The following is a 57,671-nucleotide window of genomic DNA, read 5'->3' as shown; positions in this document are numbered from 1 at the left end:
GTATATTGTATTAAGCAAGAGGTTTGAAGTGTAAATATTTATAATTTAGAAGGTTTGCGAAGTGATTTAAGATGCTTTGCAAACCTTTTTGTTGTTTGTTTATTTAATAATTATTTATTGTTTAACAATAAATAATTATTGACTGTTAATTCTTTTTTAGATAATATGATGGTAAGAATCTAAGGGGAATTACATAAGTAGAGGAGAATGTGAAATGAAAAATAAATACGTAGTAGCTATTTCTTTCATGATTTTAGCGATTATTTCTTTAACGATACATGCTTCAAACAGTAAAGTAGGAGCGGATGGATTTCTTGAAGAACCTTTCTTTTTCCTAGTACCGATAAGTTATATATTGTTCCTTAGTGGTATTGGTGTATTGCTATTTGGATTTATTACTTCAAAGCTGAAAAAGGGCAATAGATAGGGACAAAACACTCACTATGAAATAGAAACATACCATATGGAAGAAAAAGAATAAGTGAGATGAATCATGATGAATCGTTATTTTTATAATGGTAGACAAGTAGGAGCTGCTATTACGCTGGCTGGGGCACAAGGGACAATTCATGCTGTGAATCAAGCTATTCAAATGCAGCAACAAGCATATTTTGCACAAATGATGCAAAGTCAGTATATACCCTATTCACAACTTCCGATGCAAATTGTACATTACGATGTACATCCAGCTGGTTTATTTTCCATTCCATATGGCGGGACATATTTCTTATGAAAGAAAGCGACTCAATAGAGTCGCTTTTTTTATATTCCGCCTAGCTTCATTCCAAGGAAGGCGAAGAGGATACCAATTATGTAAGTAGCACTTAAATATAAAAGGAAGATGTACAGTTTTTTACGATTGAGAAGCTGAACAGATTCTAATTTAAGCGTAGAAAATGTAGTGAATGCGCCCATAAATCCAGTACCTAATAATAGTTGCCAGCCTGTAGTGACTCCGTTGCCAATTATATATCCAAGTAAAAATGCCCCTGTTATATTAATAAGGAATGTAGCAATTGGAAATTGTGTTTTATTTCTTTTCTTAAACCAATTGCTAATTGCAAATCGTGTAATCGCACCGAAAAATCCTCCTGTTGCGACTAATAAAGCTTCTATCATGAGTAATCACCTTCTGTAAGAGATTTCTTAATTAAGAAATCTCCAAGTGTATAGCCAAGGCCAGACATAATGAGGCCACCAAGTATGCTGCATGATACATATAAGAAGGCTATGCTCCACTCAGAATGATTGATCAATTGCACAGTTTCTACACTAAATGTTGAAAAAGTCGTAAAGGAACCGATGAATCCAGTTCCGATGCCTGTGATAACCTCTGAAGGTAAGATGTTTAGCCGAGCGATATAAGTAGTTAGCCACGCTAAGAAAAAGCAACCGATTAAGTTAATGAGTAATGTTGCCAATGGAAATGAATGATGCCAAAATGTGTTGATATTAAGACCTAAATAATAACGAGAAAGAGCTCCTAATATACCAGCAATGCCAACGATAATATAAATCAATTTTCTCACCTCTTTAAATAGCTTGCTCAAAAAAATAGACTCCTACCAGTATCCATACTGGTAGGAGTCATTAGCTAAGCAGCGTTTATGGCGAACTCCATCGCCTATGATTATTACATATAGTGTACTAAATATGCCGTTTAATTTCCAGTGAGGAGGAGGGTGTAACTTTTCTTTTTTTGATGTCTGAAGGCTTTTTAAGTAATTAAAATGGGATCGATTACTTATCAACTAAATATAGTGATATACGGTTTTAATTATGATAAAATGTTTCTTATGTGTGTCGTTTTGTTTTATTTGACTGAAAATAAAGAAAAATAAATTTGCGTGAAAAGGAGTCATTTATTTGAAGAAATTTTTAAAAATCGTATTTATATGTGTTTTAGTAGTAGCGGGCATTGTAGGAGGATTTCTAGCTTATATAACACTTACTAAAGAACAGCCTGCTGATGTTATAAGCTTGAAGGTAGAGAATAATAAGGAGCGCGTATTAGCGACTGGAAATGAATTTAAAGTTACAACATTTAATATTGGATATGCTGGGTTAGATAAGGATCAAGATTTCTTTATGGATGGTGGAAAGGGATCTGGTTCAAGTAGTAAAGAGCAAACGGAAACTAATTTAAAGAATATGCTTTCGTTTTTACAAAATGAGAATAGTGATTTTGCACTATTACAAGAAGTTGATATAAAGTCACTTCGTTCATTTGATGTAAATGAACATGAATTTTTGAAAAAAGGATTACCTGATTATGTTTCGTCATTTGGCAAGAACTACGATACGAAATGGGTTCCAGTGCCAATAACAAATCCAATGGGATATGCGGAGGCTGGATTAAGTACGTTTTCTAAATACACTGTTCAAGAAGCGAAGAGGTTCCAGCTGCCTGGAATGGAGCCTTGGCCAAAGCGTTTGTTTGATTTAGATCGAGCAATTGTGGAATATAAAATTCCTGTTAATAATGGAAAACATGTTAGACTCGTAAATTTACATTTGTCTGCTTATGATGAAGGCGGGAAAATTAGAAAACAGCAAGTAGAGTATTTAAAAGAATATATGAACAAGCATTATGAAAATGGTGATTACGTAATAATGGGTGGAGATTGGAATCAATTGGTTTCGAACGCTCAATTAAGTGATCCGAAGTTCGTGAAAGAGCGTCCTGAGTGGTTAGTAGAGTTACCGAAGGACTTTACAGACGGTGGCTTTAAATGGGCTGTAGATCCGTCTGTTATGACTGTAAGAGATGATGTAAAGAAATATGTAGAAGGTGAAAATTTCGTCACTATTATTGATGGCTTTATCGTTTCACCGAATGTAGAGATTGTAAATGTACAAGGGAAAGATTTAAAGTTTGAAAATAGCGATCATAACCCAGTAAGTGCGGTATTTAAACTGAAGTAATTGATATGTATAAGTAGAAGGTGGGGCTTCATATGGAGTGGTTAAAGAGGACTTGTTTTTCTAACCTTGAGAAAGAATCACAGAAAAATCATTTATTACTGTTTATAACGATTTGTAGTTTCTTCCTTGGGATAATCGCAATTGGGTATTATGGATATATTTTTACAGAGAGAGCCATAGCATTTTGGATTTGTGGTATTTCTGTCGTTGCATTTGGAACGCTTTTTACTTTTATAAAAAGTATGGAATCAGCGTATAAATATATCATGACATTTATGTTGCTTACAATGTCTTACATTATGGTACAAGCTTTTAATGAAAGCCCGGCTGTATTTCAAATGGTCTATTTTACATTAGCTGTTTCACTTATTTATTTAAGTGAGCGCCTCATTTTAATTATTGGCGGGGTAGCTGTTGTGATTACATTTATCCTTTGTAGCTATTGGCCGGAGCAATTTTTTGCTTATACAGCCTCATCTGAAGCTGCTAATTTCGCAAGTTTGTTAGCGATTGTAACAATCGCTATGTGGGGCGTCACGAAAATCGGTTCTAATCTGCTCCTTCGTTTAAGTGATGAGAAGCAAGAAGTAATGAGAAAAGCTCAGGAGTTAGAAGAGACGCAAAGACTTATTGAAGAAACAGTTGTGAAACTAGATAGTAATTTCAATCATTTAAGACAAAATATGAACACGTCGATGGAATCGATGAGTGAAATTAATTTTGCCTTTGAAGAGGTGGCAGTTGGTACGCAATCACAATCAGAGATGATGTATCGTTCGGTAGAAGTATTGAATGATATGGAGGGAAATATTGAGCAAATCATCTCTCAAGTAAGAACTGCATCGGCTCATGTGGATGAAAGCTTAGAAATTTCAAAAGGTAGTGTACATACTCTAAGAAATTTTGAAACTAACATGAGAAGTTTAAATGATGTTGTTTCACAGTCTGGAATTATATTTAGAGATTTAATGATGCAATCGAAACAAATTAATGAAATTGTAGATGTAATAACGAATATTTCAAGTCAGACGAGTTTGCTAGCTTTAAATGCAAATATTGAAGCTGCGAGGGCAGGCGAGCATGGAAAAGGTTTTGCTATTGTAGCGAGTGAAGTGTTAAAGCTTGCTGAAGAATCAAATCGTTCTGCGGGAAGAATTCAAGGGATTTTGAAGGAGTTTAGTAATCAAGCAAGTAAGGTAGAAGTGCAAGTAGAGAAGTCAGAAAGAGTGCAAGAAGAATGTAACGAGATGTTAGCAAGCGTTTTAACAAATGTAACTGATTTAGGGAAGTTTATTGATGCGATTAATGAAGTAATGCGAGAGGTTGTTGTTCAACAAGAAAGTTTCCAAGTTAAAACGACGAATATCGTAAAGGATGTTACGCATGCTTCTAACGTAATTCAGCAAACTTCTACAGCTACAGAAGAAGTGCTAGCGAGTGTGGAAGAAGAAAAACATCGAAATGATACGTCAGTGAAGACGTTACAAACTGTTAGCGAGCAAGTGAAGTTGTTAGAAGATATTTTAGAAAAGTAATATTGCTTAGAAAGAGCACGAGTGATGTGCTCTTTTTTCATTGAAACGAATACTTGATAGGAATTTAATTGCTTTTCTGCGCGTTTTCTGCCAAGCTTAAGGAGATAAAGTGAGACTAGTACATACTGATTATTAGCCCTCACCAATCAAGCTATCCGCAAATAGCGGAATAAAATACTTCAAAGAAAGAATTATATAGGTGACGCATATGATCGAAGTTAAGACTTCTGAACTTAGTGATGGAGAATTTAATAGAGGTGTATTTGCAACTCGTGATATTAAAAAGGGTGAGTTGATACACGCAGCACCAGTTATCTCTTATCCGAATGAACAGCATGAACATATTGAGAAAACGTTACTTGCTGATTACGCATTTGAGTATGGAATCAATCATACGGCAATCCTTTTAGGATATGGTATGTTATTTAATCATTCATATACACCGAATGCAACGTATGACATCGTTTTTGAGAATCATACATTTAACTTCTATGCTTATAAAGATATAAAAGCAGGAGAAGAAATTTTAATCAATTATAATGGTGAAGTTGATAACGATGAGCTGTTATGGTTTGATAAAGAAAAAGAAGAGAACGAAAAGTAATATAAAGAGTATAGAAAGAGCACATTCTGTGGGATGTGCTCTTTTTTATTGATGTAAATAAAGTAAAAAGTACAAAAAAATACCACTTTCTTTTTGTGTGGTATAGTAAGATACTGAGGGATAGTGTTTTGAAAAAGTCATATATTTTACAAATTGTTGTCTTTCTGATGACATGTCAAGTTTAGTAGTCCATTTGGGTTGCTTTATTATGCAATATATATTTTAATATGAGTGGCACCTCTTATAAATTAAGAGGTTTATAGGTGTCTCGAATTGATTTTGGGTACACTGTATCCACCACTTTAGGTTCTTTCATGTACGTGGGGGTATTATGGGCCCGTATAACGGGATAAAATGAATATAGAAATAGAGGAATCGTAAAATGAATATGCAAGAGGTTTATAAATATTTAAGTACGGTATTGCCTGAAGGACATGTTAAACAAGATGAAATGTTAAAGAATCATACGCATATTAAGGTTGGCGGAAAAGCAGATGTTTTTGTTGCGCCTACAAATTATGACGAAATTCAAGAAGTTATTAAATATGCGAACGAATATAATATTCCAGTTACGTTTTTAGGAAATGGATCAAATGTCATTATTAAAGATGGTGGAATTCGCGGGATTACAGTAAGTTTAATTCATATTACAGGTGTTACTGTAACAGGAACGACGATTGTAGCACAGTGCGGTGCAGCAATTATTGACGTATCACGTATTGCCTTAGACCATAACTTAACGGGTCTTGAGTTTGCTTGTGGTATTCCAGGTTCAGTTGGCGGAGCATTATATATGAATGCTGGTGCATACGGCGGTGAAATTTCGTTTGTATTAACAGAAGCTGTCGTAATGACAGGTGATGGAGAGCTACGTACTTTGACGAAAGAAGCATTTGAATTTGGATATCGTAAGAGTGTATTTGCGAACAACCATTACATTATTCTTGAAGCGAGATTTGAACTTGAAGAAGGTGTACATGAAGAAATTAAAGCCAAAATGGATGATTTAACGTTTAAACGTGAGTCAAAACAGCCTCTAGAATATCCTTCATGTGGTAGCGTATTTAAGCGCCCACCAAATAACTTTGCTGGTAAGTTAATTCAAGACTCAGGACTACAAGGTAAGCGAATTGGTGGAGTAGAAGTTTCTTTAAAACACGCTGGATTTATGGTGAATGTTGATAACGGAACAGCACAAGATTACATCGATTTAATTCACTTCGTACAAAAGACAGTTGAAGAGAAATTTGGCGTGAAGTTGGAGCGAGAAGTAAGGATTATTGGAGAAGATAAAGAATAACGAAATACGTATGAAGATATGAATTATTTTAAAATAACATTTGGGTATTGTTGACAATTTGTTTTCAATTCAATATAATGGCTAATAATTTAACAAATAACATACGTTGAAAGAGCCCAGTAGCAGTTTGTCACTGTTAACGAGAGAGCTAGGGGTTGCTGGAACCTAGCACAAACAAACTTGCGAATTACACTCTGGAGTATCTTAGGTAATGCTAAGCGGACTAGCAATCGATATTATTGCTAAGAGTGGTATGAGTAGCTATGCTATTTATGCAAACTGGGTGGTAACACGGTGAATAATCGTCCCTATGTCTATCGTAGACATAGGGGCTTTTTTGTTTTTAAAAAATAAAGGGGATGACAAAAGATGAATATTATTGATGAATTAGAATGGCGCGGCGCCGTTAATCAGCAGACTGACGAAGAAGGCTTACGTAAGCTAGTAGAAGAGAAAAAGATTTCACTATACTGCGGAGTTGATCCAACTGGTGATAGTATGCATATCGGACATTTGATTCCGTTTATGATGATGAAGAGATTCCAATTAGCTGGCCATCATCCTGTTATTTTAATTGGCGGGGCAACAGGAACAATTGGTGATCCGAGTGGAAGACAATCAGAGCGTCAGCTTCAAACGTTAGAAGTGGTTCAGCATAATGTAGATGCGTTAACAGCACAAATGAAAAAGCTATTTGATTTTGGTGGAAATAGCGAAGTGAAGATGGTAAATAACTATGATTGGACACATGAAATAAATATTATTGAGTTTTTACGTGATTACGGGAAAAACTTTAGCATCAATAGCATGTTAGCGAAGGATATTGTAGCAAGCCGTTTAGATACAGGTATTTCTTTCACAGAATTCACGTACCAAATTTTGCAAGCGATGGACTTCCACCATTTATACACGAAAGAGGATGTTCAACTTCAAATTGGTGGCAGTGACCAATGGGGAAATATTACGAGTGGTTTAGATTTAATTCGTAAGTTAGAAGGTCATGAGGCGAAAGTATTCGGATTAACGATTCCGTTATTATTAAAATCGGACGGTACGAAGTTTGGTAAATCAGCGGGTGGTGCGGTTTGGCTTGATCCTGAAAAAACGACACCGTTTGAATTTTACCAGTTCTGGGTAAATACAGATGACCGTGACGTAATTAAATACTTGAAATACTTTACGTTCTTAACGAAAGAGCGTATTGATGAATTAGCAACGAAGGTAGAAACAGAGCCTCATAAACGTGAAGCGCAAAAAGTGTTAGCGGAAGAAATGACGAAATTTGTTCATGGAGAAGAGGCGTTCCTGCAAGCTGAGAAAATTACAGCAGCGTTATTTAGCGGAGATATTAAATCGTTAACAGCTGATGAAATTGAACAAGGCTTTAAAGAAATGCCAACATTCCAGTCTTCAAAAGAGACGAAAAACATCGTAGAGTGGCTAGTCGATTTAGGGATTGAACCATCTAGACGACAAGCACGCGAGGACATTAATAATGGTGCGATTTCTATGAATGGTGAGAAAGTAACAGATGTGGGTACAGATGTTACTGTAGAAAATTCATTTGATGGAAGATTTATTATTATTCGTAAAGGGAAGAAGAACTACAGTCTTGTGAAATTAGGATAATAAGTAAGGTTGGAAAATATATCGGCGATTTTTCGAATATATCGACCGTAACTCAAATTATATCGGCGATTTTCGAAATATATCAGCGCAAATCCGAATATATCAGCGATTTTCCCAATATATCGATTTACCGACAAAAAGCGACAATAAGAGCTGTTCCGAACGGGACAGCTTTCATTATAAAAAGTCAGTATATTTAGATAAATTTAAAGGGTATATAATTTTTTTGACGAATAAATAAGTTAGAGAAAATTACGGATAAAAAATAGCCCGAACCATGCAGGGCATGATTCGGGCTTATATTCAGATTAGTAAGCTAAGCTGAATAGACCTTTAATGTGTGATAAGTAACGAACGTTACTTGCTTCTTTCATTAATGATGCTGGTAAGCCTTTAAGTGGAGTATTGCTTGCTCCAATTGTAGCAACCGCATCTTTACGTCCTAGACTAGCAAGTGTTCCAGAGTTTACAGGTGCGAACTCTTCCAATGCTTTGCCTTCTAGTGCTGCGTATAAGTTGTATCCAATTAACTCACCCATTTGCCAAGCGATTTGTGCAGTTGGTGGGTATGGACGTCCGTCTGGAGCGAAGACAACAGCGCTGTCTCCAGCAACGAATACGTCTTTGTGAGAAGTAGATTGTAGGTATGCATCAACTGTTGCACGTCCACGGTTAACTTCAAGACCTGATTCACCGATTAATGGGTTACCTTGTACGCCGCCTGTCCAAACGAATGTGTTAGCAACAAGTTTTTGACCGTCTTTTAAGTCGATTTCATTGCCAGCAACGTTTGTTACAGGAAGACCAGTTAAGAATGTAACACCGCGTGCTTCTAGGCTAGTAGTTGCACGTTCGATTAAGTGGTCTGGTAATACTGGAAGGATTTTTGGACCTGCTTCAACAAGAAGAAGTTTCACTTCTTTTGGATTTACGCCGTGGCTTTTTGCAAGTTTAGGCATAATGTCAGCAAGCTCACCAACTAGCTCAACGCCAGTTAATCCGCCACCACCGATTACGATTGTAGCATCAGCTTCGTTTTTCGTTTTCGCGTATTCACGAATACGGTCTTCAACGTGTTTGTAGATTTTGTTTGCATCAGCAGCAGATTTTAATACCATGCTGTTTTCTTCTAGTCCTGGAATACCGAAGTAAGCAGTTTTACTTCCTAAAGCAACTACAAGTGCATCGTAAGATAAAGTAGTGCCACCAGCTAGTTTGATTTCTTTGCTATCAACTGAGAATGACTCAACTGTTGCGATTTTAAGATCGATGTCTTTCCCTTTGAAAAGCTTTGTAAGTGGCATTGCAACTGCTTGCTCAGACACGTTACCAGCTGCAAGGCGGTGTAGTTCAGTGATGATTTGGTGTGTTGGGTATTGGTTAATCACTGTAACTTGTGCTTCTGATTTGCTGTAATATTTACGTACGTTTAAAGCGGCAAGAAGACCGCCATAACCAGCGCCTAAGATGACAATTTGTTTTGACATAGTATGATATCCCCCGTCTTTACTAATTGTTGTTATAAGTTAAATTATTTATTGTTACGTTCTGCACTAATTTGAAGATATGCGTTCACAAAGCGGAACATTTTTTGTGCTTGTGGATCTTTTAGTAATTTTAACAGGCCGAATAGGCCGATAACTTCGTTGCTTTCTTCAGCACGATCTTTCGCTTCGATTGCAGTTGCAGCCATGCTTTTCACTGTATCTTTTACAGGTTCTACAAGCTCTGTAATTGCACCAACAGTGTCGCTTTTTAATACTTCATCAGTAGCAACAGTTTGAGCGAAGTCATAAGACTTAGTTAAAATATTAACAAGCTCAGTTAATTTTGGAAGCTGTTCTACTAGTGTTGTTAATGATTCTTGTACCTCAGGTTTTAACAACTGATCAAGTACATCAAGTTGTCCTTGGCTAGCAGAAATTTGTACAGTTTCTTGTTCTGGCTTTGTTTGAGTCATAGTTTCTGGCATCTCCAATTCTCCTTTACGATAGCAATACTCTTATTTTTTATAAGTAAGATAGTAAACGTTTACGAAACTTTATACAAAGTTTCACAAAACACAATAAAATGCCTTTAAATTTATGACAGCAAGTAAGCTGCAAACATAAATCTAAAACCATAACGTCTTACTTATTATTTATGAACTGTCCGATACATGGCTTGTCCGCATAATGGAAAAGCTCCGTTACCGGAAAGTGTATATAATATATATCCTATATTATATACTATATACACCTATGTTAACATAAAAATGATTCCTAATTATTTGATATTGAGTGTATAACGTAGTGCTGACAAGGTATGAAAGCGTATAAAATATTTTGTTCCAGTTAGAAATGTATATACATATAAAGAAAAAAAGGAAAAAATGAACAAATTCATGTTCGTTTTTTCCTTTTTCCTATTATTCACCTTCTACAATTAGCATCGAGGTGTTACCGCTTTTTTCAAGATGGCATTCGCCCCAAGTACAAAGAGAATCAAGAATGGACTCTAAAGACCAACCGTATTCTGTAAGTGAATATTCTACTTTTGGTGGTACTTGATTGTATACCTTTCTTTGAATAACCCCATCGTCTTCTAATTCACGTAATTGCTGAGTTAACATTTTTTGTGTAATCCCAGGCATTAAACGTTTTAGTTCACTCGTTCTTTTTGTGCCTTTCGTTAGATGACAAAGGATAACAACCTTCCATTTTCCACCGATAACCTCTAAAGTCGCTTCAACGGGAATATTGTATTTCTTCATATAAAAATCTCCTTTGATGAATGTAGATTTAAGTTCTCCAACAAAAGAAGCTAAATAATTAAATGTTACTAAAAAGTGCCTATAGCACTTTAAAGTACGTACTTTTTATCATGTTGAATATGTTCCATAATAGCATACGTAAGAGGGAAATGAGTAGTACGGTACTAAAAAGTGCCTATGTTACTTTTAGGTACCTATCGTACTTTTAAGTGCGTTCTTCAAAAAAAGAGTAAAGCCATTCATAATAGCGTATATCAACAGTAAAGTTATTTTTGTAGAAGATAAAAAGGCCTTTTTATCATACTATTATGATTGGATTTCTCGCATTAAGGAGGAGTTCAATTGAATTCATATACAGTATCTTCTTCGGTTATGCAGACGAATCGGAGAAGTATGTTTGCTTTATTAGCACTAGCAATTAGTGCGTTTGGAATTGGTACAACTGAATTTATTAGTGTCGGCTTATTACCATCTATCTCAGAGGATTTACATGTTTCTGTTACAACAGCGGGGTTAACTGTTTCTTTATATGCATTAGGAGTAGCGTTTGGTGCTCCAGTATTAACGTCATTAACAGCTAGTATGTCGCGAAAGACGTTATTAATGTGGATTATGATTATTTTCATTATTGGTAATGGAATTGCGGCGGTAGCAACAAGTTTTACTGTGTTACTTATTGCGAGGGTTGTATCTGCATTTGCGCATGGTGTTTTTATGTCAATTGGATCTACAATTGCGGCTGCGCTTGTACCTGAGAATAAACGTGCAAGTGCAATAGCATTTATGTTTACTGGTTTAACTGTTGCGACTATTACAGGTGTACCAATTGGAACATTTATCGGTCAACAATTTGGCTGGAGGGCCTCGTTTATTGTTATTGTGGCCATTGGAATCGTTGCTTTAATCGCCAATAGTATGCTAATTCCTTCTAATTTAAAAAAAGGTACGTCTGTATCATTTCGCGATCAATTTAAGCTGATTACGAATGGAAGACTGTTACTTGTATTTATTATTACTGCATTAGGATACGGGGGAACGTTCGTAACATTTACGTATTTATCTCCGTTATTACAAGAAGTAACAGGATTTAAAGCAAGTACCGTTACAATTATTTTGTTAGTATACGGAATTGCAATTGCGATTGGGAATATGGTCGGGGGAAAATTATCAAATCATAATCCGATTCGAGCGTTATTTTACATGTTCTTTATTCAAGCGATTGTATTATTTGTTTTAACATTTACAGCGCCATTTAAAGTCGCTGGATTCATCACAATTATTTTCATGGGACTATTCGCATTTATGAATGTTCCAGGGCTACAAGTGTATGTTGTTATATTAGCTGAGAGGTTTGTACCTAGCGCTGTTGATGTAGCATCGGCGATTAACATTGCAGCATTTAACGCAGGAATTGCTCTTGGTGCTTACTTGGGCGGTATTGTAACGAACTCGTTAGGATTAATTCATACGGCTTGGGTAGGTGGAATTATGGTAGTAGGTGCTGTTGTTTTAACTGCGTGGAGTATGACATTAGAAAAAAGAGATCAAGTAAAATAAAAGGAGAGAAAATAAAATGAAAAACTTACAAAGTAAAACAGTATTAAATAATGGTGTAGAAATGCCTTGGTTCGGTTTAGGTGTATTTAAAGTAGAGGATGGACCAGAACTTGTAGAAGCAGTGAAATCGGCGATTAAAGCAGGATACCGCAGCATTGATACAGCTGCAATTTACGGAAATGAAAAAGCTGTAGGTGAAGGAATTCGCGCGGGTATAAAAGAAGCAGGCATTTCTCGTGAAGATTTATTCATTACTTCAAAAGTGTGGAATTCGGATCAAGGATATGAAACGACACTTGCTGCATATGAAGAAAGCTTAAAAAAATTAGAGCTGGATTATTTAGATTTATACCTTGTTCATTGGCCTGTAGAAGGGAAATATAAAGATACGTGGAGAGCGTTAGAAACACTTTATAAAGAAAAACGCGTACGTGCAATTGGGGTAAGTAATTTCCAAATTCATCACTTACAAGATGTAATGAAAGATGCAGAAATTAAACCAATGATTAACCAAGTAGAATACCACCCTCGTTTAACACAAAAAGAATTACAAGCTTTCTGTAAAGAACAAGGTATTCAAATGGAAGCATGGTCACCACTTATGCAAGGTCAATTATTAGATAATGAAACATTACAAGAAATTGCTGAGAAACACGGTAAAACAACAGCGCAAGTTATTTTACGTTGGGATCTTCAAAATGGAGTAATCACTATTCCAAAATCAACGAAAGAACACCGCATTATTGCAAATGCCGATATATTTAATTTCGAATTAACGAAAGAAGATATGGAAAAAATCGATGCGTTAAATCAAAATCACCGCGTTGGTCCGGATCCTGATAACTTCGATTTCTAAGATTAAAGTAAGAAAGAAGAGTGCGTAAAAGCACTCTTTTTTTGTGCATAAAAATAGTTTCTAAATAAATACTACTTAGTATTAAGTTTGTGATAAGGGGCTGTAAACATGAATATAAAGCAATCGTTCAAGATTTTAGCTATGTTTTTAAGTGTTTTATTTGTGTTATTCCCGCTTCAAAAAGCATTTGCAGAAGTTATGGACCATACAAAGTATGAAATGAATTGGAGTTATAGTAAGTCAAAGAAGAAACCAATTCGAACAGAGCTTATTAAAACGGCAGATGGCAAAATTGCTTTTTGCTTAAATGTAGATTTGAAATCTCCAAGTGGTCAAGATTTACCGGAAATGGGGAAAGTGGATATTAACGTATACCGTGTACTATTGAATGGATATCCACAAAAGAGTCCACAAGAATTAGGTGTTTCTGATTGGAGAGAAGCACATTACGCAACGCAGCTTGCAGTGTGGAATGCGTTAAAACAAATCGATATTAATGATTTAGATTTCCGCAATAAAAATGTAGAGAAAGTAACGAAAGACATTGTTGCAAAGGCAAGCGCTAGTGAAGAGTTACAAGAAATTACGATGAGTGTAACTCCTACAGAAGAACAAGAAGCAGTATTAAAAAATGATTTCTTTGAAACAGGTTTATATACAGTAGAAACAAATGCAAAAAGCGGAACGTATAAAGTACAAGCAACAGGTGCACCAGCGGGCGTGAAATTTGCAAATGAAAAAGGCGAAACAAAAACAGAATTTAATGTAGGAGAAAAGTTCCGCATTTTAATTCCGAAACAAACACCAGCTGGTGGATTTAGCTTTAAAGTATCAGGAAATTTAACGAAATTACAAGGGATTGCGCATAAAGGTACACCGACTATTCAAAATGCAGTAGTATTACTTGAGCGTAGTGAAGAAAAAACAAGTCCAGAGTTAGCGGTAAGTTGGAAAAAGGCTGAGGCTCCAAATAAACCAAATAAGCCATATACTCCAAATGAACCGCATAAACCGAATCAAAAGAGATAATGAGAAAGCATTGGCGTATGCCAATGCTTTTTCATATGAATTCTTTAAAATTATATCAAGATAATAATTAATCAAGTGAAACACTATTTTAACGTTTTAAAAAGTATTTAAAAATAATAAAATGTGGCAAAATCTAAATGTTACAATAAATAGATTTTATTCACGAAATTGTAACATTATTCTAATTGGAGAGGCTATCAAACAAAGTGTAAAGCGTGTAAAATTCATTTGGAAAAACTACCTATAGATGGTCATATATGAAGAAAATGTAAGTTTTTATTGTTATTTTTATTTTTAGATGTATAGATGACAATACTGAAAAATATCTTTTACTATTCTCTTTTTTTATGTAGCAAGAGAACTCATCACAAATAGAGAGAAGTGAGGAGGGCATATTACATAAAAATTTTACAATGTAAGAAAGCGAATGCATGGAGAGAAATGCGGTAGTAATATATACAGGTGCGCGAGGTGTTAGTCCATTCATCAAATGTTTTTATATAAATAATAGGATTACTTATTAGATGAATATATAGGGTAGTTTATCTAAATAAAGGAACAGGGGACACAGATTATGTCGAAGAAAAAGACGAGTAGGGTATTAGTAGCTGGAATATGTATATCTACATTATTATCGCCAGTAGCTTTCGAAGCATCGAAAGGATATGCAGCACCTTTGGAAGAAAATAAAGGTGGGAAATTAGAAGAGGTAAAAGAGAATAATTTTGAGCAGAGAGTATTTCAGTTGCCGGGGAAAGGTAGCGTAGAAGAAGAAAATAATCGTTTAAGAGTTACTTGGAAACTTTCCGCTAATGAACCGACTGGAATTTATGCAGAGCCAAATGAAGAGATTACAATTGACATAAAAGGAACGCAGTCTATCCAAGCTTTTATTGGAACGAGATCTTATGATGAAAAGGACCCAGAGGAGTTTGATTTAAAACCAGGGAAAAATGTTATTTCATCTTCAAGAGGCGGTATTTTATATTTTTATAATATGAATAACGAAGGAGAAGTAACAGCTTCCGTTACAAATGGTGGTAGTCACTTTCCTTTATTTATTTTAGGTAAGCATACAAAAAAAGATTGGGATGAAATGTTAAAAAAATATAAGGATCCTTATGCAGTTGAATTAAAAGGTGAGAGAAGCTTAATTACTACTACTTACGATTCTGTGCAGAAATATATGAAGAATACGGATCCAACAGATTTAATGAAATTGCATGATAAGATTATCCGTTTAGAAAACGCGGTGGCAGGGTTATCTGAGGACAGTGTTGGGTTTGCAAAATCTCCAACTCATTATGTTCAGTTTGTTGAAAAACGGAAGCCTGCTAAAGGGGACTTTATGTTTGCAAAACATTATCATACAGGATATATTCCAACTGCAATGAATAGAGTTTTAGATATAGAGGTACTTGAGAAGGATGGATGGGGACCGTGGCATGAAGTTGGTCATTTACATCAGCAAGAACCGTGGAAGTGGTCTAAAGTAAGGGAAGTAACAGTAAATATTTACTCATTAGCTGTTCAAAAGGCGTTAGGGAATCAATTAGAAATGGATGAGCACTATAAAAACTCATTTGAGTATTTAGAGAAGCCTAAAGCAGAAAGATTCATTGATGACATTAATCCTCTTACAATGTTTTGGCAATTAAATGTAGTGTATGGAGAACATTTTTATCCTAGGCTACATCAAGCTTATCGTTTGTTACCTCAGAGTGAAATGCCTCATTCTGATGAAGAGAAAAAGCAGCTATTTATTTATATGACATCGCAAGTGGCAGGGCAAAATTTAATTCCTTTCTTTGAGGAATGGGGATTAACACCAAATGATGATATTAGAGAGAAAATAGAAAAATCAAAGTTACCTAAATTAGAAAAGGAAATCTGGAAAGCTACAGATAGTAATGATATTCGTGAGAAGCAAGTTGAACCGTATAAGGTTCCATATGGTGAACCTGCTAATGAAGTACAAAATCTTTTAGTTGGTACAGATTCTGACGAGAATGAAGCAAGTAAACTTGTTCGAAATTTAGGTGAGAATGTAAAAGTAACAGGAAAGATTGTATGGCCTAAACTAGAGAATGGTAAACAGGAAGTGTTAGTAGAAATTGGGGATGAGAAAAGAAATAAAAATTCAATTCCTGTCCAAGTTAACGGATTTTATGATGACAGTATAGTTTTTCAAGGACTTTCAGATGATGTAATGTCGACAGTGACACTTCACCACAATAAGAAGAAATTAAATGTAAACTTTACTAATAATGAAATACATTACCGTTTTGAAAAAGAAGAATATATGGGCTTAACGCTATATGATCGAAATGGGATTGAAAAGAAACGTGTATCTGCAGAAGGACAAGAAACGGGAAAAAGATTTGCGATGGAACTAAATGAATTGGATTTTGAATATGGTGATGTAGTAAAAGTATTCCATGCAGAACCGGATCGTCTGAAGTGGTACCAAAATAATACACTTGTAGATCAAGGGAAGGCTAAAAATAAAAAAGAGAAATTATTCCAAATCACTGAGCAAGGGTTCGAATTAAAAGATAGTTTACAAGAAGTGACGGCGAAACCGCAAAAAGTAGTAGTCGGAATGGATGTAGACAAACTAGATCCGAAAGAATTTGTACAAGTAAAAGATGGAGAAGTGGTTGGTTTTGCAGAAAAACCAAATACATCAAAAATCGGAGAACAAAAAGTAAAAGTAGAAACGAAAGATCGATTTGGAAATAAGAAAGTGACAGAAGTTCCTCTAATAGTAACATATGGAGATAGCCTACTTGTATATGGGCTAAGCTATAGAGATGGTGACTTAAAATCAATTGTAACTTTGCATCATGATACGAAAAAACTGAGTGCGACAGATACAAAGAACCTAATTCATGATTACTTTAAAGATGAAAAGTATTTTGAATTCACATTGTACGATAAAGAAGGAAGAGTGAAGAAAAATATAGCAGTAAAAGGTTTAGAGAATACGCAAGAATTTGCTAAGGAAGTAAATGGAATTGCATTTGAGTATGGAGATGTAGTGAAAGTATATCATGCGGAATCTTCTCGTTTACATTGGTATCAAAAAGATGTATATGTGGGCGAAGGAAAAAGTAAAGAGATAAAGGAATTAGTCTTCAAAATAACTGAAAATGGATTTGAAAGATTAGACGGTGAGCAAACAGTAAAAGCAAATCCGCAGCAAGTAGTAATCGGAACAAATAGCGAAACGCTAGACGCGAAGAACTTTGTTGAAGTACAGGGTGGAGAAGTAGTAGGTTTTGTAGGGGAAATAGATACGACAAAAATTGGTCAGCAAAAAGTGAAAGTAGAAACGAAAGATCGATTTGGAAATAAGAAAGTGACGGAAGTTCCTGTAGAAGTGACATATGGGGATAGTCTAGTCTATCAAGGTGTGTCCGATGTTACACGTTCAATTATTACGTTAAACCACGCTGAAAAGAAATTACATGCAACATTTACAAATGATGAGATTCATTATCGCTTTGTAAATGAACAGTATATAGGCCTTACGATTTATGATCAAAATGGAACTGAGAAAAAGCATGTAACCGCAGAAGGACAAGAAACTTCGCAGAATTTTGCAGAACAAGTAAATGGTATGGCGTTCGAGTATGGTGACGTATTGAAAGTGTATCATGCCGAGTCAGATCGTTTAAGTTGGTATAAAAAGAGTGAGTTAGTTGGAAAAGGAGATAAGAAAAAGTTTAAAGAAATTTCCTTTAAGGTTACTCCAAATGGTTTAGAACAAGTGTAATAATAAAAAAAGCTCGTAAAACATTATGTTTTACGAGTTTTTTCTATTATTCAGCTTCAGAAACTACTGTGAAGCGTTCGTTTACATGTTTTGGGTTTTCAATCTCATCAAGTGCTGCAACTGCGAAGTCTTCGTAACTTACGTAGCTATCACCTTTTGAGTTAACAAGAAGATTGTCTTTGCCAGCTTTGTAAGAACCAGTGCGTTTTCCTAATGCGAATAGTGCAGAAGGGCTGATGAATGTCCAAGTGATATCATTTGTTTGTTGTAAAATTTCTAAGTTTTTACCTTGGTTTTGAGCTGTTGCAAGATATTCTTTCGGGAAACCTGGTGTCTCAAATACACGTGTTGTTTTCTCTTCGTCTACAAATAAGCTTCCAGCGCCTCCAACTACAAGTAATTTTGTATTTGGTGCGCCTTTCATAGCTTCAATAAGTACGTTTCCTGCATCTACGTGAAGGTGTTCTTCGCCTGCTGGAGCACCGAATGCATTTACAACTACGTCAAATGCCTGCAGGTCGTTAGATGTAAGAGAGAATACATCTTTCTCTAAAACTTTTACGTTTTCTTCTGTAATTTTTGCAGCGTTTCTTACGATTGCAGTTACTTCATGTCCGCGATCCAATGCTTCTTTTAAAATACGACTTCCTGCTTTACCAGTTGCTCCGATAATTCCGATTTTCATAATAAATCCCTCCAAAGTGTTTTGTTAAAGTGTATATCTGAAAGTAAATGAATTTGTTGTAATTAGGTTTGTTACAACCTGTTGTAATCATTATAGTTACAGGTTGGTATTTTTGTCAATAGGGTTGTTTGTGAATTTATTTTTTGTTTTAGTATGCACAGTTAGAGGGAGGGTAGTCAGTCATAAAGATATTGTTACTGTGAACCTGGCTAATATTTGGAAATTGCAAATTGTCGAAAAATGTTGATTTTTGAATGTTTTTTAAATATAATTCGTTTTATGGAGAAAAGGAGGGGTTAATTGTATGAATATTTTAGAGCAATTTATTTCATCAACAAATACAATTCTTTGGTCATATATTCTTATTGCAATGTTAATTGGTTTAGGGCTTTATTTTTCTATTAAATTGAAATTCGTACAAATTACTCATTTAGGGGAAATGATTCGTTTAATGAGTGATGGGTTAACTGGAAAGACACGTAAAAAAGGCAGTGTATCTTCTTTCCAAGCATTTTGTATGAGTTCTGCAGCTCGTATTGGTATCGGTAACTTAGCTGGTGTAGCGTTAGCTATTTCTATGGGAGGACCTGGAGCAGTATTTTGGATGTGGGTTATTGCGATTATCGGGGCTTCTTCAAGTTTCGTCGAAAGTACGCTTGCACAAATTTATAAAATAAAAGATGGCAGTGGCTTCCGTGGTGGTCCTGCTTATTATATGGAAAAAGGTTTAAATAAACGTTGGATGGGGATTTGGTTCTCTATTCTGATTACAATTAGTTACGGTTTAATTTTCAACTCAGTACAAGCAAACACAGTTACATTAGCGTTTAAAAATGCATTTGGTATTGAGCGTTACGTTGTTGGGATTGTATTAGCAGTATTAGTTGCGGTTATTATTTTTGGTGGTGTAAAAAGTATCGCGCGTATGTCGGAAATGATTGTTCCGCCAATGGCAATTCTTTATATTGCAGTAGCGATTTTCGTTGTTATTAAAAACTTCTATTTACTACCAGATGTGTTTACAGAAATCTTTAAAGGTGCATTCGGTTTAGATTCAGCTGTAGGCGGTGGTATCGGTGCTGCGATGAAATATGGTATTCAGCGCGGATTATTTGCGAATGAAGCAGGTATGGGTAGTGCACCAAACGCGGCAGCGACGGCTGATGTAACGCATCCAGCTAAACAAGGTTTTATTCAAACAATTGGTGTTTTAGTAGATACATTCTTAGTATGTACATCAACAGCATTTATCGTACTATGTTCTGGTGCATATAAAGCAACGAATTTAGAAGGTATTGAACTAACACAAAATGCATTAAGTTCACAAATTGGCCCGTGGGCGAGCAGTTTCTTAGCGATTATTATTTTCTTATTCGCTTTCAGTTCACTTCTAGGAAACTACTACTATGGTGAAACAAATATTGAATTTATTAAGCAAAGCAAAACGTGGTTAACAATTTACCGTGTTGCGGTAGTTGGAATGGTATTATTCGGTTCTGTTGCGACGCTTCAAGTTGTATGGAATATGGCAGACTTATTTATGGGTCTAATGGTAATAACGAACTTAATTGCGATTACACTTCTTGGCCGATTTGCGTACGCGGCATTAACAGACTATGTAAGGCAAAAGAAACAAGGGAAAGATCCAGTCTTCAGTGCAGATTCTATTCCTGGTTTAACGAATACAGAGTGCTGGGATAAGCCAGTGGTAACAGATAAAGAAAAAGCAGTGTAATTGAAAAGGCGAGCATCGAGGTAAATTTGATGCTCGCCTTTTTTGTTGTAGTAAATGATGAAAAGGGTGAGGGGTAATTATTAATATAACTTTTTTGTTTGTTCCTCTCGTTATTTGTGGGGAACGTACTGTTTTAAAAGTATGGCTGGTCGAAGAGGATAAGAGATTGAGTATTGGATAAATGCATGTAATAGCTATATTTTTATGAAAAAAACACGTATGTTAAGATAGTTAACGTATTCATGTCATAAAACCTAACATAAAGTTCTTGATTACTAAAAGTTTTTAGAATATAATTTTCTTATTGTTAGGAAGAGGGGGCAATGCAAATATGGATTTTTTAGCTAGGGTAATTGGGGATGTAAATAATATCCTTTGGTCATATGTCATTATTGCGATGTTAATTGGGTTAGGGCTCTATTTTTCATTTCGTGTGAAATTTGTCCAAGTTCGTTACTTCGGTGAAATGATTCGATTACTTGGGGATGGAGCAAGCTCGAAAACGAGGAAAGCACAAAAAGAGAAGAGCGGCGTATCATCATTCCAAGCATTTTGTATGAGTACAGCTTCTCGTGTAGGTACTGGTAACTTAGCTGGTGTAGCTATCGCAATTTCAGCGGGTGGTCCAGGAGCAGTATTTTGGATGTGGTTAATCGCGGTAATTGGGGGTGCTTCTGCATTTGTAGAGAGCACATTAGCGCAAATTTATAAAGTGAAAGATGGGAATGCATTCCGTGGGGGCCCAGCGTATTATATGGAAAAGGGTTTAAATAAACGCTGGTTAGGTGTTGTGTTCTCTGTTCTAATAACAGTAAGTTTCGGATTGATTTTTAATGCTGTACAGTCTAATACTGTAGCGGCAGCTTTTGATGGGGCATTCAAAACAGATAGTAGATTAGTAGGTCTTGTTATGGCTGGTTTACTTGCCGTTATCATTTTCGGCGGAGTAAAACGAATTGCTCGCGCGGTTGAAATGATTGTTCCAGTAATGGCAATTATTTATGTAGCAGTGGCATTATTCGTTGTTGTAACAAACGTTACGGCAATTCCGTATGTATTTAAAGAGATTTTCTTACATGCTTTCGGAATTAAAGAAGTAGTAGGTGGAGGATTAGGAGCCGCGATTTTACTAGGGGTAAAACGCGGATTATTCTCAAATGAAGCAGGTATGGGGAGTGCGCCGAACGCAGCAGCGACTGCGAACGTAACGCACCCAGTTAAACAAGGTTTCATTCAAACTTTAGGGGTATTTACAGATACATTATTAATTTGTAGTTGTACAGCATTTATTATTCTTTTATCAGATGTGCATAATGCAGCTGATTTAAATGGAATTCAATTAACGCAGCAGGCGTTAAGTCAACATATCGGTCCATGGGCTTCTATATTTGTAGCAGTTGCAATCTTCTTGTTTGCATTTAGTTCATTAGTAGGTAACTACTACTATGGTGAAACAAATATTGAATTCTTAAATGGAAGTAAAGTGCTATTAACAGCGTACCGCATTGCTGTACTTGGTATGGTTATGTTAGGATCTGTAGCGACAATTCAAATCGTTTGGGATGTAGCAGATTTATTCATGGGTATTATGGCTGTTATTAACTTAGTGGCGATTGTATTCCTCTCTAAGTATGCTTTTGCGGCATTATCAGATTACGTAAAGCAAAAGAAACAAGGGAAAGATCCGGTATTCTATGCGGATTCTATTCCAGGTTTGAAAAATACAGAGTGCTGGGATAAGTCAGCAGTAGCTGATAAAGAAAAAGCAGTATAATGAGGTGAGCATCAAGTGAAACTTGATGCTCATTTTTTGTTTTATCCAGTTGTTTATAGATGGTAAAAGACGAACATTTATGAGCATTTCATAATTAAATGTAATTTTTTAAAGAAAAGTGCGGATATGAGTTGTGATTTATGTTAGAATGGAAAATGCCTTTGAAACAAGAGTTTTTATGACATTTCCTATCCAATCGAAGGTTACGGAGGAGAAATGGAAAGTTCGGATTATTTCTTGTTTTGAATGGTCAGACGTTCAACGTTAATGAAGAGTTAAATGGAGGATTTTATTAATGAAGTTTGTTATGTTCCTTGTAGGATTACTCGTTGTATTTGTACTCGGTTTTCTTATAAGTGCCGATCGAAAGAAGATTAAGTATAAACCAATCGTAATTATGCTTATTATTCAGCTAGCATTATCTTATTTCTTATTAAATACGCAAGTTGGTTATATTTTAGTAAAAGGAATTTCAGATGGATTTGGCGCGCTTCTTGGATATGCGGAAGCTGGAATCGTTTTCGTATTTGGTGGTCTTGTTAATAAAGGAGAGGTTTCATTCTTCTTAACAGCGCTATTACCAATCGTATTCTTTGCGGTTTTAATCGGAATTCTGCAACACTTTAAAATTTTACCGATATTTATTCGTGCTATTGGTACGTTGTTAAGTAAAGTAAATGGTCTAGGAAAACTAGAATCATATAATGCAGTAGCAGCTGCCATTGTTGGACAAGCAGAAGTATTTATTACAGTAAAAGATCAATTAAGTAAAATCCCAAAACATCGTTTATATACATTATGTGCATCTTCTATGTCGACAGTGTCGATGTCAATCGTTGGTTCTTATATGAAAATGATCGAACCGAAATATGTAGTAACAGCACTTGTATTAAATTTATTTAGTGGTTTCATTATCATTCATATTATTAACCCGTACGATATTACAGAAGAAGAAGATACACTGAAATTAGAAAATAAGAAAAAACAATCATTCTTTGAAATGCTAAGCGAGTACATTATGCTTGGTTTCACGATTGCGATTACAGTAGCAGCTATGTTACTTGGTTTCGTAGCATTAATTACAGCAATTAATAGCTTGTTTGATTCAATGTTCGGTATTACATTCCAAGCTATTTTAGGATATATTTTCTCACCATTAGCATTCGTAATGGGTATCCCGCAAGCTGAGATGGTAACAGCGGGACAAATTATGGCAACAAAATTAGTATCAAACGAGTTTGTTGCAATGCTTGATCTTGGAAAAGTAGCTGGTGATTTATCGGCTCGTACAGTTGGTATCCTTTCTGTATTCCTTGTATCATTTGCGAACTTCTCATCTATCGGAATTATCGCAGGTGCAACGAAAGGTATCGATGAAAATCAATCAAATGTTGTATCATCATTTGGTCTACGCCTTGTGTACGGTGCGACATTAGTAAGTATTCTATCAGCGATTATCGTTGGTGTTATGTTATAAAGTGAAACTTTAATCAGTGGGGTGGCTTTATCCCACGATCATTATTAGCCCTCACCAATCGGGGTGAAAAAGGATGGTCCTAGCTCATAGCTAGGGCTATTTTTATGGTAAATTTGCATGAAAAAACCAATTAATTAGGAATATATTAACATATAAAAATCTTTTAAAATTTATATTGCATTTCGTCTAGATAACGCTTACAATTTGATTTGTAGGTGGTATCAATTTCAGACTTTCAATTATGGTAGGAGAGAAGAAGCTACCTTTTATAAATTGCAATTTATGTAAACGCTTACTGATTTTAGATGACAGTTGAATAGTTTTAGGGGTTTTAAATTTTTTTAACAACAATGGTCAGACGTCATTCGTTATACGTTATACGACCAATAACTCGTGGGAGAAGTGGAGGATTCACATATGAAGTTCGTAATGTTTCTAGTCGGTTTACTTGTAGTGTTTGTACTAGGTTTCCTTATCAGTTCAGATCGTAAGAAAATTAAATATAAACCAATTGCACTTATGCTTGTCATTCAATTGGTACTTGCGTATTTCTTACTAAATACAAAGGTCGGATTTGTATTAGTAAAAGGGATTGCAGATGGATTTGGCGCCATTTTAAAATTTGCGGAAGCTGGGGTTAATTTCGTATTTGGTGGTCTAGCAAACGATGGACAAGCACCATTCTTCTTAACAGTATTATTACCGATTATTTTCTTAGCAGTATTAATCGGGATTCTGCAACATATTAAAGTTTTACCGATTATCATTCGTGCAGTCGGTTTCCTATTAAGTAAAGTTAACGGTTTAGGAAAACTAGAATCATATAATGCGGTAGCAGCTGCAATCGTTGGTCAAGGTGAAGTATTCATTACGGTAAAAGATCAACTAAGCAAATTACCGAAAAATCGCTTATACACACTTTGTGCATCTTCAATGTCTACAGTATCGATGTCAATCGTCGGTTCTTATATGAAAATGATTGATCCAAAATATGTAGTAACAGCACTTGTATTAAACTTATTCAGTGGATTCATTATCGTTCATATCATTAATCCATATGAAGTAAAAGAAGAAGACGATATTTTAGAATTACAAGAAGACAAGAAACAAACATTCTTTGAAATGTTAGGCGAATATATTATGCTTGGTTTCTCTATCGCTGTAACAGTAGCGGCGATGTTAATCGGTTTCGTAGCATTAATTACAGCAATTAACGGTGTATTCGATTCAATTTTCGGAATCACATTCCAAAGCATTTTAGGATACATCTTCTCACCATTAGCATTTGTAATGGGTATTCCAACATCAGAGATGCTACAAGCAGGACAAATTATGGCAACAAAATTAGTAACGAACGAATTCGTTGCAATGCTTGACCTTGGTAAAGTAGCTGGTGATTTATCAGCTCGTACAGTAGGTATTTTATCTATCTTCCTTGTATCATTTGCGAACTTCTCATCTATTGGAATTATCGCAGGTGCAACGAAGAGTATCGATGGCAAACAAGCAAACGTTGTATCATCATTCGGTTTAAAACTTGTATACGGTGCAACGTTAGTAAGTATATTATCAGCGATAATCGTTGGGGTTATGCTTTAATAAATTAAGAAAAGCAATGAGCGTAGGCTCATTGCTTTTTTTGTTTAACTTGCTTTATCCAAGTCTCTTTTAAAACGTGGTTTCTCTAAATAAGTTCCCAGTCTCCACACATATTCCACTGGCCCCATTCGGTATTTCTGGAGCCAATAGGTGCTAACGAATAATTGAATCGTATAAATTCCGATGGTTAAAAGAATACCGAAGAAATAGCCGATTTTCCCGTATAAGCCAAATCCATATGCGTAAAAAATAGTTGTTGCGATAATAGATTGCGCTAAGTAATTACTAACGGACATTTTCCCCATGTTCGCCATGTATATTAGTAGACGGGTTGCTTTTTTGTAATGGAATAATAAAATGATTGTGCTTCCGTAAAAGAAGGTCATAGTTACTGGTGTAAGGCCATCTTGTAACATAATTAAAAGCGGGTGCTTTACGAACATAGCTAAGATTTTAATTGTAAAAGAGAAGAGACCGGTGGCAAACCATATTTTTTTGACAGCAGGTATATGTTTATTGACCTCAAATAGCCAGCCTTTTTTCCCTACATACATTCCGAGTAGGAACAGTGGAGACATAAAAATTATTGCGAAAACTGATATGAAAAATAATCCGAATGCACCGTCAATTCCCATGTAATCAAAAGGATTTTCAGTCAATCTAAAGTTGACGTGATCCATATAGCTTCCAGTTTGATGGACTTTATGTTCTTTTTCAGTATAAGGTGCAAAATCATTTATATTTGTAGATGGATCAGTTTGATAAGACATAAGTGTAATAAGTGCGAGTAGAATAATCGCCCAAATGAGCAAAGTTTTCGGTTTTCGATTGATGAACATCATTAAGAAAATCCCAATTATTCCGTATGCAAATAAAATATCGCCCTCCCAAACAAAAGTGCCGTGAATGTAGCCGAGTAGTAAAAGAATGATAATACGTCTTATGTATGTGGGGAAGAATTTTTTTCCTTTTGCGATAATACTTTTTTGTAACAAAATAATGCTAAGTCCAAATAGAAAAGAAAATAGGGATATAAAGTTATGTGTGCCGAAGAATTGAATAAACCAATTAGCGCCTTTATCAAGATCGCCGAATAGATAAGTTGGTTTTTCACTGGTGAAGAACCCGAATTGAATTAATGTCATATTGACTAGTAAAATGCCAAACAAAGCGAAACCACGAATTGCATCAACAGCTTCTACACGTTGATTCATTTTTCCTCTCCTCGTATATTCGTTTTTATATTGAAAATAATACCATTTTATAGCTGGCACTATGTCAAATATGAGGAAATTTAAGGTGATTTTAAGATAGAGAGCAAACAAAAAAATCACCTTAATTCATGTATTAAGGTGATTGAAATATTATTCAGCTGGAGGCGTAAATGTACGTTTCTCTAATTCAGCATCTAGCATAAACAGTGCGTTTGAATCGCTTGTAATACGTTTTAATTTTTGAATGATGCTATCGAATGAAGCTTCTTCTTCAACTTGTTCGTCAACGAACCATTTTAAGAATGTAATTGTTGCATGTTCACGCTCGTCCCAAGCGATATCAGATAAGTTGTAAATACGTTTCGTTACTTCACGCTCGTGCTCAAGTGCGACTTCAAAAGCGTTTAATACAGATTCGTATTCGTTATTCGGATTATCAAATCCAGTAATAATAGCGCGTTCTCCGCGGTCATTAATATAGTTGTAAAGCTTCATTGCGTGGAAACGTTCTTCTTCAGCTTGTACAAGGAAAAAGTTAGCGAATCCATCATAGCTCTCAGCTGTACAGTAAGCAGCCATTGCCATATAAGCATGGGCAGAGTAAAATTCAAAGTTCATTTGTTCATTTAATGCGTCGTGCAATTTTTTTGATAACATAAAATCCCCCTTAGTATTGTGACAAGAATATTATAACATAATTGATAATATTCTCATTTAGATGCTTCGAACCTTTTCGAAAGCTTTGTGACGTGTGCATTCATAATGTCTTGTAAGTCTAAATCATATTTTTGCGAAAGAATAATAAGGTTAGATAGTACATCGCCAAGTTCTTCTTTTAGTTCTTGTTTTAGCTCTTCTTCTGTTTTCGCATCTTCATCAGGGCGATCGCGGCCAATTTCAATAGCACGAACGACTCGTGAAACTTCCCCAACTTCCTCGGTTAAGAAATTTAAGCGAATAAAGGCATTATACTGTGACCAGCTTCGTTTTTCGTAAAATTCCTCAACCCATCTTTGAAATGCAACGATATCCATTTCTTCCTCATCTCCTCAATATGTTGTACAATGTTCATTGTATCATAACAATATATAGTTTCGGGGTGTAGGGATGAGAAAGATTTGTGTGTTTGCAGGTTCTAATTTAGGGGAGAGACCAGAATTTAAAGAGCAGGCAATTCAGTTAGGTAAAATGTTTGTTGAGAACGACTATGAGCTCGTATACGGTGGTTCATGTGTCGGATTAATGGGAGAAGTAGCAAACGAAGTTCTTCGTTTAGGTGGACGTGTAACAGGTGTTATGCCGCGCGGTCTATTCCGAGGAGAAATTGTGCATACAGGATTAACAGAATTAATTGAAGTAGAGACGATGCACGAACGTAAAGCTAAAATGGCAGAGCTTGCGGATGCTTTTATTGCGCTTCCAGGCGGATACGGAACGTTTGAAGAACTATTTGAAGTTGTATGTTGGTCACAAATTGGTATACATAATAAGCCGGTTGGTTTATTAAACATAAAAGGTTTTTACGGACCAATTTTGCAAATGGTTGAACGTGCAGCGGAAGAAGGATTTATGAATCCATCAAATAAAGAATTGATCGTTTCAGCAGAGACAGCAGATAAACTGATTCATGCAATCCAAAATTATGAGCGTCCTGTTTTGGGAACGAAGTGGAAGCAACTATCATAGCAAATACGGAAACACATGTCGTTTTAATTTAAGATGGCATGTGTTTTTAATTTGGTTAAATATGTTAATGTTTAGATGTAATGTTTTTGGGAAAGGAGAAATAGATGGAGGAGTTCGTATATTTACGTCCGGTTTTTAAAAGTATTTTAGCAGCGTCTATTCTTGTTATGCTAATTGTTTTGAGACAGAAGAAAGAGTTGATTAATGAATTTTCGCTTTGGTTTATTTCGGTATTATGTATCGGTGTTTCCGCGATAACGTTGTTTATGTCTGGGTTTATCGTTGATGAGTATAATCTAGGTGGAGATCCACAATCGTTTTGTATGTTTATTGCGATTGGTTGTATTAGTGGTCTGAATTTCATTATTTATTACAGAAGGCAATAAAAAGAGGCATTCCGTATTACTTTGGAATGCCTTTATTATTTTGATTGCTTTGTTTTTTATACAGGTACCAGCCACCCCAGCCGCCACCAATTGCTACGACAACGAGGAAAGCATAGTCCTTAACCTCGACACGTATATTGAAAATATTAGCTATAAGTAAGAGAATCCCAACTGTTATTAACGCAAAAAATGCTCTAATTAAGTAGTCTTTCAACTGAACCACTCCCGTCATTTAAGTAGTAAATGATGAATTTGGAAAAGCTTTTTGGGTCTATGATACTAAAGGGTGTTCCCTATATTTTAACATAGATGAGATTGTAATATATTGATAAAAGTAGGGGAGAGGGGTGTGTTAATATTGTCGTGATTTGTCGATAAGTCGATATAATTGAAAAATCGCTGATATATTGGATGGAATCGCCGATATAATTGGAAAATCGCTGATATGTTGGGGGGAATCGCCGATATATTGGAAAAATCGCTGATATAAATTTCATGTATCAGCATGCGCGATCAATCTATAGAAAAAAGCGACTCTGAACGAGCCGCTTCCGCTTTAAAGTAATATCCAGCTCTAGCGGCTAGAATCTCCGGTCATTTCGCTCTCTCGCTCGAAGCAAAAAGCGCTTCAAGGTCGAGAGCTTGAAGTGCCCTGCGATTCTGAGCAAGCCGCTTCCGCTTTTAAGTGATATCCAGCTCCAGCGGCTAGAACAGTCGGTTGTTTCACTCCTTCATTCGAGGCAAAAAGCGCCTCGTAATCAGGAGTTCCAACACCCTCCTGTTCTGAACGAGCCGCTTCCGCTTTTAATGATATCCAGCTCCGGTAGCTAGAATGTTCGGTGGCTTCGCTTTTTCCTGCGAGGCAAAGAGCGCCTCTACGTCAAAAGCTCCATCCCCCTCACATTCTGAGCAAGCTACCTCCGCTTTTAAATCTATTATTGATTCAAGAACGCACGTAGCATCCAAGCGTGTTTTTCTAGTTCTGTGTAGATGCCTAGTAGTAGGTCAGATGTCATTTCATCGTCAGAGTCTTGAGCGATTTCCATGCCTTTTTTCAGTTCGACTAGCATCATTTCGTAGTCTTTCATGATTGCTTCGACCATCCCTTCTGCAGTTTCTCCGTATGCTGCTTCTTGAATAGAAGATAGTTCTAAGTATTCTTTCATTGTTGCTACTGGTTTGCCGCCAATTGCTAAAATACGTTCTGCAATTTCATCGATGTGAGTAGCTGATTCTGTGTAAAGTTCTTCGAATTTCTCGTGTAATGTGAAGAATTGAGGTCCTTTTACGTACCAATGGAAGTTGTGAAGTTTTGTGAATAAAACGCTCCAGTCTGCTACTTGTTTGTTTAATACTTCGATTACTTGTTTGTTCATTATGATCAATCTCCTTTTGAGTTGTTATGTGATATCAATTACTAATTTATAATAATTATAATCTAGTAATCTCTATAAATCAACCCTTTTGCTGGAATTAATTTGAACAAATTATGAACTGTTGTAAATAAAAGGCCCTATTACGGTGAAGTAATAGGGCCTTTGTTTGAGGTATGGCTCTTGTTCTAAACGAGCCGCTTGTGCTTTTAATGATATCCAGCTCCGGTGACTAGACCAGTCGGTCATTTCGCGCCTTCCTGTGAGGCAAAGAACGCCTCTTCGTCAGGAGCTCCAATGCCCTCCTGTTCTGAGCAAGTCACCTCCGCTTTTAATTGATATCCAGCTCCAGCGGCTAGAATCTCCGGTCATTTCGCTCTCTCGCTCGAAGCAAAAAGCTCTTCAAGGTCGAGAGCTTGAAGTGTCCTGCGATTCTGAACGAGCCGCTTCCGCTTTTATTTGTTAAACAGCCTTTTGTTTTTCTTCTACATCTTGCCCATCCCAGCACTCTGTATTCTTTAAGCCAGGGATAGAGTTTGCAACGAAGACAGGATCTTTTCCTTGTTTCTTTTGCTTCAAATAGTCTACTAATGCAGCGTAAGCAAATTTGCTAAGGAATGAGATGGCAATTAAGTTTGTGAATACCATTAGTCCCATGAATAAATCAGCTAAACTCCAAACTGTTTTAAGAGCAGCGATTGATCCGAAGAATACCATTCCGACAACTGCAACACGATAAATCATTAACCATGTTTTACTTTCTTTAATGAATGCGATATTTGTTTCACCATAATAGTAGTTTCCTAGAAGTGAACTGAAAGCGAATAGGAAAATAATAATCGCTAAGAAAGTGCTTGCCCACGGTCCAATTTGTGAACTTAATGCGTTTTGTGTTAATTCGATACCTTCTAAATTTGATCCTTTGTAAAGTCCAGAACATAATACGATAAATGCTGTTGATGTACATACTAAGAATGTATCTACGAAAACGCCTAACGCTTGAACAAGCCCTTGTTTTACAGGGTGAGATACATCAGATGTTGCGGCTGCATTAGGAGAACTACCCATTCCCGCTTCTGTAGCGAATAAACCGCGCTGAATTCCGAACTTGATTGCTGCTCCAATACCACCAGCGATGGCTTGGTCTAAACCGAATGCACCGTTAAAGATTTCCATGAAAATGCTTGGTAACATACTGAAGTTGTTAATAACGACAAAAATAGCCACGCCGATATAAACGATTGCCATTGGCGGAACAATCATTTCTGTAATACGTGAAATGCTCTTAATGCCACCAAAAATAATAACTGCAACTAATAAGGCTAATAGAGCTCCTACGATTGTTCGCTCTAGTCCAAAAGCATTTTCAAACGCTATTGTTACTGTATTTGCTTGCACTGAATTGAAAATTAATCCGTACGCAACTGTAATAAGAAGTGAAAACCAGACGCCCATCCAGCGTTTGTTTAACCCTTTTTCCATGTAATATGCTGGTCCACCACGGAACCTACTTCCATCTTTTACTTTATAAATTTGCGCAAGTGTACATTCTACAAAACTAGTAGCTGCTCCGATAATTGCGATAAACCACATCCAAAATATTGCGCCAGGTCCACCCATTGAAATTGCTAATGCTACACCAGCTAAGTTTCCGATACCGATACGTGCTGCTGCACTTAAGCAAAATGCTTGGAATGGTGAGATGCTATCTTTCTTTTTTTCTTTTCGATTAAACCCTTTACTAATTAAGCTGACCATCTCACTGAAATGAGTAATTTGGACAAATTTTAATTTAAAAGAGAAGTAAAGACCGAAGCCGATTAGCATTGCAATAAGAATATATGACCATAAAATATTATTCGTTACCTCAAGGAATCTGCTAAAGATATCAACCATATAATACACTTCCTTTTTTTCGTAATAAGAAAATTATATGCAAAAAATATACGAGAATCAATTTTTCTAAAAAATTATGTTACTTAAAACATTTTTGTGTTATGATTATGTTACATCGTAATATTTTTAGAATTATTTACATTTTAAAAAACTAAATTTAAAGCGAGAAGGTGGGGATAATTTGAAAGAAGATTCTTTATGGAAAGTAAGCCTTGAGAGTTTGAAAATGAGAAGTAATATATTTTTTATCATTACATCTTTAAGTATCTTTTTAGGGTCCACTTATTATTACAATAAAAGATTTCCAAATCACAAATATCCTGAGTGGTTAGAATTTCTAAAGTTGATTGGATGAATAAAAGACAGAAAAACAGAAAATTAAAATAAACAAGTTATGGAGGAGCTAAAAATGAATATTAGAGAAAGTGAACTTCCGGGTATTGGTTATAAGTTTCAAATCGTTACGAAAGGTAATGAAAAGATGGTAATTGTCATTCATGATGATGGTCGTAGAGAAATGTATCATTTTGATTCAGACCATGAAGAAAGCATCTCAAGTATTTCACTACGTGACTCAGAGGCAAGACAAATCGCTGCAATATTAGGTGGAATGGTATATAAGCCTAGGGCGTTAGAAAATGTTGAGATGGTTTTTGAAGGTTTAGCGATTGAGTGGTTCAAAGTGGAGAATACAGCTCCAGCAATCGGAAAAACAATTGGCGATCTTGAAATAAGAAAAACATATAGCGTAACAATAATCGCGGTTATGAAGAAGAACATGAAGAAGCTATTTAATCCAGGACCAGAAACAGTAATTGAAGAAGGAGATATGCTTGTAGTTTCAGGTGAGAGAGAAGAAATTAAAAAAATCATTAATGAATTACTTTCAAATAGGGGGGACTGATTAGATGGATACGTTAATTTTTGAAGTTGGTACAGCTTTAGTTTTAGTGGCAATTGCAGCAGTAATTGCTGGGAAATTTAAATTCTCAGTAATTCCTTTTCTAATCGTTCTTGGAATGTTAGTAGGACCGCATGCACCGACAATAGGTGTTATCGATCTCAAATTTATTGAAAGTGCAAGTGTAATTTCCTTCCTTGGACGAATTGGGGTTCTATTCCTTCTATTCTATCTAGGATTAGAATTTTCAATGAAAAAACTAATTAAATCTGGACGCTCTATTGCGATTGGCGGAACGATTTATATTTTAATTAACTTTTCACTTGGTTTGTTATACGGATTTATAATGGGATTCCCATTACTAGAAATCTTAATTATTGCGGGTATTATTACGATTTCTTCTAGCGCTATCGTTGCTAAAGTGTTAGTGGACTTAAGAAGAACTGGTAATAATGAAACCGAATTAATTTTAGGAATTATTATGTTTGAAGATATATTCCTTGCTGTATATTTATCAGTTGTTTCTGGTTTAGTACTTGGAGATCACGCTTCCTTCTTAGGTGCCCTTACTTCAATTGGAATTGCTTTAGGATATATGCTTCTATTCTTTATAGTAGCTAGAAAGGCTACGCCGTTATTAAATAAATTGCTCAATATTAGCTCAGATGAAATCTTTATTATTGTAGTATTTGCTTCGTTATTCTTCATTGCTGGTTTTTCAGAAACAATTCACGTTGCAGAAGCAATTGGAGCACTTCTTCTAGGATTAGTTTTCTCTGAGACAGAGCATAGTGACCGAATTGAACATCTTGTTGTTCCATTTAGAGACTTTTTCGGAGCTATTTTCTTCTTCAGCTTCGGGTTAAGTATTGATCCGTTCTCATTAGGCGGAGCGATATGGTTAACGTTAGGTGCTGTCCTTCTTACGATAATCGGTAACTTTGTAGCAGGAATGATTGCAGGAAGACAAGCTGGATTATCTCATAAAGCATCAACAAATATCGGATTAACAATCGTTTCAAGAGGAGAGTTCTCCATCATTATGGCTAATATCGGTATCGCCGGTGGTTTAATGTCAGTACTGAAACCATTCTCAGCACTATACGTGCTTATACTATCCATTTTAGGCCCACTTCTGACAAAAGAGTCGAAGAATGTATATAAATTCTTAAATAAAATCTTTAAGTGGGATACGAAGACTAACTAAATTAAAAAAATAAAAGTACAAGATATTTCCTGCTTGTACTTTTATTTTGGTGATGAAAACAGTAAAGAGAGGTACATGATGTTAGGAGAGTTGATTCATTCGGTTTTAGTTTTTTTAGAAGGACTTGGTTATTGGGGAATTATGCTTGGATTAATGCTAGAGGTTATTCCAAGTGAAATCGTATTGTCTTATGCAGGCTATTTAGTATCAACAGGAAGCATTACATTTTGGGGCGCTGTCGCGTTCGGTACAATTGGTGGTGTAATTGCACAACTATTCATTTATTGGATTGGTCGATATGGAGGAAGACCTGTTCTTGAGCGATATGGAAAATATATTTTAATTCAGAAGAAACATATTGATTATGCTGAAGATTGGTTTAATCGTTATGGAACTGGCGTTATCTTTACCGCACGTTTTATTCCGGTTGTGCGTCATGCTATTTCGATACCAGCGGGTATTGCGAAAATGTCACATGCTAAGTTTATTACGCTAACTACATTAGCTGTTATTCCGTGGTCAATTGTGTTTGTATATTTAGGTTTTAAATTAGGAACAGAGTGGGAAAGTATTAATAAAGTTGCGGGGCCATATGTGAAATACTTTGTACTTGCTGCTATTGTTTGTGCAATTGGTTATTTTGTATTAAAAAAAATGATGAAAAAAAAGTGATTACAGAAAAGGAATCTATGTCGACATAGATTCTTTTTTTATTGGCATTTTTTCAAGGATGAAAGAATACGTTTAATATTTACTATATTGTGGCATACATATAGGAAAAGGGAGTTTGGAAAGGGGAATAAAGAAAAATGGAACTCCAGTTTCAAAATGTATATCAACAGGTAGAGAATTGGTATGTGTTGGATTCGGAGCTTCCTTGGGATGTCAAAAAGCTGAGAGAGGATTTGTGTTCTCTTATTGAAGTATGTAAAACACCCGTTATTTTTTGTGATACGTGTGATGCAAATGATGTACTTCTATCATTAGGGGAAGAGGAAGAAGAGTTCCTATTCCCAGTAGGTGGTTTTTATCATAAAGAAAAGAAATTAATTTTCGTTTGTATGTGGGAAGAGTATGAGCAAGTTCTCAAAACGCTACTGCATGAATTTCGCCATGCGATGCAACATAAGAGAGATATATTGTATGTGGGAAGTGAACGGTACGAAGAGCGGTGGATTGAAAAAGATGCGAGGAAGTTCGCGGAGAGGAAATTGGATGAATATAAGAGTAGAAAGTTAATGTAAAGCATAGTGGAGAAATAGCCCTGTGCTTTCTTTGTGCTTATTAAAAATAAGTATTTGACTTTTATTAAGTTTAGTTCTAAACTAATGATATGAAACGAGCGAGGTGATGAAATGAAAACAGAAGATAGACTAGGGCTACTATTATGGTTTCGTTTGTCACGCTTTTATAATAAGAGTATTCGTGAGACGAATCAGCATTTGAAAAGATGGAATGTATCTGCCGCCCAGTTTGATGTGTTAGCTCAAGTTGGAGGACATGATCGTTTAACGCAGCAAGAACTTGGAAATAAGCTATTTGTTACGAAAGGAAATGTAACGCAGCTTTTAAATAAAATGGAGCAGCTTGAGTGGATTTTGCGTGAACAAGAGGGTACTACGAAATATATTTCTTTAACAGAAAAGGGAAGAGCTTTATATGAAGAAATCGTCCCACCTCAAGAAACGTTCCAAGCAGAGAAGTTTCATAATTTAAACATAGAGGAACAAAAGCAATTATTAACACTACTAAAAAAGTTACAATAAGAAAAAAATTTAAAATAAATCTCGAATTCGAGATAGTATGAGGTGAAGGATATGTTTAGAAAAGTTGATCATAAAAATATGGGCAGAGCAAATCATGGTTGGTTAAATACACATTTTCATTTTTCTTTTGCCAATTACTATAATCCAAATAACATGAACTTCGGAGCGTTACGTGTTATTAATGATGATCTAGTAGCGGCGCAAACTGGTTTTGATATGCATCCACATCGTGATATGGAGATTATTTCTTACGTTGTAGATGGTGCTTTAACACATGAAGACAGCATGGGAAATCGCGGAACGATTGAGCGTGGACATGTTCAATATATGAGTGCTGGCACGGGTGTATTTCATAGCGAGCATAATTTAGGCGATGAAACGCTGCGTTTATTACAAATTTGGATTTTACCAGACCGTGCGGATCATAAACCAAACTATGGTGAGTTTAAATTTGATTGGAGCAAGCGCGAAAATGAATGGTTCCATATGGTATCTTCAGTAGAAGGAAATGCACCAATTCAAATTCACCAAGATGCGAATTTATACTCCTTATCATTAGAGGCTGGAAAAGAAATTCATTTTCCAGTGAAAGAAGGCCGTCAATTGTATCTTGTACAAATTGAAGGAAGCAGTGTAATAAATGGTGAAACGTTTGTTATGCGTGATGCAGCAGAAGCGGTAGAAGAAGATATTCATATTGAAGCAAAAGAGCAATCTCATTATTTAGCAATTGAATTGAAAAAACAATAAAAGGTTTATAGAAAAGAGGACATCCGATAGATGTCCTCTTTTTTGATTGGAATTGTCTGAAAAATGTTTCTCAAATTTTCGGTAGAGGTATCGGCTGGGAAAATAAGAATTGTATAAAAGTGTCAAAAATCTTTATGGGAATGGGGAATGTTATAGTGAAAAAGCAAGTCATTTCATCAGCATTAGCGTTAACTGTTATCGCCGGGGGATTTGGAGCGTTTGGGGCAACGACAACGAAAGCGGAAGAACAAAAAATTCAATATCATCAAGAATTTAAAACACCTGCATACATAGGTGAAGAATGGAAAGCACCGGAAGGACTAGATAAAAAAGAGACAGTCTTTCAATACTTAGAGAGTAAGAAAGATATGTTTAAATTAGCAGGAAATATTGAAAAGCATTTTAATATCGTTGGAGAAGAAAAAGACGCTGAATCTGATACGACACATGTGAAGCTAGTTGAGAAACATAATAACATTCCTGTGTACGGTTCTGATCAAACTGTTACACTTGATAAAGAGAATAATGTAAAAGCATTCTTCGGACAAGTTATTCCGAATTTAGATGATAAAAATATTCCTGCAGCTGCAAGCATTACTGCGGAACAAGCAGAAACGATTGCAAAGGCAGATATTGAGAAAGAAATTGGTAAAGTAAAGAGTTATGACGGTGTGAAAAAAGATTTGTTTGTATATGAAAAGGACGGTAATTACTACCTTGCATACTTAGTTAAGGCATCGATTTCAAAACCAGCTCCAGGATATTGGCATTATTTTGTTGATGCAACGAATGGAAATGTTATTGAGAAATATAACGCTGTAGATAACATTACTGGATTTGGTTACGGAGTATTAGGTGCTAGACAATCATTTGAAATTGCTCAAGATACGAAAACAGGACAATTCAACTTGTTTGATGGTAAACGAGGACAAGGCATTCATACATTTGATGCAGAAAATATGGACGAGAACTGGTTTAATTTATTCTCACAATGGCTTGGATATACAGGAGAAGAAGTTGAAAGTAAATCTAAGTTCTTCGAAGATAAAGCTGCAGTTGATGCGCATGTAAATGCAGGGAAAGTATATGATTACTACAAAAAGACATTTAATCGTAACTCTTTCGATGATAAAGGTGCGAAGCTTATTTCAACTGTTCACGTAGGTACAGCTTGGAATAACGCAGCTTGGAATGGTGTGCAAATGATGTATGGTGATGGAGATGGAAAAACTTTCATTCCATTATCTGCTGGACTTGATGTTATCGGTCACGAATTAACGCATGCTGTAACTGAACATACAGCAAACCTTGTTTACAAAAATGAGTCAGGGGCGTTAAATGAATCGTTATCTGATATTATGGGTGTTATGGTTGAGAAGAAGAGCTGGGATTTAGGTGCTGATATTTATACACCTGATAAACCTGGTGATGCGCTTCGCTCTCTTAAAGACCCAGCGTCTATTCCAAACCCATTAAAACCAAGTGAAGGTTACCCAGATCACTATAGTAAACGTTACACTGGAACAGCTGATAATGGCGGCGTTCATATTAACAGTAGTATTAATAATAAAGCTGCTTATTTAGTTTCTGAAGGCGGAGATCATTACGGCGTGAAAGTAACTGGAGTGGGCCGTGAAGCGACAGAAAAAATTTACTACCGTGCTCTTACGAAATATTTAACTGCAAACTCTGACTTCAAAATGATGCGTCAAGCGGCACTTCAGTCAGCTGAAGATTTATACGGTAAAAACTCTAAAGCTGTACAAGCTGTAACGAAAGCTTATGATGCAGTAGGTGTAAAATAATAAGAGAAAAGACCTGACATCCTAGTCAGGTCTTTTCTTTATCCCGCTATCCGCAAATGATGAAATTTCCACTTTATTTAGTCGCGAATACCTAATGCGATTTTCGCCATACGTGACATACGTTCTTTCGACCACGGTGGATTCCAAACGACATTTACTTCTATTTCATTAACTTCAGGTACGTTTGTTGATAATACTTTTTTAACGTCTGATACGATTTGCCCAGCCATTGGACAACCGATAGAAGTCATAGTCATCGTAATGACAGCATTATTATTTTCATCTGCTGTAACATCATAAACTAATCCAAGATTAACGATATCAACACCTAGTTCAGGGTCAATAACAGCTTCTAAATTGGCAAGTAATTTATTTTCAAATGCTTCTTGTGACATAAGCAGCCCCTCCTACACTTTAATGATATCGATTCTCATTATAACGGAAATGAGCATAATGTGCAGGAAATGAGCTCAAAAAAATATCCCTCTTCGCAAGAGGGATATTTTTTGAACATCTATTCTGTTTTAAAATGAGATACGAGCTGATCTAACTCTTCAACTGTTTGTTTCATTTTTCTAGCAGTTACTGTCATTTCATTCATAACAATAACTTTCTGTTCAGCAGATTGTGCCGTTGCGGCAGTTTCGCTGGATACTTCAGTAGAGATAGAAGCGATGTTATTAAGTGAAGCATTCATTTCTTCAGCACTTGCAGCCATTTCTTCAGCAGTTGCTGATATATCTTGCATTTGAGTAGATACTTTATTTACTTGTTCCACAATTGTTGTGAAAGAAGTACCAGCTTCACGAATAACATTGATACCTTCAAATGCTTCAGAACGGCCTTGAGACATCATAGAGCTAGCAGTTTCTGTATCATTTTGAATTTGATGTAGTAATTGATTAATGTCTGTTGCAGCTGTTTTAGATTGTTCAGCAAGTTTTCGAACTTCGTCAGCTACGACAGCAAATCCTTTTCCTTGCTCGCCAGCACGAGCAGCCTCAATAGAAGCATTTAAAGCAAGTAAGTTTGTTTGCTCAGCAATATTAGAAATAGATTGTACAGCAGTATCAATATATTTCGTATGAGTGATTAGACGTTCAACCACTTCTGACGTAGCATTTACAGCTTCGTGTATTGTTGTCATTTGTGAAACAGATTTTTGGATAACGGTACTTCCATCGCTAGCATGTTCAGATGTGGCAACAGCAAGTTCCGCTACAGATGAAGCAGATTCAGCAATACGCTGAACACTTACTGCCATATCGTCCATTGCAGTTGAACTTTCTTCCATACTAGAAGTTTGTGATTGAATACTTGCATTTAAGTTGGACATCGAGCTTTGGACTCTTAATGTCGCCTCACGTGATGTATTCGTTTTTTCTAGCATATTTTCAGAAGCGGTTTGTACTTCCACTGATGTTTTTTGAACGCGATTAATGATATGTTGTAGGTTTTCTAACATTTTATTAAATGATGTTGCGATAGCACCGATTTCATCGTTGCTATTTACTTGTAGACGTGCCGTTAAGTCACCTTCTTGAGAGGCTAATTCTTTTAGTTTTGTATCAATTTGTTGAATTGGTTTCACAAGTTTACCAGAGAACCACCATGCAAGAATAATTGCAACGACAATACAAATAACAAGTGATAGAAAGACTGCATATTCAATTCCTAGTGAAGATTGATCAATTTGTTCAATAGATTGTTCACGTAATTTAGCTTGTTCATTACTGTAATTTGTGAAGTCACCAATTACTTTATAGACCGTTCCGTTTTCTGAAGAAGCTACTTGTAAAGCTTCTTCCCATTTTTGTTCTTTTGCAAGAGTGAATACTTTTTCTTCAACGAACTTTCTCCAAGTAGACCCTAATTCCATTGTACTTTTTACGGACGAAGAAAGATTTGGATTAGAAAGAAGTTTATCTTTTGAATCTTCAAGACGTTTACTCATCTCATTAAACTTGTCTAATTCGACTTGATCATGTTGTAGTAAATAACCTCTTAAAGCAGATAGCTGTACTTGATAAGCGTCTCCACGTTCTTTCAATTCTGTTGCCAGTGGAGAAATTTCTTTTTGTAATGTTTCAGCTTTACGAGATTGGTCAATAGCAAAAAATAAAATAAAAGCTAAGGCGATGCCAAATAAAGCGCAAATCGTTCCCATCATGAACATAAGTTTTTTTCTGATACTTACAAAATTCATATGATTAAAAGCCTCCTTTGTGAAATCTTAGTATTAGAATTAATAAATGTAAAAAATTGAAAGAAAGCTTTACTCCAGTTGGAATAAAGCTTTCTTATTTCCTTTAGGAATTATAGCAGACGGAATGAGAGATAGAAAGAGATATTTTAAATTGAAAAAAGAGAGACTGTAAAATTTTCTTTCCTATACCTTTGGGCTTGTGTCATTACAAGCGAAAGGTTCACTTTAAGCGTTTGTTTTGAAATGAGAGACGAGAACTTCAAGTTCTTGTACGATTGTTTTCATTTCAGATGATTTGTTAGCCACGATACTCATTTTGTTTACTTGATCACCAGCTGAATGTGCTGTTTGTAATGTTTCTGCAGCAACTTCATTTGAAATAGAGGCGATATTATTTAAAGCTGCGTTCATTTCTTCAGAGCTTGCAGCCATCTCTTCAGCAGTTGCAGACATTTCTTGCATTCGCGTAGAGACTTTGTTAATGTGGTTAACAATTTCTGAGAATGAAGATCCGGCAGTACGAATAACAGTAATTCCTTCAGAAGCTTCTGCTTGACCTTGTGTCATCATGTCATTTGCTATTTTAGTATCGGCTTGAATTTGATGCAGTAAATGGTTAATGTCAGTTGCGGCTAGTTGAGATTGTTCAGCAAGTTTTCGAACTTCATCAGCAACAACAGCGAATCCTTTTCCATGTTCACCAGCACGAGCTGCTTCAATAGAAGCATTTAAAGCGAGTAAATTTGTTTGCTCGGCGATATTCGAAATAGATTGAAGTGCAGTATCGATATGATTTGTATGTGTAATGAGTCGCTCAACTACTTGTGATGTAGCGTTAACAGCTTCGTTAATTGTGTGCATTTGTGTAATAGATTTCTCAATGACTTTATTCCCATCATCTGCTTTTTCTGAAGTTGTAACAGCTAAACTAGTAACAGAAGAGGCGGACTCAGCGATACGCTGAACACTCGTTGCCATGTCATCCATTGCAGTTGAACTTTCTTCAATGCTAGAAACTTGTGAACGAATATTGTGTTCAAGAGCATTCATAGTTTCTTGGGTCCTTGCGGTATTTTCCATAGAAGCAGTCGTTTCGATAAATACATTTTCGGAAGCTTCTTTTACACTTGTTGATGTTTGTTGAACTTGTTTTATTATATGCTGTAAGTTAGTGAGCATTTGATTAAAGGAATTTGCAATGTCACCTATTTCATCTTTACTTGTTACGTGTAATCTAGCCGTTAAATCTCCATCTTGAGAAGCTAATTCTTTTAACTTCTCATCAATTTGTCGAATTGGTTTAACGAGTTTACCAGAGAACCACCATGCTAATAAAATAGACGTTAATGTACATGTAATGAGTGAGAAGAAAATAATATATTGAATAAGTGATGAAGAAGACTCGACGTCAGCAATTAATGCGTCACGTTTCTCATTCTCTTCATTTGTATATTTATTAAAACGATCTAAAAGATCATTTACATAATCTGTTTGTGCTAAAGCAATTTTGGATGCTTCGTCCCATTTTCCTTCACGAGCAAGAGGTAGTACCTCATTATCTATGACGCTACGCCATTTTCCCCCCATTAAAATAGCTTCTTTCATTCCTTCTGGGAGCTTCTTGTCACTTGTTACTTTCTCTCTAGTATCAGCTAATTTTTTCCCTTCTCGGTTGAACTTATCTAATCCTTTTTGATCATGTGATAGTAAATATTCTTGTAAACCAGCAACTTGTGCTTGGAACCAATCGCCACGTTCTTTTAAAATCGTCGCTCTTTTTGATACATCATTTTTTAACGTTTCGATTTCACTTGCTTGATTCATGGCGAATGAAAGAATAACTATAAGAGCAATGCTAAATAAAGAAGAAATGCTTAAGAGTGTGAACAGTAGTTTTTTTCGAATACTAACATATTTCATCGTTACCCCTACTCTCATTTAAACTGTTTATTATGATTTATGGATATTTAAAACAAAATTAATAAAAACATTATTATGAAGTTATTAATCTGTTCAATGAAAATTATAGCAGATAATGGAAGGAGTCAGATTGGTATTAGAAAAAGTTCTTAAAATGTATACATTTGCATATCATAAAATTCATAAATAAATATTAGAAATGCTATTGAAATTTGAAATGCCATCATGTATACTTCTAATTAGTTGATAACGATTATCAGTATCAACTAAAACATTACTCTTCGTTATGTTGGTCATACCCCTTTTTGACGACGTAAGTCAGAGACGAAATGTTGAAATATCTTGTGTCCTATTCTACAGAATTATGGTAATCTCCAACCTCAACTTATATGCGTGAGCATGCAAAAAGGATCCTATCCGTGAAGGGATCCTTTTTTGCATGCTGTCGCAATTATTGTATATAGACCAGGGATACGTTCTTCGATTCCTTCCGGTGCAGTAGAAGGGAAGAGCCATCTTTGATGAGGTCCGTGTTCTTCAACTAGTTTTTCAATTTTAAAATGTTCTTCCGCGAGTGTTGTAATAATTTCTCCTAACGTCCAGCGACGGATGGTTGTTTTAGGTAGCGATTCTTTCTGTGCTTCTGTAAGAAGGATGCTATAAGCAACATCATCTTCAATTAATTCTTCATCGAAATAATTTCCACTTGCTCGAAATGATGGATGGTCTACTCCTAATAGCTTTGTGTATATTGGATGGTAATCGCGAAGGATAAGTATTCCACCGGGCTTTAGTAGTTGAGAGATTGTTGTGAAAAGTGGTTTTAAATCTAGAAAGTAATGGAGTACACCAAGTTCCAGCAATACGATATCAAATGATTCGGAGAGCTGTACATTTAATACATCAGAAACGACATACTGGATAGAGACATCTGCTGCGTCCGCAAGTTCATTTGCATATTTTGCATTACTTGCTGAAATATCAACAACTGTTACGTCAGCTCCTAAAAGAGCGAGTGCGACAGCTTTATTTCCTTTTGAGCCGAGTAAATTAATAATACATTTTCCTTTTGGGGATTTTATGTAAGGTAAATAATGTGCTACTTCGCGCGTGGGATCTTTCATGATTTTTTTCGCATAATCAGCTGGTGCCCCGTGGCGATTCGTCCAAGCTTCATAAGCAGCTGTATTCCAGCTTTTTTCATTTATAGTGCTTAGTTGTTTTTGGTTCAATGTTATCACTCCTTTTGTGAACGTATAGTTATTCGGCAGGGGGATGGGATTTCCTTTTCTTTCTGGATAAAAGTTTGATTTTTCTGTGATTAAGTCGTACAATACTTGTTATACGTAAAAGCGTTGAAAAGGAAAAGTAGGATGAACACATTCTTTCCAGAGAGCTTCGGTAGCTGAGAAGAAGCAAGAATATTCATTTGAACAATGGCCTTTGAGCTTCGTCCTGAACTTATCAAATGATAATAGTAGGCGGCGACGAGAGTTGGTACTCGTTATCAAAACCACAGTATAAGAGCACATAGCTCCGTACTTGTTAAGGCTAATTATGTGAGTAATTGGCGAAATAAGGTGGTACCGCGACTGTTTATACAGCCCCGCCCTTATCTTTTTTAAGATAAGGGCGGGGCTTTTTATATTTAAAAGGAGGAATGTAAGATGAGTATTTTTATTGGAGGCGCTTGGCCGTATGCAAATGGTTCGTTACACCTTGGCCATATTGCGAGTTTGTTACCTGGAGATATTTTAGCGCGTTATTACAGGGCAAAAGGTGAGAATGTGCTGTATGTTTCAGGGAGTGATTGTAATGGAACACCGATTGCAATTAGAGCAAAACAAGAAGGTGTGACAGCGAAAGAAATTGCTGATAAGTATCATGAAGAGTTCCAGCGATGTTTTCGTAGCCTTGGTTTTACTTATGATTGTTATACACGTACAGATAGTGAGCACCATCATGAAACGGTTCAAAATGTTTTTTTACGTTTATTAGAAGAAGGGCATATTTATAAAAAAACAGTGGAACAAGCGTATTGTGAAACGTGTACACAGTTTTTACCGGATCGTTATGTAGAAGGAATATGTCCACATTGCCATGAAGCAGCAAGAGGAGATCAATGCGATGCTTGTTCTGCTATTTTAGATCCTCTCGATTTGTTAGAAAAGAAATGTAAGTTATGTGGTAGTACGCCATCTGTAGAGGAAACAGAGCATTTCTATTTTGCATTGCATACATTTCAGCAGCAAATTAAAAGAGCTGTAGAAATTGCCAAACAAACAGGGACATGGCGCGACAATGCGATTCAACTAACAGAGAGATATGTAAAGGAAGGATTACTAGATAGGGCCGTATCACGTGATTTACCAATTGGGGTACCAATTCCAGTAGAAGGGTATGAAGATAAGAAAATTTACGTATGGATTGAAGCAGTGACAGGCTATTATTCAGCGAGTAAACATTGGGCTGAAGAAACAGGGAAAGATGATCAAGAGTTTTGGGATAGCGAAGCGAAAACATATTATGTGCACGGAAAGGATAATATTCCGTTTCATTCCGTCATTTGGCCAGCGGTATTACTTGGAATAGGGGAGGAAGCAATCCCGCGTCATATCGTTTCGAATGAATATTTAACAGTTGAAAAAAGAAAATTATCTACAAGTAAAAACTGGGCAGTATGGGTGCCTGACATATTAGAACGCTATGATCCAGATTCTATTCGTTACTTTTTAACCGTCAACGCACCAGAAAATCGCGATACTGATTTTTCATGGCGGGAATTTATTTACAGTCATAATAGTGAATTATTAGGTGCATACGGGAACTTTGTGAACCGGACATTAAAGTTTATCGAAAAATATTATGGTGGTATCGTGCCGAAGGGAAGTATTGAGGTAGAGCTGAAAGATAAAGTAGAAGGATTATATAAGCGTGTAGGAGAGGCGATTGAGCAAACTAAATTTAAGGTGGCGCTAGAAACAATATTTGATACAGTACGTTTTGTAAATAAATATTTTGATGAAAAGCAGCCTTGGAAACAAAGAGAAGATGATCCAGTTTCATGTGAAGAAACGATTTATAACTGTGTGTATCTTATCGCTAATTTTGCCCATCTCCTTGAACCATTTTTACCATTTTCAAGTGAAAGAGTTCGAAACACATTGTCAATTGTGAACCGAAATTGGGAACCGCAAAATACGTTGCCAAGTAGAATTGATAGCGTGCAGCCATTATTTGAGCGAATCGATGTAAAACAAATTGAGCATGAGATAGAGAAGCTGTATGGAGCGGTAAAATGAGATAGAGAAAAAGACCTTTCAAGTAAATGAAAGGTCTTTTGTTATGCAGTATGATTCTCTTTCTTATCTTTCAAAAAGAAAAGTACAGCAAGGATTACAAGAATAATAGCTGCAATATCATACGTTATTTTAAATGTAGTATTAAAGTTTAAGTACTCTACGAAAGGAGTTTTCACTGCTCCTGCATATATACAAACGGGAACGAGAAGTAAATCGTAAAATTTCTTTTCTTTCATATATCTTATTAGGAAGAAGAAACACATAATAGCAAAAAATACGATGCTTAAAATAGTCATTTATACCTCCAGATAAATTTACTTATTTTAATTGCAGTTATATCTTTTATATAAATTCTGTATTTTTTCAAGCGCTGTGCACGCGATTGTGTTTCCTTTCTTTCCTAGCCGTAAGCAGCTGAGGAGTGAAGATCCCAACCAATATAAAAATAATTCCAATCCACTGCATGAACGTTACGACTTCATGTACAAGTGTAATTGAAGCAATAATAGCAGTTGGTAATTCAGCTGCACCTAATATCGTACTAAGCCCTGTTCCAACCTTTGGTACACCGATTGAAAAACAAATGACAGGTACGACAACACCGAACAAGCCGAGGAAGAAAGCATATTTCCATAGGCCAGCTTGCAAAGCACCGTCTGTTAAAAAGGTTGGCGGAAAGAATAGGCATACGATAAGAGTAGCACTTGTTGTCATAAGAAAGCTTTTCGTATAAGGCGGAACATCCGTAGCGACGCGCCCGCTTGCAAAAACATAGAATGAAAAAGAGACCGCAGCTAATAGCCCAAAGATAATCCCTTTCGTAGAAAAACTTTGTCCGAGGCCTTCAAATACACCACCTGCAAACAATGTACCAGCAAATAAAATAAGGATAGATATGATCTTATCGCGGCTTGGAAATGTTCGATTTGCAATGGCTTCGATAATGACACCAATCCAAGTGAACTGAAAGAGTAGGACGACAGCGATAGATGCGGGTAGTTCTTCTACAGAAATAGCATAAAAAATCCCAGTCATACTCATTGTTGTTCCGACGGTTAGTAATGAAAAAAATTGTTTTTTTGTTACTTTATGATGTGAAAAGAAAAGAACGAGTAGAAATAGTCCAATCCATCCGAAGACATATTGTCCCCCTAGGAGTTGATGTGCTGAAAATCCATTTATGAATCCGAGTTTGAAAATAGTTGAAAGTATGCCGTAGCTGCAAGCACCGAATAAAACGAGCAATGAATATTTAAACTTTTCCATAAAAAATCCTCCTTTTAAGTAATAAAAAACGCCCGCTATCCAAATAAGGATAACGGGCGAACGAAACAGAGTAAGACACTCTACAAAATTCCGCCACTCACACATGAAGTATGAGTTTGGGGTATGTAATTATAGTGAATGTTACATTGCTTTTGGGAATACAATGGAGCATTTTACACCTTGAGCTGTGTTTTGTATCCCGTAAGGAAACTGATGTTTATCTAATATTTGTTTCACGATATATAATCCAAGACCACTACCTTGTACTAACCCGTGTTTATCAGGATTTGCGCGATAGAAAGGCTCAAATAAATGAGCAAGTTTATCTTCATCAATTTGTGAACCTGTATTTAATACTTCTAATGCGTAACCATTTGGTTTTTCATAAAGCTTTATATATACGTGCTGATGGTCAATTGTATAATGAATTGCATTTGAAATAATGTTAAAAATAGCAGTTTGAATAAATTTAGGATCAGCTAAAATTTGTACGTCGTGTTTAATATTAGATTGTACATTTAATTGTTTTACAGATACAAAGTAATCTACTTTCTTCATAACATCCTCAATAATATTAGATAAAGAAATGACTTCTAAATTCGGTTTAAATTGAGGGTTTTGTATTTTGGATAATTCCGACATTTTTTCCGTTAATATGTTAATGTCTTGCATCATCTCGTAGGAACGTTTCAAATACTTATCTCTATCTTTATAAGCTCCAATTCCGTGAATCATGCCATCTAGTTGTCCCATGACGGCTGCGATTGGTGTTTTTAATTCATGGGACACCATAGACATAAATTCTTTACGAGATTGTTCTAATTGTTGTTCCTTCTTGAGCTCGTTTCTTAAATCTTGATTGCTTGCATGTAAATTCTTCACAATATTTGGTACTTGTGAAGCAGCTACTTGCAAATTAAAATCTGTTTGATCTGTATTTTTGTTAAGTAGCTTTTTATCGGAGAAATCAAGATTCATAATATCTTTTAAAGCATCACTCATATATTGAAAAGGTTTGGCAATTAGTTTTGTATAAATTAATGATCCGAGTAGTGATAATGCAAGCATTGTCGCGCCAATATGTGGAGCTAATTGCTGCAACGCATCTGCTAACTTTGGATTATCATTTGTATCATTTGTTTTACTTGCTGCATTTTGTGTATGTAAGGCATCATTATTAGCGGCTTTCTTTTCTGCTTCTGTAGGCGGATTAGAAGTGCTATTTTTCCCCGAAAGATTTTGTGTATGTTCTTTTGCCTTTGCAGTTTGGCTAGGCTGCAAAAGGTGATTGATAGCTGTAGAAAGAGATTTATAATCTATAATAGAAGATTGGAAATTAGAAATACTCCCCTTTGACACAGCTTTATTTTGCTTCGTTTTACTTCCGTCGTTTTGCTTATCTGAATCGGCCTGTTCTGTAGTCGGCGTTCCATTTTCTTTCGCAAAACGTTCTTTATCGTAGTTTGAAGCTAGAAAGTAAATAATTTGATAAAGACAAAGTGATAAAAGAATACAAAATAATAAGGTTTTGATGAAAATATTTTTGGTGATGTTGTCTTTGCTACGATTCGATTTTGTAGCCAATGCCTTTCACCGTTTTAATATAAGGAATTCCTAATTTTTTTCTTAAGTTTTTAATATGTGTATCTATAACTCTTACATCACCATAATGTTCATAGCCCCATACCTTATTCAACAAATCACTTCTTGATAATACTTTTCCTCGATTTTGCAGTAAAGTATAAATAATTTCAAATTCTTTTGTTGTCAATTCAATTTGATTACCATGAACATAAGCTGCATATGCTGTAGAGTTTAACATCAATTCATGGAATTGTAGTATAGTTGCAGCTTCTGCTTCCTTCGTTGCTGCCCTTCTTAATACAGCCTCTACACGCTTAATAAATACAGTGTAATGGAACGGTTTCGTAATATAGTCATCAATACCTAACTCAAATCCTTTAATTTCACTTTCTTCATTATGTAAGCCTGTTAACATAATGATTGGTACATCAGATTGTCCTCGCATAATTTTACAAATACTATAGCCATCTATATCTGGTAACATTACATCGAGGAGGACAAGATCGTATGAATTTTTTTGGAAAAGAAGAATACCTTCTGTTCCGGCACCAACTACATCAACGGTAAAGTTTTGTGCCATTAGAAATTCACGAATCAGTTCTTGTATATCTGGGTTGTCTTCAATCACCAGTATATGCGTCATAGTAACACCTCCTAAATAACGCTTTTTACTGCAATATTCGAATTCATCATTTTTCGAGTGACTCAGATTGTTTATACATATAATAAGCCCCCGCTATAAAATAATCATGAAGGTAGCAAGGGGAATAGTTTAGTGTTACTGAATAATTCAGAATTACAGTAGTTCTATTATAGTATGTATTATAAAATTTATAAAATATTATAACTGTATAATTTTAATATCTACGTTTATCAATGTTTAGATATTAGCTAATCAAATCTATTCCTATTATATATGTAAATACAGTTGTTTTGCTACTGTAAATGAATAAATAAAATAAGCCAAGACATAAAATTCTTGGCTACACATAAATCTTGTTTTTAGGCTATTTTACAGTGACAGTAGCTTGCTGCTGAACGCGCTCAAATAACCAGTGTATATCATTGTTATACATACGAATACAACCAAGTGTTGTCCATTTGCCGATTGCTTGATTATTGTTAGTTCCGTGAATCGCATAAGTTGTTCCGTAAGTTCCTGCCATATTTAATCCGAGCCAACGGTCACCAAGTGGATTACGTGGATCGCCGCCTTTAATTTTTCCTGTATAATAAGGGCGGTTTTTAATTTTATTTACGATTTGAAAAGTGCCTTTAGGTGTAGGTGTTGCAGCTTTTCCAGTAGCGACAGTAAAACTTTTTATAAATTTTCCATCCTGATAATAATCCATTTTATTTAACTGAGTGTCTACGATTAATTGATCTTTCGTTGTAGCTGCCTCTGCACTAGCGAATGGAAGAGTTAAAAATCCTAATGATAATAGTGCGCTTAATAATAATTTTTTCATTGTTATTCTCCTTTTACTATCGTAATAGTCTTACATACAATGAAGTTGTAATCCTCGTAATGCTTTATTTACATTTTCATCTAATGTTTCAAAGAATGTAGTGATTTTGCTGTTGTGTTTGTTGTTATCAATAAGTAATCTTTCATTTAATAAAAGCTCACCACGTAGTCCAAAACTTTGAACTTGAATATTTAGCTCATCTTCATTTTCAGAAATGATTGGTAAGAAATAGTGAAAAGCTTTTGTTGGAATGATGTAGCTTTTGCCAATCATGCTTTCTTGATTTGAATTAATCCATTTTTTCGTGACAATTTTAATATTCTTTTTTGAAACGATAAAAGATAGTGTTGTAGATTTTGTTAAACTTACGTCAAATTCACTTGTTTCACATATTTGTAAATTAAAAACGGTTTCATTTTGATGAGATTCAACATTTGTATTAATAAAATCGTGCATTTTATATGCTTCCATTTCGTATTCACCCTTTTTTCAATTTCGAAAAACGACTTATATTTATTCAAATTAATGCTTAGTCATATATTGGTTAAATTTTTCAACAAATTCCGATATAATCTTACAATACGTATATGAAGCTAATATGAAGTTAGCATGAGTTTGTGATGGTTTTTTATTGAGAACAAAATAAGAGAGCCTTTTTAGTGCTAAAAAATGGATAAAATCTGCATGTTATTAATGCGTCTTTTCGCTATTGCGACTTGGAAAATAATTTTTACTATTTAATAAAGAACGAAAATCATTAGTGTGACCCTTACAAAAATGTAATAAAAATGTAAGCTATTGTGATAGTTATTTCGACAATTTTTTTATACAATAATAGTAAGAAGTTGTACGTGATTGAAAGGAGAGATGACATGGAATGGATTCATGAATTATTTCAGCAATACGGGTATTATGTTGTACTTGTCGGCTTGCTGTTAGAATATATTGCACTTCCGTTTCCGGGAGAGCCAACATTAGCATATGCGGGATTTTTAGCACATAAGGGTGATTTAAGTTTACCGATTTTAATCATTCTATCCTTTATTGGGACAAGTGTAGGGATGACGATTCAATACTTTTTAGGAAATAAATTAGGTATGCCTTTCATTCAAAAGTATGGGAAATACGTATTTTTAACACAAAGAAAAATTGACTTAACGAGAATGTGGTTTGATAAGTATGGGTACTTCCTAATTTTTATTGGTTTCTTTATTCCTGGTGTACGTCATTTCACAGGATACTTTGCAGGAATTATTAATTTACCATTCCGTCGTTTTGCCATTACAATTTATTCAGGCGCTCTATTTTGGGTATCATTCTTCTTAATCGGTGGTTACTGGTTAGGTGGAAACTTACATGATATCTTTGGAGTGCTAGAAGGTCATATCGGTAAAATCATTTTTGGAGTTATTGTGATTGTAGCGGTTACGTTGGGTATTCGTTTCCGTAAGCAGTTAAAACGAGTATTACTACAAAACGCAAGTTAATATGAAATCCATTCTATGTCAGAATTTAGGAAGGCAGTGCAAAAGCACTGCCTTTTTTATTTTATTTTTAAGACTATGTTTAATGCACATTTTACATTCTTTATAGGAATTTGATACAGGATAAGAAATAAGTATTTTGTCAATTATTATAGTCGTAATGACAATTATAATTGACAAATATAAGGATATTATTTACAATTTTAATTAAATAAATGAAAAAGAGGGAAGACATGAAGCTTCAAAATCGAGTGAGGGAATTGCGAGCAAAGCATCGTTTATCACAAGGGGATTTAGGGAAAGCGATTGGATCATCACGGCAAACGATTAGTTTAATTGAGCGTGGGGATTATGCACCATCTATCGTATTGTCGTTAAAAATCGCACAAATTTTCAATGTACCGGTGGAGGAAATATTTACGTTAGTAGAGGGGGAAGAGGACGATGAAGAGTAAGCGAAAAAAACAATTTGATTCTGTGGGGAAAATAGCATTAAGTATGATAGGAGGATTTTTAACGTCTTATATAGCTTTAAATTTACTCTCGGATGAACCGAGAAAATTATCATCCAATACATTTATAGGTATATGTACTATTTTTGGAATTTTAATGATGTACTATACTTGGAAGAATACACGTATGTTAGCAGAGGCACGCGATGAAGAAGAGAGCGTACAAGGCAGAAAATTAGGCATTATAAGTATATATTTACGTGTAGGTGATATAGTGACGCAGGCATGGTTTGTATATGCAGTTATTACATGTAGACGTGCACTGTTGCAGGATACAAATGTTTCATTTGCGGTGTGGAATTTAGTAGCTTCTATTGTTTGTTTAACTACTGTAGTAATTATCGGACTCATAACAAAAAATCGTTATAATAAGCTATATCCTGAACAAGGTGTAACGTATATGGAATCTATGAAAATGTGGACGAAAAACGCAGATGAAGGATTAAAGCACATTGTGCATGAGGCTGGATATAAAGCATATGAATTTACGAATACAATATTGGCATATGTATGGTGGGCTGCCGTTATATATACAGCTGCTAGTAATATCGATTTTGTATTAATTGGCTTAATCTCATTTATTTGGATATTGCATCTTGGGAAGTTCATGTACGAAATGCAAAGGAAAATGATTTATTAAGGGGAGAAAAAGGTGGATATTTTAAGAAGGCCAGCTGGCTCAATGACAGTGGCGTTAATTCTGTCCATTTTATACGGAGTAATCCGAACTGGGAAATTAGAAGTAATTTTGAACCTATGGGCAATAGTTGGAATTTCATTATTAGTGTTAGCCATTCATGAGCTAGGACATGTAGTATTTGGTGTAATAGGTGGTTTAACATTTAAATTTATGACAGTAGGACCCATTACTATTCAAAAAGAAAAGGGAAAATTACGCATTCGAGCAAATAAATTATGGGCTTACTTTGGAGGCGTTGCAACACTAGTACCACCTTCTATAGAGACACCGAATCTTTCGAAAAAATGGGCGTGGCTCACTTTAGGTGGACCAATTACGAGTTTACTGTTTGGTATTACTTCCGGTTACATATACATGGTGAGTTATTATCAATATCTTTTATATTTTTCCTTTTTCCATTTTGCAATCTTTGCGGTTACAATTGTGCCGATAAAAGGAACGCTTATGAGTGATGGGATGCAATTTCTTATTTTAATTAAAGATGATGAAAGAGCTAGAAATCATTTATATGAGATTCAAATATCGAGTGAGTTATTTAGTTATAAAAGACCGAAAGATTGGGATGAAAGATTAGTAGAATTGAGTGAGGAGAAAATAAAAGACAATAAAGGGATAAGAGAGATAATGAGTAGACTTATGCTTGTCTTTTTTGCTCGTGCAGATCAAGAGGGAATGGAAAGAGCGATACCGTATATAGAAAGAATTGTTCAACTACCTGTAACGAAAGAAAATAAGTTTTTCGTTAGCAGTTTTCATAGTTGGTATCTTTTATATAAAGCCCTTTATCAGATGGATAGTCTTTCTTTGCAAGAAGCAAAGGAACATGCAAAGGCTATTACAAAAATGGACTTAAACGGATATTATCGTACACAAGGAATTATCAAATATTTAGAGAATGATCTAGAAGCTTCCCATACTTATATGAAGAAAGCTGATAAAGAATTAAAGAGCGCCGAGAAGAGTGAGATTGGATATTTACAATTAGAAAGAGAATGGTTTGAGCAGTTGAAGGTGAGGGTATCTTACGATGGATGAGGTATCCTCTTTTTTATATGTCATCTTATGCCGTTCCATAAATAGCCTGGGGCGAGTAAAATGAGATAAGAAGAGCAAAGCTTGGAGGAAGTAAATATGGAAATTTTATCAATTATTTTGATAGTCTTGCTCATTTATGTTGTTTTTAAAGTGGCATATGTAGCATTAAAGATACTCGCGATCCTATTAATTATCTTTTTAATCGTAGAGTTCGGCAGTAAGTTGCTTGGGGGATAGGGTATATTGTGCGTTTCGAGTGTCGAAGGTTGTCGTTAAATCGATATCTTGTGTTGAACCGTTGATATAATGAAAAAATCGTTGATATAAGTGGAGAAATGATCGATATATTTGAAAAATCGTTGATATATTTTAGTGAATACGAAGTGGGGTATGTGGAAAAGAAGTTGCCGTTGGGTAGCTTCTTTTTATTGTAGTGGCAGGGTATAGAGCATAAATAGGTTGCCGAAAATTGCCGGTAAGTCGATATCCTGTGTCGAACGGTCGATATAATGAAAAAATCGCTGATATATATGGAGAATCGCTGATATATATGGAGAATCGCTGATATAATCCGGTTGGTACTGGATGGGGTATGTGAGAAAGAAGTTGCCGTGAGGGCAACTTCTTTTTATCGTGATGCGGGGTATGCAAACCAACATAAAAAAGCTGGAAGAGTATCTTCCAGCTTAAGAGTTACTTTCAATTTGACGACCGCTATCTTCTTCAGTGTCTTGTAATAGGTTGAATACGTCTGCTAGGCAGAATGCAATGAACCAAGTCCATAGACCGTGGAAGAAAGCTGAGCTTAATTGAAGTGGTAATGTATAGTTTGTCATTGAGTAGGAAATACATCCACCAACGATTCCGATCATTGTTAATAACATTGTTTTTTGAGCATTTTCTTCTGGATTGAAGAGGAAGTAAATGTATCCGCCTAAAATTGAAGCGCTTACAAGCGTTTCGATTCCATTAAAGATGATATTCTCTCCAAGCTGAGTGTTTGTCCAGAAGCAGATTGTTCCGCCGATAATAGCAAACAGGACAGCTATTGTATATCGTATATATTGATTCATATGTTCATCTCCCTATGTAATAAGATGATTTGGAAGTCAAAAAGGTAGGTATAGTATATTGAAGTGAGTTTTAATTGTACGTATCTTTTTATAAAAAGATCATTGAAGAGTAACTAAGATGATCGGTTGTTTAAACCGTTACGTGTATGGTGTCTGAAATATACCCGACTGCTCGTTTCTTTTTGCTTGTAAAATAAGAGAAACTTCCAAGTCTATATACTCTTTTTTTTGTGAGTCTGCTTTCATTATAACACATTTAGGGACATAATAATAGAATTATCTGATTTTGTAATAAGTGTAAAAAATAAAAAGCGTAAGGAAATACCATTAACGGTGCAGTTTAGTGGAAGAAGGATTTTAATTTATTATGATGAAATATGTAATCAAGGTGAGATCTAAGAATGAGGCTTAAATACTATAAAAAATGTTTTATAGCATGAATGTAAGGGAGGAGAGCTAACTTGGAGTTCACAACAGAAAGATTAATAATTAGACCTTTTAAGAGTACTGATTTACAGGATGTATTTGCTATTTATAATAGTGATGATATATGTAAGTTCCTATTACATAATAAGTGGACTCATGAAGACATGCAGAAAAGATTTAATAAGAAGCTAGCAAATAATGTACTTACTAAAGAAACAATATTAAGTTTGGCAGTTATATACAAAACTAAAGTAGTTGGTGATTTATCCGTATGGTACACAAATATGAAAGACACTGTTGAGATTGGTTATAGTTTTGCAAAGGAAGTAGCTGGGAGAGGTTTGGCAACAGAAGCAGTAAGTAGTTTGGTATTGAAATTATTTAATGAATGTAATGTACATCGTATACAGGCTAATCTTGATGCACGTAATACAGCTTCACAAAAATTGTGTGAACGAATAGGCATGAGAAAGGAAGCCCATTTCATACAAGATTTTTGGAATAAAGAGGAATGGACAGATAGTATTGTATATGGAATGCTATCCTCCGATTTGTAGTAATAAACTTAGTGATTTTATTATGCTAAAAGGTACGTTAGTTGAATAACAAAGGGCATAACATATTATATATGACTAATATGTTATGCCCTTTAATTTATTAACCTGTTTTATATGCGTTTGAAACGGCCGACAATTTCAACTGTTTCAGTAATGTTCATAAATGCTTTGTTATCCACTTGACGGATAATACGTTTCATTTCGCCTAACTCATAGCGAGTCACGACAGTGTAAATCATTTTTTTCTTATGGTTTGTATAGCCGCCGACAGCGTCTACCATTGTCACCCCGCGTATGCCGTGATGTAGTAGTGCGCTTTTTATTTCCTCGCCTTTTTCTGTAATAGTCATTATCGTTAATTTAATATGTTTCGTATGCACAGCGTCGATAACTTTGCTGACTACAAATCGACTAATTAACGTATAAAGTGTAATATCCCATCCGAAAATAAAACCTGCTGCTACAAGTAAGATTAAGTTGAATACAAATATGATTGCTCCAATTGAAACATCTCGATATTTCGCTACAATCAATCCGACAACATCAAAACCACCTGTTGAAGAAGCAAATCGGAATATAATTCCTGAAGCTGCTCCGCAGATAACACCACCGAATACAGAAGAAAGTAAAATATCGTCTGAAACTTGGTGTACCGGGATAATGTTCATCGCTAACGATGATACAGCTACAAAGTACGCTGTTAAAAAGGTTGTCTTCTTTCCTAAGTAAAAGTGACTTAAAATAAGAAGAGGAATGTTTAGTAAAAAGATAAGTGCACCGATATTGTAGTGCATTAAATAACCGATAATCATCCCTACACCAGCGAATCCACCGCTAATCATATTATGCGGGATAAAAAACATATTCATAGAAATTGCATACAAAATAGAAGCTATAAAAATAACAACCAACTGTATCATAAATTCTAAGTGAAATGTTTTAGCTGCTGGGAAGGATAAAAAGGCGGTGTCGGGAACGTAATCGGCGTCTCCTAGTTGACCCATAGTATGTTTCATCTCCATATTCATTTTTGATTACAAGAAGAGAATAAAGGTTTTTTCAAAAACTGGCAATAGTTTTATTATAATGCAAAAATTTTATAAATTTCTAATAAATCAAGCCTATTCATTGATGTGTGTGAATATGCTAAAGAAAGCGAATACAACGTTTCTTAATTATTGTTTTCTTGAGAAAATATGCAAAATACTTTTTTTGAAAATAAAAGGAAATAGAGAATATTTGCCCGATGTGCTAAAATGACCTTATTAAGGATGTGAAGCGATGGAATTTTTATTGCAGGATGCAATTCTATATATATCGTTTGTAACGACAGCACTTTGCTTATTAGAAGTTTTCTTCCTTGCTAATGTTTCTCGCTTTGTGCGTCAACAAGCATCAAGCGGTAGACAAAGAGCTTTTACGTTAGTTGATACATGTGAAGATAGTGCGGGAAATGTACCGCTATTTTCAATTTTTTATAAATATGGAATGATTCGTTCCGTACGCAGACAAGAATCAAGTGAAGAGAATGATGAGGTTGGTCCGTATACACCAATGTTTCGCTAAATAATTACGAAACATTGGAGGAATGAACATGTTAAAATCATACCGAGCTGCGCTCATTAGTTTATCAGTAGTACTTGTTTTTGTTTTATCTGGCTGCAGTAATGCAGGCACAATTGATTCACATAGTACGGGGATATGGAACCATTATTTCGTATATCCAATCTCGTATATGATTCAATTTGTTGCTCATCATATACCGGGAGCTAGCTTCGGGGTTGCTATCATTATTATGACGCTCGTTATTCGTTCAGCCATGATTCCATTAGCTGTTTCGCAATATCGCAGCCAAGCGAAAATGAAGAAAATGCAACCTGAATTGCAGAAGCTAAAGAAAAAATACGGTGATGTAAGC

The 57,671-nt window shown here is 35.4% G+C and carries 58 protein-coding genes, 1 riboswitch and 2 other annotated features (2 of these 61 cut by a window edge); of the genes, 34 read left to right on the top strand and 24 right to left on the bottom strand.

The genetic code is table 11. The features are described 5' to 3' along the window. The 3 genes from AC22L0_RS21555 to AC22L0_RS21545 all read left to right on the top strand — a co-directional run. Positions 1-34: the final stretch of an MFS transporter gene (locus AC22L0_RS21555; protein WP_001293750.1), read on the top strand. It extends 1,160 nt beyond the left edge of the window; 34 of the gene's 1,194 nt are visible here — the last part of the coding sequence; the start codon falls outside the window, past its left edge; it ends in the stop codon at positions 32-34. A 180-nt stretch (positions 35-214) separates the two neighbouring features. Then, on the top strand, positions 215-427 hold the full coding sequence (locus AC22L0_RS21550) for a DUF3955 domain-containing protein (RefSeq protein ID WP_000792611.1): 213 nt from the start codon (positions 215-217) through the stop codon (positions 425-427). Positions 428-493: 66 nt separating this feature from the next. Next, positions 494-733 (top strand): DUF3947 family protein, encoded by a 240-nt coding sequence (locus tag AC22L0_RS21545; RefSeq protein WP_087965441.1) that lies wholly within the window; start codon positions 494-496, stop codon positions 731-733. A gap of 29 nt (positions 734-762) precedes the next feature. Here AC22L0_RS21545 and crcB (AC22L0_RS21540) read toward each other — a convergent pair whose 3' ends face one another. Both crcB (AC22L0_RS21540) and crcB (AC22L0_RS21535) read right to left on the bottom strand, forming a co-directional pair. Then, on the bottom strand, positions 763-1,119 hold the full coding sequence (gene crcB / locus AC22L0_RS21540) for a fluoride efflux transporter CrcB (protein WP_000568585.1): 357 nt from the start codon (positions 1,117-1,119) through the stop codon (positions 763-765). Further along, positions 1,116-1,520 (bottom strand): fluoride efflux transporter CrcB, encoded by a 405-nt coding sequence (crcB, locus tag AC22L0_RS21535; protein ID WP_000639312.1) that lies wholly within the window; start codon positions 1,518-1,520, stop codon positions 1,116-1,118. Before crcB (AC22L0_RS21535) ends, crcB (AC22L0_RS21540) begins: the two co-directional genes overlap by 4 nt. A 54-nt stretch (positions 1,521-1,574) precedes the next feature. After that, positions 1,575-1,634, bottom strand: a riboswitch (Fluoride riboswitch). A gap of 232 nt (positions 1,635-1,866) precedes the next feature. Here crcB (AC22L0_RS21535) and AC22L0_RS21530 point away from each other — a divergent pair. From AC22L0_RS21530 to tyrS, 5 genes are all read left to right on the top strand, one after another. After that, positions 1,867-2,925 (top strand): endonuclease/exonuclease/phosphatase family protein, encoded by a 1,059-nt coding sequence (locus AC22L0_RS21530; protein WP_087965443.1) that lies wholly within the window; start codon positions 1,867-1,869, stop codon positions 2,923-2,925. A gap of 32 nt (positions 2,926-2,957) precedes the next feature. Beyond that, positions 2,958-4,460, top strand: coding sequence for a DUF4077 domain-containing protein (locus tag AC22L0_RS21525; RefSeq protein ID WP_000455077.1), 1,503 nt, complete (start codon positions 2,958-2,960; stop codon positions 4,458-4,460). A 208-nt stretch (positions 4,461-4,668) separates the two neighbouring features. Then, positions 4,669-5,064 (top strand): SET domain-containing protein, encoded by a 396-nt coding sequence (locus tag AC22L0_RS21520; RefSeq protein WP_000573649.1) that lies wholly within the window; start codon positions 4,669-4,671, stop codon positions 5,062-5,064. Positions 5,065-5,446: 382 nt separating this feature from the next. Beyond that, on the top strand, positions 5,447-6,364 hold the full coding sequence (gene murB / locus AC22L0_RS21515; protein ID WP_001057102.1) for a UDP-N-acetylmuramate dehydrogenase: 918 nt from the start codon (positions 5,447-5,449) through the stop codon (positions 6,362-6,364). A 97-nt stretch (positions 6,365-6,461) separates the two neighbouring features. After that, positions 6,462-6,677 (top strand) — a binding site (T-box leader). Between the two features lie 56 nt (positions 6,678-6,733). Then, positions 6,734-7,993 carry a tyrosine--tRNA ligase gene (gene tyrS, locus AC22L0_RS21510; RefSeq protein ID WP_001021098.1) on the top strand — a complete coding sequence of 420 codons (1,260 nt, stop codon included), beginning with the start codon at positions 6,734-6,736 and terminating at the stop codon, positions 7,991-7,993. A 308-nt stretch (positions 7,994-8,301) separates the two neighbouring features. Here the strand turns inward: tyrS and AC22L0_RS21505 are convergent, their stop codons facing one another. From AC22L0_RS21505 to AC22L0_RS21495, 3 genes are all read right to left on the bottom strand, one after another. Beyond that, positions 8,302-9,480 (bottom strand): NAD(P)/FAD-dependent oxidoreductase, encoded by a 1,179-nt coding sequence (locus tag AC22L0_RS21505; protein ID WP_000043203.1) that lies wholly within the window; start codon positions 9,478-9,480, stop codon positions 8,302-8,304. A gap of 44 nt (positions 9,481-9,524) precedes the next feature. After that, entirely contained in the window at positions 9,525-9,965 is a 441-nt protein-coding gene (locus AC22L0_RS21500) for a DUF1641 domain-containing protein (RefSeq protein WP_001115311.1), read from the bottom strand. Between the two features lie 435 nt (positions 9,966-10,400). After that, a complete protein-coding gene (locus AC22L0_RS21495; RefSeq protein WP_000760475.1) occupies positions 10,401-10,745 on the bottom strand; it encodes a winged helix-turn-helix transcriptional regulator in 345 nt (114 codons plus the stop codon). A gap of 372 nt (positions 10,746-11,117) precedes the next feature. Between AC22L0_RS21495 and AC22L0_RS21490 the strand changes: the two genes are divergently transcribed. The 4 genes from AC22L0_RS21490 (at position 11,118) to AC22L0_RS21475 (ending at position 17,965) form a co-directional block, all read left to right on the top strand. Then, complete coding sequence (locus tag AC22L0_RS21490; protein WP_162840098.1) at positions 11,118-12,302, top strand: MFS transporter; 1,185 nt, start codon at positions 11,118-11,120, stop codon at positions 12,300-12,302. A 16-nt stretch (positions 12,303-12,318) separates the two neighbouring features. Then, positions 12,319-13,158 (top strand): aldo/keto reductase, encoded by an 840-nt coding sequence (locus AC22L0_RS21485; protein ID WP_000793550.1) that lies wholly within the window; start codon positions 12,319-12,321, stop codon positions 13,156-13,158. A gap of 108 nt (positions 13,159-13,266) precedes the next feature. Further along, complete coding sequence (locus AC22L0_RS21480) at positions 13,267-14,187, top strand: thioester domain-containing protein (protein ID WP_001022514.1); 921 nt, start codon at positions 13,267-13,269, stop codon at positions 14,185-14,187. Between the two features lie 574 nt (positions 14,188-14,761). Next, positions 14,762-17,965 carry a putative mucin/carbohydrate-binding domain-containing protein gene (locus AC22L0_RS21475; protein WP_139894706.1) on the top strand — a complete coding sequence of 1,068 codons (3,204 nt, stop codon included), beginning with the start codon at positions 14,762-14,764 and terminating at the stop codon, positions 17,963-17,965. Positions 17,966-18,011: 46 nt separating this feature from the next. Here the strand turns inward: AC22L0_RS21475 and AC22L0_RS21470 are convergent, their stop codons facing one another. Continuing rightward, positions 18,012-18,650 (bottom strand): NAD(P)-dependent oxidoreductase, encoded by a 639-nt coding sequence (locus tag AC22L0_RS21470; protein ID WP_000689896.1) that lies wholly within the window; start codon positions 18,648-18,650, stop codon positions 18,012-18,014. Positions 18,651-18,954: 304 nt separating this feature from the next. Between AC22L0_RS21470 and AC22L0_RS21465 the strand changes: the two genes are divergently transcribed. From AC22L0_RS21465 to AC22L0_RS21450, 4 genes are all read left to right on the top strand, one after another. Further along, positions 18,955-20,385 (top strand): alanine/glycine:cation symporter family protein, encoded by a 1,431-nt coding sequence (locus AC22L0_RS21465; protein WP_065702876.1) that lies wholly within the window; start codon positions 18,955-18,957, stop codon positions 20,383-20,385. 331 nt (positions 20,386-20,716) lie between these two features. Beyond that, positions 20,717-22,159, top strand: a complete 1,443-nt coding sequence (locus AC22L0_RS21460; protein ID WP_087965445.1) for an alanine/glycine:cation symporter family protein — start codon at positions 20,717-20,719, stop codon at positions 22,157-22,159. Between the two features lie 295 nt (positions 22,160-22,454). Then, positions 22,455-23,636 (top strand): NupC/NupG family nucleoside CNT transporter, encoded by a 1,182-nt coding sequence (locus tag AC22L0_RS21455; protein WP_214631736.1) that lies wholly within the window; start codon positions 22,455-22,457, stop codon positions 23,634-23,636. A gap of 417 nt (positions 23,637-24,053) precedes the next feature. After that, positions 24,054-25,235 carry a NupC/NupG family nucleoside CNT transporter gene (locus tag AC22L0_RS21450; RefSeq protein WP_000673874.1) on the top strand — a complete coding sequence of 394 codons (1,182 nt, stop codon included), beginning with the start codon at positions 24,054-24,056 and terminating at the stop codon, positions 25,233-25,235. Positions 25,236-25,279: 44 nt separating this feature from the next. Here the strand turns inward: AC22L0_RS21450 and AC22L0_RS21445 are convergent, their stop codons facing one another. The 3 genes from AC22L0_RS21445 to AC22L0_RS21435 all read right to left on the bottom strand — a co-directional run bounded on the left by AC22L0_RS21445 (position 25,280) and on the right by AC22L0_RS21435 (position 27,483). Further along, positions 25,280-26,449, bottom strand: a complete 1,170-nt coding sequence (locus AC22L0_RS21445; RefSeq protein ID WP_087965447.1) for a DUF418 domain-containing protein — start codon at positions 26,447-26,449, stop codon at positions 25,280-25,282. A 150-nt stretch (positions 26,450-26,599) separates the two neighbouring features. Next, complete coding sequence (locus tag AC22L0_RS21440; protein ID WP_000949403.1) at positions 26,600-27,106, bottom strand: ferritin; 507 nt, start codon at positions 27,104-27,106, stop codon at positions 26,600-26,602. Between the two features lie 53 nt (positions 27,107-27,159). Further along, positions 27,160-27,483: a MazG nucleotide pyrophosphohydrolase domain-containing protein gene (locus AC22L0_RS21435; RefSeq protein ID WP_087965450.1), complete on the bottom strand. Its 324-nt coding sequence runs from the start codon at positions 27,481-27,483 to the stop codon at positions 27,160-27,162. Positions 27,484-27,556: 73 nt separating this feature from the next. Between AC22L0_RS21435 and AC22L0_RS21430 the strand changes: the two genes are divergently transcribed. Together AC22L0_RS21430 and AC22L0_RS21425 are read left to right on the top strand one after the other, a co-directional pair. After that, positions 27,557-28,135 carry an LOG family protein gene (locus AC22L0_RS21430; protein ID WP_001225751.1) on the top strand — a complete coding sequence of 193 codons (579 nt, stop codon included), beginning with the start codon at positions 27,557-27,559 and terminating at the stop codon, positions 28,133-28,135. 104 nt (positions 28,136-28,239) lie between these two features. Continuing rightward, positions 28,240-28,521 carry a hypothetical protein gene (locus AC22L0_RS21425; protein WP_000390910.1) on the top strand — a complete coding sequence of 94 codons (282 nt, stop codon included), beginning with the start codon at positions 28,240-28,242 and terminating at the stop codon, positions 28,519-28,521. A 16-nt stretch (positions 28,522-28,537) separates the two neighbouring features. Here AC22L0_RS21425 and AC22L0_RS21420 read toward each other — a convergent pair whose 3' ends face one another. From AC22L0_RS21420 to AC22L0_RS21410, 3 genes are all read right to left on the bottom strand, one after another. Further along, positions 28,538-28,735: a hypothetical protein gene (locus tag AC22L0_RS21420; protein WP_000656313.1), complete on the bottom strand. Its 198-nt coding sequence runs from the start codon at positions 28,733-28,735 to the stop codon at positions 28,538-28,540. 721 nt (positions 28,736-29,456) lie between these two features. Then, positions 29,457-29,897 carry a Dps family protein gene (locus tag AC22L0_RS21415; RefSeq protein ID WP_001041895.1) on the bottom strand — a complete coding sequence of 147 codons (441 nt, stop codon included), beginning with the start codon at positions 29,895-29,897 and terminating at the stop codon, positions 29,457-29,459. A gap of 459 nt (positions 29,898-30,356) precedes the next feature. Beyond that, positions 30,357-31,790 carry an alanine/glycine:cation symporter family protein gene (locus tag AC22L0_RS21410; RefSeq protein ID WP_000227591.1) on the bottom strand — a complete coding sequence of 478 codons (1,434 nt, stop codon included), beginning with the start codon at positions 31,788-31,790 and terminating at the stop codon, positions 30,357-30,359. A 409-nt stretch (positions 31,791-32,199) separates the two neighbouring features. On the opposite strand from AC22L0_RS21410, the gene AC22L0_RS21405 reads away from it, so the two are divergent. The 7 genes from AC22L0_RS21405 (at position 32,200) to AC22L0_RS21375 (ending at position 38,219) form a co-directional block, all read left to right on the top strand. Then, positions 32,200-32,694 (top strand): cation:proton antiporter regulatory subunit, encoded by a 495-nt coding sequence (locus tag AC22L0_RS21405; RefSeq protein WP_001026075.1) that lies wholly within the window; start codon positions 32,200-32,202, stop codon positions 32,692-32,694. 4 nt (positions 32,695-32,698) lie between these two features. After that, complete coding sequence (locus AC22L0_RS21400) at positions 32,699-33,898, top strand: cation:proton antiporter (RefSeq protein WP_000380223.1); 1,200 nt, start codon at positions 32,699-32,701, stop codon at positions 33,896-33,898. A gap of 78 nt (positions 33,899-33,976) precedes the next feature. Continuing rightward, entirely contained in the window at positions 33,977-34,570 is a 594-nt protein-coding gene (gene uptA, locus AC22L0_RS21395; RefSeq protein WP_139894703.1) for an undecaprenyl phosphate transporter UptA, read from the top strand. Between the two features lie 137 nt (positions 34,571-34,707). Further along, a complete protein-coding gene (locus AC22L0_RS21390; RefSeq protein ID WP_000422795.1) occupies positions 34,708-35,142 on the top strand; it encodes a DUF3920 family protein in 435 nt (144 codons plus the stop codon). A 111-nt stretch (positions 35,143-35,253) separates the two neighbouring features. Further along, positions 35,254-35,664, top strand: a complete 411-nt coding sequence (locus tag AC22L0_RS21385) for a MarR family winged helix-turn-helix transcriptional regulator (RefSeq protein WP_061139651.1) — start codon at positions 35,254-35,256, stop codon at positions 35,662-35,664. 51 nt (positions 35,665-35,715) lie between these two features. Then, positions 35,716-36,414, top strand: a complete 699-nt coding sequence (locus AC22L0_RS21380) for a pirin family protein (protein WP_065702881.1) — start codon at positions 35,716-35,718, stop codon at positions 36,412-36,414. Between the two features lie 155 nt (positions 36,415-36,569). Further along, entirely contained in the window at positions 36,570-38,219 is a 1,650-nt protein-coding gene (locus AC22L0_RS21375; protein ID WP_000745121.1) for a M4 family metallopeptidase, read from the top strand. A 77-nt stretch (positions 38,220-38,296) separates the two neighbouring features. Here the strand turns inward: AC22L0_RS21375 and AC22L0_RS21370 are convergent, their stop codons facing one another. The 4 genes from AC22L0_RS21370 to AC22L0_RS21355 all read right to left on the bottom strand — a co-directional run bounded on the left by AC22L0_RS21370 (position 38,297) and on the right by AC22L0_RS21355 (position 43,577). After that, entirely contained in the window at positions 38,297-38,614 is a 318-nt protein-coding gene (locus AC22L0_RS21370) for a metal-sulfur cluster assembly factor (protein ID WP_000076422.1), read from the bottom strand. A 119-nt stretch (positions 38,615-38,733) separates the two neighbouring features. Next, positions 38,734-40,425 (bottom strand): methyl-accepting chemotaxis protein, encoded by a 1,692-nt coding sequence (locus AC22L0_RS21365; protein ID WP_016110910.1) that lies wholly within the window; start codon positions 40,423-40,425, stop codon positions 38,734-38,736. Between the two features lie 225 nt (positions 40,426-40,650). Next, the gene (locus tag AC22L0_RS21360; RefSeq protein ID WP_087965457.1) at positions 40,651-42,345 is read right to left on the bottom strand and encodes a methyl-accepting chemotaxis protein; all 1,695 of its coding nucleotides are present in this window, start codon (positions 42,343-42,345) and stop codon (positions 40,651-40,653) included. A 413-nt stretch (positions 42,346-42,758) separates the two neighbouring features. Beyond that, a complete protein-coding gene (locus AC22L0_RS21355) occupies positions 42,759-43,577 on the bottom strand; it encodes a class I SAM-dependent methyltransferase (protein ID WP_087965459.1) in 819 nt (272 codons plus the stop codon). Positions 43,578-43,691: 114 nt separating this feature from the next. After that, positions 43,692-43,962: a binding site (T-box leader), on the top strand. Between the two features lie 50 nt (positions 43,963-44,012). Here AC22L0_RS21355 and metG point away from each other — a divergent pair. Next, positions 44,013-45,647 carry a methionine--tRNA ligase gene (gene metG / locus AC22L0_RS21350; protein ID WP_087965461.1) on the top strand — a complete coding sequence of 545 codons (1,635 nt, stop codon included), beginning with the start codon at positions 44,013-44,015 and terminating at the stop codon, positions 45,645-45,647. 41 nt (positions 45,648-45,688) lie between these two features. Here metG and AC22L0_RS21345 read toward each other — a convergent pair whose 3' ends face one another. The 6 genes from AC22L0_RS21345 to AC22L0_RS21320 all read right to left on the bottom strand — a co-directional run bounded on the left by AC22L0_RS21345 (position 45,689) and on the right by AC22L0_RS21320 (position 50,437). After that, positions 45,689-45,943 (bottom strand): hypothetical protein, encoded by a 255-nt coding sequence (locus tag AC22L0_RS21345; RefSeq protein WP_087965463.1) that lies wholly within the window; start codon positions 45,941-45,943, stop codon positions 45,689-45,691. Between the two features lie 67 nt (positions 45,944-46,010). Further along, positions 46,011-46,913: an EamA family transporter gene (locus AC22L0_RS21340; protein WP_048568696.1), complete on the bottom strand. Its 903-nt coding sequence runs from the start codon at positions 46,911-46,913 to the stop codon at positions 46,011-46,013. Between the two features lie 141 nt (positions 46,914-47,054). Then, positions 47,055-48,497: a sensor histidine kinase gene (locus tag AC22L0_RS21335; RefSeq protein ID WP_048568695.1), complete on the bottom strand. Its 1,443-nt coding sequence runs from the start codon at positions 48,495-48,497 to the stop codon at positions 47,055-47,057. Continuing rightward, positions 48,475-49,140, bottom strand: coding sequence for a response regulator transcription factor (locus AC22L0_RS21330; protein ID WP_000148833.1), 666 nt, complete (start codon positions 49,138-49,140; stop codon positions 48,475-48,477). Before AC22L0_RS21330 ends, AC22L0_RS21335 begins: the two co-directional genes overlap by 23 nt. Before the next feature lie 364 nt (positions 49,141-49,504). Further along, the gene (locus tag AC22L0_RS21325) at positions 49,505-49,966 is read right to left on the bottom strand and encodes a L,D-transpeptidase (RefSeq protein WP_000735058.1); all 462 of its coding nucleotides are present in this window, start codon (positions 49,964-49,966) and stop codon (positions 49,505-49,507) included. Between the two features lie 30 nt (positions 49,967-49,996). Beyond that, positions 49,997-50,437, bottom strand: a complete 441-nt coding sequence (locus AC22L0_RS21320) for a DUF3978 family protein (protein ID WP_000388768.1) — start codon at positions 50,435-50,437, stop codon at positions 49,997-49,999. A gap of 401 nt (positions 50,438-50,838) precedes the next feature. Between AC22L0_RS21320 and AC22L0_RS21315 the strand changes: the two genes are divergently transcribed. The 5 genes from AC22L0_RS21315 (at position 50,839) to AC22L0_RS21295 (ending at position 53,934) form a co-directional block, all read left to right on the top strand. Beyond that, a complete protein-coding gene (locus AC22L0_RS21315; RefSeq protein WP_000454754.1) occupies positions 50,839-51,453 on the top strand; it encodes a DedA family protein in 615 nt (204 codons plus the stop codon). Positions 51,454-51,683: 230 nt separating this feature from the next. Next, positions 51,684-51,905, top strand: coding sequence for a helix-turn-helix transcriptional regulator (locus AC22L0_RS21310; RefSeq protein ID WP_000776168.1), 222 nt, complete (start codon positions 51,684-51,686; stop codon positions 51,903-51,905). Then, positions 51,895-52,602 carry a DUF3169 family protein gene (locus AC22L0_RS21305; RefSeq protein WP_016110907.1) on the top strand — a complete coding sequence of 236 codons (708 nt, stop codon included), beginning with the start codon at positions 51,895-51,897 and terminating at the stop codon, positions 52,600-52,602. The genes AC22L0_RS21310 and AC22L0_RS21305 overlap by 11 nt, the downstream gene beginning before the upstream one ends. Positions 52,603-52,644: 42 nt before the next feature. Continuing rightward, positions 52,645-53,697: a site-2 protease family protein gene (locus AC22L0_RS21300; RefSeq protein ID WP_118415315.1), complete on the top strand. Its 1,053-nt coding sequence runs from the start codon at positions 52,645-52,647 to the stop codon at positions 53,695-53,697. Between the two features lie 96 nt (positions 53,698-53,793). Then, positions 53,794-53,934 carry a DUF3985 family protein gene (locus tag AC22L0_RS21295; RefSeq protein WP_000404758.1) on the top strand — a complete coding sequence of 47 codons (141 nt, stop codon included), beginning with the start codon at positions 53,794-53,796 and terminating at the stop codon, positions 53,932-53,934. Positions 53,935-54,383: 449 nt separating this feature from the next. Here the strand turns inward: AC22L0_RS21295 and AC22L0_RS21290 are convergent, their stop codons facing one another. Continuing rightward, the gene (locus AC22L0_RS21290) at positions 54,384-54,770 is read right to left on the bottom strand and encodes a DUF3938 domain-containing protein (RefSeq protein ID WP_001077776.1); all 387 of its coding nucleotides are present in this window, start codon (positions 54,768-54,770) and stop codon (positions 54,384-54,386) included. Between the two features lie 461 nt (positions 54,771-55,231). Between AC22L0_RS21290 and AC22L0_RS21285 the strand changes: the two genes are divergently transcribed. Beyond that, the gene (locus AC22L0_RS21285; RefSeq protein ID WP_087965468.1) at positions 55,232-55,753 is read left to right on the top strand and encodes a GNAT family N-acetyltransferase; all 522 of its coding nucleotides are present in this window, start codon (positions 55,232-55,234) and stop codon (positions 55,751-55,753) included. Positions 55,754-55,863: 110 nt separating this feature from the next. On the opposite strand, the gene AC22L0_RS21280 is transcribed toward AC22L0_RS21285, so the two are convergent. After that, the gene (locus AC22L0_RS21280) at positions 55,864-56,757 is read right to left on the bottom strand and encodes a YitT family protein (protein WP_000530044.1); all 894 of its coding nucleotides are present in this window, start codon (positions 56,755-56,757) and stop codon (positions 55,864-55,866) included. A 277-nt stretch (positions 56,758-57,034) separates the two neighbouring features. Here AC22L0_RS21280 and AC22L0_RS21275 point away from each other — a divergent pair, with 277 nt between their 5' ends. Together AC22L0_RS21275 and AC22L0_RS21270 are read left to right on the top strand one after the other, a co-directional pair. Further along, positions 57,035-57,319: a hypothetical protein gene (locus AC22L0_RS21275; protein ID WP_000394934.1), complete on the top strand. Its 285-nt coding sequence runs from the start codon at positions 57,035-57,037 to the stop codon at positions 57,317-57,319. A gap of 28 nt (positions 57,320-57,347) precedes the next feature. Next, a protein-coding gene (locus tag AC22L0_RS21270) for a membrane protein insertase YidC (protein ID WP_000920519.1) crosses the window boundary here: on the top strand, positions 57,348-57,671 show its 5' portion. The gene runs 459 nt beyond the window's last position; 324 of the gene's 783 nt are visible here — the first part of the coding sequence; the start codon lies at positions 57,348-57,350; the stop codon falls past the right edge of the window.

The organism is Bacillus sp. LQ01 (genome assembly GCF_057624735.1).
This window is presented reverse-complemented; position numbering and strand designations above follow the sequence as displayed.

Coding starts and splice junctions, on each gene's coding strand:
- AC22L0_RS21550 (WP_000792611.1), top strand. CDS start 215: ATGAAAAATAAATACGTAGTAGCTATTTCTTTCATGATTTTAGCGATT.
- AC22L0_RS21545 (WP_087965441.1), top strand. CDS start 494: ATGATGAATCGTTATTTTTATAATGGTAGACAAGTAGGAGCTGCTATT.
- crcB (WP_000568585.1), bottom strand. CDS start 1,119: ATGATAGAAGCTTTATTAGTCGCAACAGGAGGATTTTTCGGTGCGATT.
- AC22L0_RS21525 (WP_000455077.1), top strand. CDS start 2,958: ATGGAGTGGTTAAAGAGGACTTGTTTTTCTAACCTTGAGAAAGAATCA.
- AC22L0_RS21520 (WP_000573649.1), top strand. CDS start 4,669: ATGATCGAAGTTAAGACTTCTGAACTTAGTGATGGAGAATTTAATAGA.
- murB (WP_001057102.1), top strand. CDS start 5,447: ATGAATATGCAAGAGGTTTATAAATATTTAAGTACGGTATTGCCTGAA.
- tyrS (WP_001021098.1), top strand. CDS start 6,734: ATGAATATTATTGATGAATTAGAATGGCGCGGCGCCGTTAATCAGCAG.
- AC22L0_RS21505 (WP_000043203.1), bottom strand. CDS start 9,480: ATGTCAAAACAAATTGTCATCTTAGGCGCTGGTTATGGCGGTCTTCTT.
- AC22L0_RS21500 (WP_001115311.1), bottom strand. CDS start 9,965: ATGCCAGAAACTATGACTCAAACAAAGCCAGAACAAGAAACTGTACAA.
- AC22L0_RS21495 (WP_000760475.1), bottom strand. CDS start 10,745: ATGAAGAAATACAATATTCCCGTTGAAGCGACTTTAGAGGTTATCGGT.
- AC22L0_RS21490 (WP_162840098.1), top strand. CDS start 11,118: ATGCAGACGAATCGGAGAAGTATGTTTGCTTTATTAGCACTAGCAATT.
- AC22L0_RS21485 (WP_000793550.1), top strand. CDS start 12,319: ATGAAAAACTTACAAAGTAAAACAGTATTAAATAATGGTGTAGAAATG.
- AC22L0_RS21480 (WP_001022514.1), top strand. CDS start 13,267: ATGAATATAAAGCAATCGTTCAAGATTTTAGCTATGTTTTTAAGTGTT.
- AC22L0_RS21475 (WP_139894706.1), top strand. CDS start 14,762: ATGTCGAAGAAAAAGACGAGTAGGGTATTAGTAGCTGGAATATGTATA.
- AC22L0_RS21470 (WP_000689896.1), bottom strand. CDS start 18,650: ATGAAAATCGGAATTATCGGAGCAACTGGTAAAGCAGGAAGTCGTATT.
- AC22L0_RS21465 (WP_065702876.1), top strand. CDS start 18,955: ATGAATATTTTAGAGCAATTTATTTCATCAACAAATACAATTCTTTGG.
- AC22L0_RS21460 (WP_087965445.1), top strand. CDS start 20,717: ATGGATTTTTTAGCTAGGGTAATTGGGGATGTAAATAATATCCTTTGG.
- AC22L0_RS21455 (WP_214631736.1), top strand. CDS start 22,455: ATGAAGTTTGTTATGTTCCTTGTAGGATTACTCGTTGTATTTGTACTC.
- AC22L0_RS21450 (WP_000673874.1), top strand. CDS start 24,054: ATGAAGTTCGTAATGTTTCTAGTCGGTTTACTTGTAGTGTTTGTACTA.
- AC22L0_RS21445 (WP_087965447.1), bottom strand. CDS start 26,449: ATGAATCAACGTGTAGAAGCTGTTGATGCAATTCGTGGTTTCGCTTTG.
- AC22L0_RS21440 (WP_000949403.1), bottom strand. CDS start 27,106: ATGTTATCAAAAAAATTGCACGACGCATTAAATGAACAAATGAACTTT.
- AC22L0_RS21435 (WP_087965450.1), bottom strand. CDS start 27,483: ATGGATATCGTTGCATTTCAAAGATGGGTTGAGGAATTTTACGAAAAA.
- AC22L0_RS21430 (WP_001225751.1), top strand. CDS start 27,557: ATGAGAAAGATTTGTGTGTTTGCAGGTTCTAATTTAGGGGAGAGACCA.
- AC22L0_RS21425 (WP_000390910.1), top strand. CDS start 28,240: ATGGAGGAGTTCGTATATTTACGTCCGGTTTTTAAAAGTATTTTAGCA.
- AC22L0_RS21415 (WP_001041895.1), bottom strand. CDS start 29,897: ATGAACAAACAAGTAATCGAAGTATTAAACAAACAAGTAGCAGACTGG.
- AC22L0_RS21410 (WP_000227591.1), bottom strand. CDS start 31,790: ATGGTTGATATCTTTAGCAGATTCCTTGAGGTAACGAATAATATTTTA.
- AC22L0_RS21405 (WP_001026075.1), top strand. CDS start 32,200: ATGAATATTAGAGAAAGTGAACTTCCGGGTATTGGTTATAAGTTTCAA.
- AC22L0_RS21400 (WP_000380223.1), top strand. CDS start 32,699: ATGGATACGTTAATTTTTGAAGTTGGTACAGCTTTAGTTTTAGTGGCA.
- uptA (WP_139894703.1), top strand. CDS start 33,977: ATGTTAGGAGAGTTGATTCATTCGGTTTTAGTTTTTTTAGAAGGACTT.
- AC22L0_RS21390 (WP_000422795.1), top strand. CDS start 34,708: ATGGAACTCCAGTTTCAAAATGTATATCAACAGGTAGAGAATTGGTAT.
- AC22L0_RS21385 (WP_061139651.1), top strand. CDS start 35,254: ATGAAAACAGAAGATAGACTAGGGCTACTATTATGGTTTCGTTTGTCA.
- AC22L0_RS21380 (WP_065702881.1), top strand. CDS start 35,716: ATGTTTAGAAAAGTTGATCATAAAAATATGGGCAGAGCAAATCATGGT.
- AC22L0_RS21370 (WP_000076422.1), bottom strand. CDS start 38,614: ATGTCACAAGAAGCATTTGAAAATAAATTACTTGCCAATTTAGAAGCT.
- AC22L0_RS21365 (WP_016110910.1), bottom strand. CDS start 40,425: ATGAATTTTGTAAGTATCAGAAAAAAACTTATGTTCATGATGGGAACG.
- AC22L0_RS21360 (WP_087965457.1), bottom strand. CDS start 42,345: ATGAAATATGTTAGTATTCGAAAAAAACTACTGTTCACACTCTTAAGC.
- metG (WP_087965461.1), top strand. CDS start 44,013: ATGAGTATTTTTATTGGAGGCGCTTGGCCGTATGCAAATGGTTCGTTA.
- AC22L0_RS21345 (WP_087965463.1), bottom strand. CDS start 45,943: ATGACTATTTTAAGCATCGTATTTTTTGCTATTATGTGTTTCTTCTTC.
- AC22L0_RS21340 (WP_048568696.1), bottom strand. CDS start 46,913: ATGGAAAAGTTTAAATATTCATTGCTCGTTTTATTCGGTGCTTGCAGC.
- AC22L0_RS21330 (WP_000148833.1), bottom strand. CDS start 49,140: ATGACGCATATACTGGTGATTGAAGACAACCCAGATATACAAGAACTG.
- AC22L0_RS21325 (WP_000735058.1), bottom strand. CDS start 49,966: ATGAAAAAATTATTATTAAGCGCACTATTATCATTAGGATTTTTAACT.
- AC22L0_RS21320 (WP_000388768.1), bottom strand. CDS start 50,437: ATGGAAGCATATAAAATGCACGATTTTATTAATACAAATGTTGAATCT.
- AC22L0_RS21315 (WP_000454754.1), top strand. CDS start 50,839: ATGGAATGGATTCATGAATTATTTCAGCAATACGGGTATTATGTTGTA.
- AC22L0_RS21310 (WP_000776168.1), top strand. CDS start 51,684: ATGAAGCTTCAAAATCGAGTGAGGGAATTGCGAGCAAAGCATCGTTTA.
- AC22L0_RS21305 (WP_016110907.1), top strand. CDS start 51,895: ATGAAGAGTAAGCGAAAAAAACAATTTGATTCTGTGGGGAAAATAGCA.
- AC22L0_RS21300 (WP_118415315.1), top strand. CDS start 52,645: ATGACAGTGGCGTTAATTCTGTCCATTTTATACGGAGTAATCCGAACT.
- AC22L0_RS21295 (WP_000404758.1), top strand. CDS start 53,794: ATGGAAATTTTATCAATTATTTTGATAGTCTTGCTCATTTATGTTGTT.
- AC22L0_RS21290 (WP_001077776.1), bottom strand. CDS start 54,770: ATGAATCAATATATACGATATACAATAGCTGTCCTGTTTGCTATTATC.
- AC22L0_RS21280 (WP_000530044.1), bottom strand. CDS start 56,757: ATGGGTCAACTAGGAGACGCCGATTACGTTCCCGACACCGCCTTTTTA.
- AC22L0_RS21275 (WP_000394934.1), top strand. CDS start 57,035: ATGGAATTTTTATTGCAGGATGCAATTCTATATATATCGTTTGTAACG.